We start from the raw sequence: 56,454 nt of genomic DNA on the forward strand, positions 1-56,454 counted from the left end.
GGTTCTGACCTTCGTTTCTTTTCCGGAGGACGAACACTCAGTTACTGGATTGAAACCTGGGACCCGGAAGCTGAAAAAGCTCTTATCTGGGTCAGGCTCCCCTTCCTATCTGCGAACAGAAGCACCACGCTTCTTCTGAAGTGCGGAAATCCGGAGGCTGAGGCAGTGAGTAACGGAGAAAAAACCTTCGAATTTTTCGACGGCTTTGAGGGGGATAACCTCCAGAGGCTTGAATGGAACGCTGAAAGTGCAGGCGGAGGCCTGGTTGAAGTCAAAAATGGCATGTGTAATGTGTCAGCTCCTAAGGTCCATGCTTATGATTCCTCCCTGATCTACAGCAAAGACAGTTTTGGAATTAATTCCATGTTCTTGGTCAAAAGAATGAAGGTTACCACAGGAACTGATGAGAGAGGACCTCTGCTGAGACAGGGTTTCATAGATCAGATAAGCAACAGGAAAAACGAGATCAAGCACGAAACCGAATTTGCCAATGAAAGCCGTGTGCGCTGGGAGACGTCTTACAGGAAGGAGAGGTTTAACACTTTTGACCGGACCGATGTCCGTGTTCCTGAAGGAGAATGGTATACGTCGGGAATCGCCTGGTATGAAGAAAACGATACCCGTAAGATAGCCTGGTTTAAGAACGGAGTCCGGGATTCAAGAATGGATTATGCTTCAAATGATTATATTACAAACCTCCCAATGCATGTTTATCTTTATGCAGCTTCTTATTCCGATGCCTCGAAGAATACGGGCTATATGGCTGTAGACTATGCTTTTGTCCGCAAATTTGTAGAATCCGAGCCATCTGTCAAATTCGCTTCTGATCAGATAGAAGCTGAAACCTCCACAGAAAATATTATCTCCGAACCTGATTCTATTTCCGAGTCCGAAACCACTCCTGAGACTGGAGCTCCTGTTTCTGAGGTTTCAGTTACTGAAGAAACCCCTGAAACACCAGTGCAGATACAGGAAAATCAGAGTGGAAATGAGACCAAAGTCCCGGAAACCCTGTTCCCCAGGTACAGTGTCGATGTTTCAGGAGTTAAGCTCTCTTCTCCATACGAGCTTGATTTCCCTGCACTTGCAAAAGATTTTGATTCCTCTAGAATCGATACCATCTTCCTGAGCATGAACGGTGAAGATGTCTGGCAGTATGAGCGTTTTGTAAAAATGGCTCATGAAGAAGGAATGACAGTGTATGCAGTGCTTTTTGAGGAGCTCAACTGCACAGAAGAAGAAGCTATGAACACCTCTCAGTCTTCTTTGAACGTCATCCTTGACTATAATGAAAAGTCGCTCGCACCTTTTGATGGAATCAACATCTACATGAAAACTTCTCAGAATTCCGATTCTGAAAAGGGCTGTATGGACTATATACCCCTTTTTGAGGCTGCCCGGGAAAAAGCCGGAGAAAATGTGTCCATTTCAGCAAGTCTTCCTCTCGGTTATGCTGCATCAAACGTTGAAAAAATTGCTCCTCATGTAGATTTCTTTATTGTCAGGGCTTATGACCGTGAGAAGAAAGGCCTGATCTCTGAATCGGATATTGAGGATGCGGTTGCCCTCGAGATGGGTGAAATAAGAGGTGTGAACTCAAAAGGAATAATAGAAATTTCCGTAGACGAAGGCTTTGAGGATAAGTATTCAATACAGAACCTTTTTGCTACCCTGGTGGAATATTATTCTAACGATTCGGCTTTTATGGGAGTTTCAATTTCCAATTATGAGGCCTACAAAGCCCTGCCTGTGAAGGCCGAACCCGAAGAACCGAAGTCAGCATTACCCGGGTTTGAAACGCTCTCTGTTTTGCTTGCAGGGCTTGGGGCATTTGCTTTTCTTAAGGCAAAGAAAAATTGAAACAAAATCAGGAAAATAGCAGGCTAGTAAAGAGAAATGGGCAAAAGGAAGAACAAAAGAAGGACAAATTAAGAACAAACGAAAAACAAATTAAGAACAAACGAAAAACAAATTAAGAACAAACGAAAAACAAATTAAGAACAAACGAAAAACAAATTAAGAACAAACGAAAAACAAATTAAGAACAAACGAAAAACAAATTAAGAACAAAAGAAGAAAAAATATTTTTCTTCCCTTCTTTTTTCTTTTTCATCCATTTTCCCTTCTTTTTTCTTTTTCATCCATTTTCCCTTCTTTTTCGCATAGCCCTATTTCTTTCATTTACATTGCTGCTGGGAGTTGCATTGTTTCATCGTTTGACATCTGGAACCTGCGTGCAGGGTGCTAAAACAGTTTTCTAAATGTTCTGAGTCAATTTTGGTCGATATGACCATGAAGGCGGAGCAGATTATTATTATTATAAATTAATTATTATTTTTCAAAATACTGCTATATATAATATCTAATTATATTATATTCCAATAACTCTTGTCCTATTACATTTCCGGGCAGGAAATATTTTCAAATAAAATATCTGTGAGTTTTGTTGGTGGGTAAATCCTGCCTGAACAAAAGAGATTCAAAAAACCTGTAAACAAAAACCCTTTCTGACGAGAAACCTGCTTTTCTGACGAGGCACCTGCAGACTATGCAGCTGTTTTCTGGATGAAGCAGGGATCAAATCAGGGTAGTGGTTTCATTAGCTTTACATTAACCTAAATGGAGTTGGGGGAAGTAGTTTTGATTAAGTACCGAAAGTTCGGAGTGCTTATTTTAAGCCTGATGATATTGTCTGTGTTTGCAGTGTTAAGTGTGACTGCTTTATCTGAGGAAAACGATTCGATTGGAGATGTGCCTGACCTGCCGCTCATCCTGTATGGTGGGCTGGATGTTAATGGAGAACCTGTCTCTGAGGGCTCTGAGATTCTGGCATATTATGAAGGAGAGCTAATTGCAAAAAGTACCGTAGGAGAAGAAGGTAAATACAGCCTGAACCTGAATCTCACTCCTGAAAACTATACTAATATTGAGACTGTGGAGTTCTATGTCAATGGAAATATAACCAGTTTTAATATACCTGTCTCTGAAATTGAAGCGATTACAACCAAAACTCCGGGAACGATAACTGAAGTTGATCTTGAAGGTTCCGTTTCCTCTGCTGACATAAATACGAGTTCAAGCAGTAAGGATTCAAGTAGCAGCAGTGATTCAGAAGGCGATGTAAAAATTGTGAATAAAGATTCTGTATCATCTGAGTATTCCACAGAAGCAGGAAATTCTGAAGAAGCCAGTTTTGCAAAGGGAGTGACAGATAGTTCTGTTGACATGCAGGAGCCTGTTACTCAAGCAGGTGATGAGGAAGGCGAAGATGCTGCAAAAGCAGGTTATTCAATATTCTTCACGGGGTTGCTTTTTGTTACAGCGCTTTTCGGTGCGTTCATGGTCATTAAAAGGTAACCAGCAGAACCAGGTAACCGATCAAACCAGTAAAACTAAATCAGCAGAATTATTCTCTCTTTTTCTTTTTTTACTTTTGTCTCTATTTACTTTTGTCTCTATTTACTTTTGTCTCTATTTACTTTTGTCTCTATTTACTTTTTCCCGGGTTTTTTATCTCCACTGAACAATTTTTTTTTGTAAGAGAAACGTTTTTATCCTGACCAGTCGTTTATACTTTTGCGTAAAAATGTTTTATATTCTGTATTTTAAATTTGAACGGGGGTTCTAGCATTAAAGTTCTCGGATTGGTGGGTAGTCCTAAAGTCGATGGTAATACCTCAAGACTTGTTAATGCAATTCTTGAGGGAGCTGCGGAAAAGGGGGCAGAAACTGTAGTCTATAACCTTGCTTCTCTTGACATCAAAGGCTGCGATGCCTGCTGCAGGTGCCAGGAGCACGGTTGCTGTGTTATAGATGATGATATGCAGAAACTTTATCGAGAAATTCAGGCTGCCGATGTTCTCGTACTCGGTTCTCCTGTATATATGTGGCAGATGACAGCCCAGACAAAACTCCTTATTGACCGCATGACAGCTTTCTTAAGGCCGGATTTTTCGAGCAGGTTTGACAATAAAAAACTAATCCTTGTCTTTACTCAGGGAATTCAGGATAGGGATGCCTTTAAAACGTATTTCGAATACACAGCAGGTCTTCTTTACTATCTGGGTTTTGATGTTCTGGATACAATCGTTGCAGCAGGCACGGATAAGCTTGAAGTTGAATTCAGGCCCAAGTTGCTGGAGAAAGCAAAGGCCCTTGGGAAATTGGTCTCGATTTCACACATTCCAGGCCCGGAGTACAGAAAGGTCGAATCAAGTTTGACGGAGTCTCTCTGAAATCTTCTATTTTATCTATTTTGTAGAGGAAATCCGTCTTCAGTCAGATTTTTTTCGGAAATATTTTATACCTTTGTTGAATCATCTATCTAGTTTTTTTATTCTTTTTTTCGGAGGAGCATTTCAAATGAAAGTTTTAGGATTAATTGGAAGTCCGAGAGTAGACGGAAACACCACAAAACTTGTAAATGCAATTCTCGAAGGGGCTGCAGAAAACGGCGCTGAGGTAAGAGCCTACAACCTCTCTAAACTGGATATCAACCCCTGCGAAGGTTGTACGAACTGCAGAACCGAAGGTAAATGCGTAATCGATGATGATATGCAGCAGCTTTATGAAGAAGTCCAGGCAGCTGATACTGTTGTGCTCGGCTCTCCCCTATATATGTGGGAGATTACAGCCCAGACCAAACTCTTCGTAGACAGGCTGGTTGCATTGCTCAATCCTGATCTTTCTTCCCGTCTTAAGGTTCCCAAAAAGCTTGTCCTGGCCTATACCCAGGGAGCCCCAGATCCAGATACCTTTAAACATTATTTCGCCCATTTAGAAGGCCTATTTTCTTTCATGAACTTCGATGTCAAAGGAAGTATAGTTGCAGCAGGAACCTACACTCCTGAAGATATTCTTCAACAGCCTGAAATCCTTGCACAAGCAAAAGAAATCGGCAAAAGCCTGTAAAACACAAAAAGAGATATTCTATAAATTTATTGCTATGGGAATCTATTTCCCATTCTTTTTATAGGAAATTAATTAAAGAAAGTAATCTGATGTGGAAAATAATTTGGCACGGAAAATAATTTGATAGATTAAATCCATAAAGCATGAATTCATATTCTGATTTCATGCCGCCTGGCTCCGGATTTTTCAATTTCAAATCTTTTAAATGCGTTTTTACACGCTATTGTTCTTACACGTTATTGAACTCTTCAGGATACTCTGCAACCCCTCCGGTCCCGTCAAGAGCTCCTTTCTTTAACTCCAGCGCCATAAACGCTTCATCAGGCTGCCCGAAGGCGAGGTCATTTACTTCGGTTATTGCAGGATAGTCAGAGGGAGTTTCGGGGCGGATTTTCAGGGGCATATTAATCTCTTCCTCTCTTTTATTGCTCAATTTTTTCCTTTTACAACCTGGAAAATATGAAAAAATGAAATACAGGAATCATTTTTCAGTAGTATTCAGTAGCAAGATGATTCTGGTTTAAACTATAAAACGGTCTTTTCTTTTATTCCGGATTAATGTTCCCATAATTAGCAGGGTTTATATGTTTGATATATTCATTTAAATAAAGTTTAAGAAAATCAGTTTTGGCCTTCAATTCTTAAATTTATCTTTTCCCGAAAAAAGATACATAACGGAGCCCCCATTCATGATCCCCTTTTTCAATGCAGGAAAAATAGCGCTTGGAAGCATTAAAAGTGCAAAGATGCGTTCGACCCTTACGGTGCTTGGAATCGTTATCGGAGTTGCGGCTGTGATTGCAAATGTGTCCCTTGGGGCAAGCTTCAACCAGCACTTTACGAATGAAGTAAACAACATCGGCTCAAATTTCATTTATATTCAGGGGATGCAGCCAAAGCTTTTTTACGACAATCAGCTGAAGATAGTTGAAAATACGCCCGGTGTGTCCGGGGTTTCGCCTTTGAAGTCCCAGACTGCTGAAGTTACGTACATGTCCGAGACCAAAAGCATCATGGTAAGCGGGGTAGGGGGAGATTATGATGAGGTTGCAAATACCCAGCTCCGGGAAGGCACCTTTATTAATGACAATGATGGGTATGTCGCAATTATCGGGCACGATATTGCAAACGAGAAGTTTGGCCGGAACATCTCGGCCCGAAACTCCATAGATATAACCTTCAGGGTAGGAGAAGACGAGAAAATCACAAAAACCTTCAAGGTTAAGGGAATTATCCAGAACCCGGATAATACCATGGTCCAGGCGTACAACGATAACGAAGCTGTCCTGATCCCTATCGATGTCATGAATGAGATCCTTGGCGAAACGGACTATGGAGGGGTTTTTGCAATGGCTGAAAACCCTGCAACAATTCAGGATACCTCGGATGAAGTTGACAGGCGCCTTGCCCGGAGCTTCGGGATTTCCGAAAGGGACCTTGAGGACAAAGATTCGCGGCCCTACATGATGGTGAACCAGGCTGAGGTTTTAGAGCAGACTGACATGATGGCAGCAGCCCTCAGCTCTTTCCTGACAGCAGTTGCCCTTATTTCCCTTCTTGTAGGCTCCATAGGGATCATGAATATCATGCTCGTAAGCGTTACCGAAAGGACAAGGGAGATAGGAGTGCTCAAATCTCTTGGCTTCACAGGCTTTGACATCCTTTTTCTTTTCATGATCGAGTCAATCCTGCTTGGAGTCTTCGGGGGTATTCTCGGAGGCGCTCTTGGAATTGCAGGCGCATACAGCGTGGAATCCCTCCTTAACCTGCCTGTGGTCTTCCCGTTAAGCCTGATTGTTGCCGGTTTTCTCGTTGCTGTCGCTGTCGGTTTCGTCTCAGGCGTCTATCCCGCAAGAAAAGCCGCAAAAATGAAGCCCGTGGACTCGCTCAGATACGAATAAGATATTTCCTGAACTTATCTCGATTTATTGAAAAAAGAGCTTGAAAACTATCAGAGTCAGAACAAAAAGCCCAAGCCCCATCCGGATAAGAACCTTCCCCCGCTCAAAAGGCTCTCTTCTGGCTTTCACTGCTCCATAACTCAGCTGGCCCAGGCCCGGTCCTGCCGGGAATATAAGAGGCCAGGTGTAAACCCAGCTTTCCCAGTTTCCTGTCACGTACTGGTAAAAGAGTAGCAGGCCAAACATGTTAAGAGTCCAGCTGAAAGAGGCAATCCATTCTCCAATACGACTATCTGTTTCCAGGGATGTAGCAAAAAGAAACATTCCGGTAACAACAAGATAGAACGGAAAAGTAAATTTTCCCAGGTGGATTTGCATGGAAACTATCAGGCCAAACACCACCGTAAGAAGAAAAAATACAAGGAAAGCTGTTATTATACTGTGGTCTTTTCTTTTCTCCCAGTTTTCCTTCATGGCACCCCAGACTCACGAATTCTTATTCCTGCAATGTAATTCCTGTTGAATCATTATGCACCATTCTTTTTATGCACCATTCTTTATAATTATGTGGCATATAATACTCCAATAGCATACAATACTCCAATAGCATACAATACTCCAATAGAATACAATGCTCTTTCCTTCGGGAGAAGTCCGGATTTCCCCTGACCCGAAGGATAATAATATTTCCGGCATAATTGAGTTATATGCATAAAGGGGGTTTGTGACTGGCACAAGATAAAATCGAGAAACCAGAAGAGGAATGGAAAAAGGTTCTCACTTCTGAACAATATCACGTTTTGAGGCAGAAAGGTACCGAGAGGCCCTTTTCGGGGGATCTTTATTATAACAAAGAAAAAGGGGTCTATACCTGTGCCGCCTGCGGGCAGGAACTCTTTTCTTCCGATACCAAGTTCGAGTCAGGGACCGGTTGGCCCAGTTTTTCTGATGTTATTGCCAGCGACAAAGTAAGGCTTCAGGAAGACACCAGCCATTTCATGCGCAGGGTTGAAGTTGTCTGCTCCCGCTGCGGAGGGCATCTGGGGCATGTCTTCGATGACGGGCCGAAACCTACGGGAAAACGCTTCTGCATAAATGCCGTTTCCCTTGACTTCAAGAAGAAACCCGAATAAGGAAAATCCGAATAAGGAAAATCCGAATAAGGAAAATCTGAATAAGGTAAATCTGAATAAGGTAAATCTGAATAAGGTAAATCTGAATAAGGTAACTCTGTATAAGGAAAATTCAATTGTGTAATAAGGTCCAAAAGGCCCGAAGGATGAAATCAAGGGAGCTTAAAAGGGGGCTTGAAGAAATCTGAAACCTTCTAAAACACAGGTGGAGCTGGTCGGTTTTATCATTTTTCTGTTTCTTTACCTTGCCCTTTTTAATCTGCTGTTTAGCCTGAAAGGGTATGAATCTCCCGTCTTTGCTCCGGGTACCCTTCTTTTTTCCTTTCTCGGATACTGGCTGGCCGGGTACCTGTACGACAGGTATCTGAAATGATGGGCAGTCTTTTGGAGGGAGCCGGCAGGAAAGCCGGCGGGGAAGCTGGCAGGTCGAAAGATAGCATGATTTATCTGACCTGGGCGAGCATTTCTATATAGAATCTTTATCTATGGGTACTTTCATAAGCTTTATTATAGATTACACCAATTTTCAGGGTAGATGTTCAAAGCAATTATTTTTGATGTGGACGGCGTCCTTGTGGATTCCATGCGTTTTCATGCTGACGCCTGGGTTGAAGCTTTCCGGGAATCAGGGATTTCCATCAAAAGGGAAGATATCTATGAAATCGAAGGTGGAAATGACCGGGGAATAGTCAGATCCATCTTCGAAAAATCAGGAAAAAACCCCGGGCCTGAGGATTTCGAGTCTATTCCCCGAAGAAAGCGGGAAATTCTTGACCTCAGCCTGATAAAGCCTTTTGACGGCATGGTCAGTTGCCTGGATGAGCTGAGGGGTAAGTTCCGGCTCTCCCTGGTCTCAGGTTCAAGCCGTCTGGTTGTGGGGACTGTAATTGAAAACTTCTTTTCCGGCATATTCGAGGTCGTTGTCACGGGTTCGGACGTTGAGAACGGAAAACCTGCTCCTGAGCCGTACCTGAAAGCAGTCGAAAAACTCTCCCTGCCGGAGAATGAGTGCCTGGTTGTGGAAAACGCCCCTATGGGAATTGAAGCTGCAAAAAACGCAGGGCTTTACTGTGTAGCGGTCGCAAGCACACTCGGGCCCGAAAGGCTGCAGCATGCAGATCTTGTCTTTGAAAACCATGCTGAGCTTTTCAGGTATTTCAAAAGCCTGATTCATGATTGACCTGATGCATGATTGGTCTGATGCATGATTGAATTTTATCTCCAGAGCCGGAAAAATTCTATTCAGGAAGGCTGTTCGAAGGCAAATGTTCGAAAAGGCTGGAAAAGAGGCTTTTCAGGAGGCATCTTGTCCTGCCTCTTTTTCGAGCAGTTCCCTGATGGATTTTGGCCCGTCCAGCTCGTTTGCAAGCTTGCGGAGCCGCTCGGTCTTATTCCTATACGCCCTGTCTTCCAGGACTTCCCGGATGCATTCCAGAATGACCGCCGGAGGGGTAGAGTAACTTAGTTTTCTTCCGTAGCCCTCTTCTTCGACCACTTCGGCGTTGCTTTCCTGTTCGTTGTGCCCCTCGTCCGGGAAAGAGATGATCGGGATTCCGAAACTTAAAGCTTCCATCATTGTGCTGTGCCCTCCGGGGGCGATCACGGCATCGGAACTCTTGAAGTAGGGGAAGGTGTCTTTTATGAACTGGAGTACCTGCACGTTTTCCGGAAGATCAGTGAATTTTGAAGGGTCAAGGCTAGGGCCGGAAATGAGAGTGTAGTGGATGCCGGAATCGAGCTTTGCGGTTTCGAGCACTTTCCGGAAAATCGGTTCCCTGTATCCGAAACCTCCAATAAGGGAGATGATGTGGGGCTTTTTGAGGGAGATTTCTTCAACTTCGTCGTACTTTTTCTGGACCAGGGGGCCGCTGTAAAAAAGTTTTTCCCGGATTTTGTGGGTAAAACTCAGGTTCTTCCTGCAGACCGTGTAGGGGAGGGGATAGTCAGGGATGATTATCCTGTCCACCATCTCGAAGATCTGGTTGTACACCTTTTTGGTCAGTTCCCCGAGAAGTCTTATGGGTACACCCCTGCTTTTGAAAAACTCTTCCATGTTCGACTGGTTAAGGATTAGGTAAACGGGGAGCTTGAGGGCTTTTGCGGCAAGGATTCCAAGGTAATAACTGTCCGAAACCACGGCATCAGGGCCAATATCTCTGGTTAGCTTCAGGATTTTTGGCCCACCCAGGAGCTGGGCGTTTTTCAAGGTTGCTTCTACCGACCCTGTGAAGTCTAAAGCTCCTTCTTTTCCCACCAGCTTGATTTCCGAGGGAATGTCGTGGGCCTTATAACCTACTTTTTCGATAAGCTCTTTCGAGTATCCATATGCTCCAAAGTGAACCTCATGCCCTGCACTCATCATTTCTTTCCCCAGGGCAAGGCAGCGGCTTGTGTGGCCAAGCCCTTCCCCGCATATAAAAATCATTATTTTCATCAGCACAACTCCTTTTCTTCCGGCTTCAGGACTTCTCACTCAAAGGTTTACTGTCTTCCATCTGTCCACTTTCCTGTAGATGTTGTATTAATGGGCAGATAACTATTCTAGGAGTTACGCAGTTGAGCCGTAGCATATCGTTTTTAACATTCTCACTTTTACATTAATTAATTTAATGTGTATAGAGGGTTATTTAAATATGCTGTCACTGCCACTCTTCTAATTTTCATGGCACTTTCAAACCAGGATATTCCACTTTTTACTCTCTGGAATTCCAGTCTGAGAAAAGCTCTTAATGAGAACATTATATGCGCTCTTTGTGCCCCTTCCTTTCTTGCCTGACATTTTTCGACACCGCAGAACTGCTTTATCCCTCTATGATATTCCTCAATTTTCCACGACTTCTTTGCCACATCTTCACGTTTTGATTCATCCATATCCTGCACATCTGTAACCCAGTGTTGCGTGTCTCCGTCTTTTGAAACTATTCGAAACACCTTAACAAATCCATATGCTTTTAGGTGGACCACGCGTCCTTTTGGAGGAATATCTACTGTTTCAAGCGGTACATTTCCCTTGTTGTCAGGATTTACCAACCGATTTTTCTTTAACCTTGTGAGAAAATGCCATTCTTTATTTCTAACGGCTTTAAGGTTTTTCACACTTGCATACCATGTATCAAACAAAACAAATTCGGGATTAAAACCACGTTCATCGGCTTTGTCAAGCATATCGAGGAAATGGTCATTCTTTGTTTTGTCGTCTTCATCGATGTTATAAATTCTAAAATCAACAGGAATAACGGTTGTTCCGTCTGTCCAAATTAAGGTGATCAGACCTATTCCCTTTACAGTACGATGATGTTTTCCACTCCACATACGACAAACAAAAGCCATTTCTTTTGCGTATGGTTTATCTAGTGTTGAATCGTCAACAATTAGATAGCCTTCCTCAAACTTGACGTGATTTTTTACTTATTCCCATAGCGCTTCTGTGTCTGGAGGCTGCCTTTGAAGGCAACGAGTGAAAGCATCATGAGAAGGAGCATTAGCTACGTTTGGATAACATCTAGCGGCTTCAGTACAACTGAAAACGTTAGAAGCTGCAATGAGAAAATTAATGTATTCAATGTCGTTACATTTGGGTGGATTTATATCCATAACTCCGTACGTTTTTAAGGGATTAATAAATGTAAGTATATTTTAAATGACATGAAGTTGTCGGCAGTTCAAGTGCGTAAGTCCTATATTCTAAATGATCGGATTCCCAATTAAAATGGGCACGTGCTGCCTGAATTGGTTATACTGTTAACCATTAAAGTCATATGAATGTAGTAAAAATCCGGGCTAAAGGTTTGCGGGCCAAAAAAGTGAAGAGAATCGAACAGTACTGAAATGTGCAGAAATGTAATGTGAAAAACAAAAATATGCAGTATAAAGTAAATGAAACTGGAAAAAGAAAAAAAGAGAACTGAGGGCTTATAAGCCGTAGTTCTCCGGAAGGAAGACTTTAACTTCACTCTTGTACTTTGTGAGGCAGTCGTCCATGAATTTGTCCATGTCGTCCGTAAGGGAGTCCAGGGATGCCTTTGCGTCTGCGAGTGCTTTGGTTTCGAACCTGGAGAGTGCGAGCTTGCCTGCAGCACCTTCGCTGACGATGTCACAGCATTCGATTGCAGCGTTCTTTGCTCTGAGGTAGATATCGTTTCCGTCCTTAACAATTGCCTGGCCGACCTTGTATGCGTTGTCGTATGCAAGCACGTAGGACTGGGGGTCTCTGTACCTGTCGGAGAGCATGAAAAGGTCCCTGAGAACTTTTTCGTTCTTGGTTTCAAGAGCGGTGTTCATGAGGGCGCAGTCGTATGCGAGGTTCTCGGACCAGCACTGAACTGTGGTACCACCGAATTCACCGTGGTATTCAACGGACTCGTTGGACCAGCAGTCACAGCACTGCATAATGAGGTTACCCATTACGTCGGAGTGAGCGCAGGTGGAAGTCTTACCTTCCTGGGTCATTGGCATACCGGTGATGGCTTTGACAATGATGTTTTCATAGCCGCAGTCCTTTCCGGGGCCAACTGCACCGCATTCGTATGCAACGAGGGATCTGGGGGCGGAAATTGCCCTTGCGATGATTGCGAGGGTGTGGGCAAGGTTCTTGTCGAGCAGCCCGCCGCCGATGAACATTGCGGTGTTTGCCTGGGCGCAGTCGGTGTCACCAGCTGCTACAGTGCCGGTCTTCTTTGCAATTGCTGCAATGTCGGACCAGATCATTTCCATGTCCATGGAGCCGAGGCAGCCGATTGAGTAGAGCATACCTGGGATATCGTTCCTGAGTACGGCGTGGTCGAATACTTCCTTACCACCCATGCTCTCTACGGAAAGCAGGTCTGCACCGGATTTGGCACACTGTTCAAAGGCTTCGAGGAAGACCGCGTACTTGTCGCCTCTGAGCTGGGGGAATTCTCTGTTCTCACGGATGTCACCGATTGTGTGGCGGAGTGCGCACTTTATGCCGTATTCATCGTGGTATTCTTCCATGATGGTTTTCTGGGCGTGTGCAACTTCTGCTCCCCAGGAGGGGTTGTTGGACATCTGCTGAACGTGTTCAGTTTCAAGGATAATTGCTGGGAAACCGACTTGGACCATTCTTGACATAACGTCGGTTGTGATCCTCTCGTATTCCTTTATGAGTTTTTCCTTGGATGCACCTGCTTCAGGTCTAGGAGCGTAGTTAATTTCAGGAATTGTGTAGCCAGCACCGATCTCAAGGCCAAGGCCTGCCTTTACGGGGTGCTTGGATACACCGAAGCTCATTTCGTCTGCACTTGCATATGCCATTGAAGTGTATCTTGTTGCTGCCATCTCATTCACCTCAGTGCTTGTGGAATTTGTCTCTTAATGCTGCGATATTGTTGGTACCTGCAATGATTGCATCAGCAATCTTGGGGGCGTCAGCTGCTTCTTCACCGTACACACCGAGTGCATACTGGGACACGAAGTCCTGGTTAACTGCGCCGCCACCGCATGCGAATGGAACCTTTAGACCCTTTTCAACGAGCTTGTCGTTAACTTCCTTGAATGCATACATGGTGGTGGTCATGAGTGCAGTACCGGTGACCATGAGAGGCTTGTTTGCAATAACTGATGCAACAACTTCGTCAACAGGGACATCCCTTCCGAGGTCAACCACATCGTAGCCGTTTGCCCTGAGGAGAGCGGTAACGATATTCTTTCCGATGTCGTGAACGTCACCTTCTGCAACGTGGCAGACAACAGTTCCCTTTGTTACAGGGGCAGTTTCGGAGTTTTCCTTACAGAATTCTATACCGTTGAGCATGGCGTCAGCAGACATCATGACGTTAGGGAGGAAAATTACTCCATCATCGTAGAGCTTGGTGACAACGCCCATACCGACCATGAGGGCATCGTCTATGAGGGTGATCGGGTTCTGGCCTGCATCCATTGCTGCCTGGAGACCCTCGATTACATCATCTTCTTCTCCTTCGAAGATGGCTTTTGCAATCGGGTAAACAAATTCGTCTTTAGGATAAAGCTCTTCTGCGGCTTCTTCAGGAGTCATCTCCTTCTCCAGAGCCACATTGTATCTGGTTAATATCTTTTTCAGACTTGCCTCTGTAAAGTCCAACATATTTCTAAACCTCCATTTAGATTAAACAAAAAGGTCCTTGACGTTCCGGATCTGCAGTTTTCCGGATTTATAAGGTCTTGGATGTTCCGGTTTTGCCTTTGTAAAGCTTTTTCTTTCTGTGGTAGTACCCTGAGAAATATCTGAAGTTTCTCTATCTTTGAGGGTGTAAATTCCAGATTTCTGAAGTACAATACCGGTGAAAGAATTTCTTTCTCCTGTTCCCGGAACTTTTCCTTTTTTATTGTAGCTCATGTCTGCATGCTGACATGTGTTTACAGCGTAATTAGGGGAAATTATCCCATATACCATAACCGACGGAAATTTTTTCCTGATTTTTACAGGGCAACACGGGGTCTGAAATTTTGAGGACAAGATGCTATTTTCGACCCTCTGATCTTTCCAGTTCTTCTCTCCTGATAAAGGAGCTCTAAATTTTTGGGGCAAATCTGGTATCTCCTCTTCAACATTTTTCAGGACATTTTTATTTTTAAACAATCTCACTTTTTTTAAACAATGTCGTTATTCAGATAAAGCCTATTAAAAATTTCAATGTTCATATTTACTCTTTCAGTCACACATATACATTTAATATCCATAGTCGGGGTGCCATTATCTTTTTGAACTATGGTTAATGATGTCGTTTTTCCTTTGAATTCTCCCTCTTTCCCTCACTGATAAAATTATTTTATCTTGCCCATATTGCGTTTTAAATTATTCATCCAAATTCTTTTATATAAATGGACATATCGGTTATCCCCAGTATATGGCGTAAACTCTTCCTCTTATTAAGGTCGTACAGAACCCGAACGGAATGCAAATCTTTATTCGTTCCTGTACGAACGTTACGGTGTCACACGATGCAGATATCCTATATTTACAAAAAAAGAGATAGAAGTGGTTTGAATGAAATCTGAGTTAATAGATGTAGTATTTCGTTCCCAGAAAAGAAGAGACCTCCTCTTACTCCTGGGAGAAGAACCCCGAACAATGGAAGAAATTAAAGTCCTTCTCGATGTTTCTCCCACAGCTATCTTACCCCAGATCAAGAGGTTCACGGACAGTAATCTGGTTATTCACAAAAATGGCAGCTATGAATTGACAGATATGGGGGATCAGGTGTTCAAAAAAGTCAGATCCCTTGTTGACGTCCTAACCCTGGTTGAAAAAGACAACTATTGGATTGAACATGACCTGGGCGGAATCCCTCAGTATCTTCTTGGCAGGATAGGGGATCTTAAGGACTGCAATCTGGTCACAGCCGATCCCAGCCAGATATTCGAACCGAGTACGGAACTTTTGAAGTTCTTTTCATCTTCCCGCTATCTCATGGTTTTTTCATCCTTTTACAGGCCTGAGTTCCTTCCCCTTTATTCAAAGCTCGGAAGGCTTGATTCAGAGGTTTCCCTTATTTTTACGGAATCGGTACTCGAGAAGTTCCTGCACAACTATGAACGGAAAATAAGGAAATTTGCCACTCTGGAGAACACCGAACTTTTCGTCTGTCAGGATGGTGTAAAAATTGCCGAGCTTATTGTCTCTGATCGCGGGATGATGATTTCTCTCTTTGACAGCCAGGGTAGGTTCTATCATGACTATATGTGCTGTTCCGAGCCTCAGGCTATTTCCTGGGCAAGAGAGCTCTTTGATTTCTATAAATCAAGGTCATTAAAGGTCGAGGGTGAGAAGAGCATTGACAGTGTTATATGCACATCCGAAAACGGAGCTTTATCGGAATCTATGCTGTTAAGCCTTCACTGATATCTACTGATGTATTAACAGATTTAATACAGGTTTGAAGCTTTAATCCAAAATAAATAAGGTGACTGAGATTCTCCAGATTTGCTGGAATTATTCGAGTTACTGAAATTATTCGAGTTGCTGGAAATTATTCGAGTTGCTGAAAAATTCCTGTTCAATCCGAAATAACTCCAAATAATCTTAATTAAGACCTTATTTAATCTCAAATTCCTTTCCTGAGGGAGGCTGAATCGAATGAGTATGGAACTGCAGTTAATAGATACTATTTTCTTTTCGGACAAAAGAAAAAATTTGCTTCTATTCCTGAAGAACGGGCCAAAAACGATTGAAGAGATCAAGACTGAGCTTGAAGTCAGTTCTAGCCCTATTATGGCTCAGATCCGTATCCTGATCAAAGACGGGTTGCTGGTGCAGAAAGACGGCAGTTACGAACTCTCTGTAAAAGGGAAGCTTATAGTTCCCAAAATGGAACCCCTCCTCTCCACATTCCGGGTTTTTGATGAAAACCATGATTACTGGGCAAGGCAGAACCTTAGCACCCTTCCTTCTCACCTGCTTGACCGGATCGGGGAGCTTGGCAAGTGTATGGAGCTTGTGCCTGAGAGAACTCATATCTTTGATTACCCTCCTGAAATCATGGACCCCCTTTACAGATCAAAAACGGTCATGGAAGTCTCTTCGTTTTTCCGCCCGGGGTATCCGGGTCTCTATCTGGACCTTGCGAATAAAGGAGTAGAAGTTTCTCTGGTTCTGGAAAAACCCATATACAGGAAACTGGTTTCCGATCACAGACAGGAAGCCGGAGAGTTCCTAAAAATGGAAAATACGCAGATCTTTGTCTGTGATAATAAAATCGAACTTGCTTCCAGCCTTGTTACGGACCGCTTTATCTCGATATCTATGATCTCAAAGGACGGAAGGTACTATAACCATGAAATGGTGAGCTTTGAAAAAAGCGCTCTTGAATGGGGGAAGGAACTTTTCAACTATTACAGGGAAATGTCTGAGCAGATTACACAGGTTTGAACAGATTATACAAATTTACTTTTTTTCGATTCTAAAAATTAAAGTAGCCTCAAAGCCTAACTTTCTTTATCATGATGAAACGAGGTTTCCCGGCAGTCCTTGACGAAAAGACTGAAATCCTTATTCTGGGCTCCCTTCCCGGTGACGAGTCCCTCCGAAAGCAGCAGTACTATGGGAATCCGGGAAATGATTTCTGGAGGCTGGTCGGCCGCGCAATCGGAGAAAACCTTCAGGATATGGATTATAATACGAGGCTTGAGATTCTGAAACGCAACAGACTCGGGCTCTGGGATGTGTTTAAGGCTGGAAGCCGGGACGGAAGCCAGGACTCTAAAATCAAGGATGAAGAGATAAACCAGTTTTCAATATTAAAGGAAATAGCTCCGGAGCTGAAGCTTGTCTGTTTCAACGGCAAAAAATCAGGGGAATATGAACCTTTCCTGAGAAAAATGGGCTATAAGACTAAAGTCCTGCCCTCTTCAAGCGGGATGAACCGAAGATTTTTAAAAATTAGGGAGTCTGAGTGGGAAGCTGCTCTTAAGCGCTAAAAGCTGTTCCTGTCAGCCAACTCACTCTTTCCCACGGGTTCGAGTACTGTGGTTTTCGTTCCCAGAGCGAACCTTAAAATGTGAATTCCGGGGATTAGTCGGTCTTTATAGCTCCTATGGGGCAGGCTTCTTCACAGGCTCCGCAGTCCACACATTCATCTTCGTCTACAACTGCATAGCCTTCATTTTCGTCAATAATGATTGCTTCTACAGGGCATTCTTCCACACAGGTCCCGCAGCCTGTACATTCCTCTTTGTTGATTTTTGCCGGCATGAATTTTTACTCCTTTGCTTTGTTTAAGGATAAGTTGGTTCTTCTTTTATATTCCTCTTTATTTATATATTTCTGTGCCAGCTTCTCCTTATCATTTTTACCTGGTGATGGAGCTTCCTTGCCTGAGCTGCAAATTTGTCCCTTTTTTCTGCAATCCTTTTAGGAAAGTTCTCTCCAGTTTTTTATCTCATTTTGAGATATTGGGGATAAATTTTTTGTATACATCTAATTGTTTTTTATTTTATCCCTAAACTGTCAAATCTAATTAAACCATACATCTTAAAAATTATTATAAAAAATTTCCTTTAAATTGTTCTTAACGATGAAACTATCTTCAACATCAAAGTTAAGTTTTCAAACTGAACTCTGCCTCAATATGGGTATTTACTTCTTTTGTTCAGTGTCCGTATTTTATCTATTTTTACTGAAGTTTATATATTAAACATATTGTTAAATTTTAATATATCTTTATAAAATAAAAGAGTATATCTTCTACTGAAAAAGTCTTAAACTCTCTCACAAAATTAAATATCACGATCCTGGTGCATTACATGGACATAACCATAAAAGATCAAAGCCGTAGGGGCCTGGCTAGGGGGATAATTCGCCATTCATCGATTTATTTCCTTATTTTTCTGATTATAGTTTTTACTACCTTTGCAATTGGCTGCATTGAAGATGAGCCCTCTCAAAATGTGTCTGATACTCCTCCGGGTGATCAAAACAGTTCCGAACCCAGCATAGATGAAAATATAGAGAAAACGCTGGTGGGACACCAGATCGTATACTATGACATAGCCGGTGAGCCCAGGTATTACAACATCTCCAAAAAAGACATCCGTAATATTGAAAAGTCCGAATCAAACGGGGAAGTCATATGGATCGCAACTGTCGGATATGGGATGCAATGGGAGATACACCTGAACAGTACCGGCGAGTCGATCCTTGAAGAAATCCAATTATTCAGGACCTGAAAGAAGGTGTTAATATAAAAACGAGAATCTGTATCTTCTTATTATCTATATTCTTATTATCTATATTCTTATTACCCACAACCGGAATCGCAGGCTCGGATGAATTCCATTCGGGTAATGTGACCATTTCTAACGAGCAGGTAAACATCGGACAATGTCCTGTGAACAAAGAAACCCTGTTCGCAGCAAAATACGGGCCTGACTGGAACGTTTCGATAGATCAGGACTCAAACCTGCCGAGAAGAATTGTAGGAAGCAGTATAGAACTTACAGGAGTTTCCGAGAAGGCAGAGCCTGAAGTCAGGAAATTCCTTGCTGATAACAGCCAGATCTTCGGCCTGGATTCCGTAGAACTGGAGCTTATAAAAGATGACCATGACTGCTCGCTGGATGGAAACGGCAGTGGTATAAGCAACATTGTCTACCGGCAGTTGTACAGGGGGATCCCTGTATATTCCTCCAGGATTGGGGTCACTGTAAACGACGGAAAGCTCGTAGCCGTGGATTCCAGCTACTTCCCTGATATAAAGGTCCCTACGAAAGCTTCAATAGATGAACTCCAGGCTCTTTCTGCCGCAGGCAGCGACCTTGGTATTGATATTATACGTCCTGCTGCACCATTGAGTTCGGTCTCGCTGGAAGAACTTTCCGGGCCGGAATCCGGAACTGCCTCTGAGAATAAAGCTGCCAAAGCAGAGCAGGTTTCCCTTGTGATCTATCCTGTGGGAAATGAAGGTAGCTATGAATACCATCTTGCCTACAAAATCGAATTGGCTCCTCTCAGGGATCCCCTTAGCGCTTGGGTTTGTTTCGTGGATGCAAATGACGGGCAGATCCTGTACAGGTATGACAGGATGATTTCCCTCACTGTTAACGGAAATGTGACCGGTACAGTGTACCCCGAATGCCCTGCTGACACTCCTATTTATGTTCCTTTCCGGAACCAGAGAGTGTTTACGTTCAACGAAGCAAATGAATCAAATAACGTCCTGTATTCTGGTAAATTTAACAATGGCACAGGGTATGCAGTAACTTTCAATCCTATTAACCTGACCGGCGCAGTCAATTCCAGGTTCAATTTCAGCACAAGATACGATCTCGAATTAGATTATGATTATACATATGCGATTATTTCGGAAGACGGGAATTTATTTTATTCCATAGGAAACTTTACCGGAAGCCAGGATTCCTGGGCCGACGAGTCCATAGACATATCAGCCTATGACGGGAAGCAGGTCTGGATAGGGTTTTTTTACGACACTGATGAAGCTGTTCTAGGGGACGGTTTCTACGCAGACAACATTACAATCTCCAGTGAAAGCGGGGTTGCATTTGCAGATGATCTGGAAAAAGGGGGTGAAAACTGGATATTTAATAAATTCGGTCTAATAAATACATCTCTTAATCCGGTAACAACAACTGACGGGAACGGCTCCTATAACATCACAGGTCTGGAAGGGGGTATTAACCTGTATTCAGAGCTCAGCGGGCCTTATGTGAAGGTTATCAATGAGGATGAAACAGATGCCTTTGTGGAATTTAACCTGACCTCGCCCACATACGACTGGAACTGGGCTGATGTGGATACGTCTTATAAAAGGGAGGAGTCCAATGTATTCTACCATGTTAATGTCATCCATGACTTTTTCACAAAGGGAAGCCCCTTTAACATACACTCCATGGACTATCAGGCAATTGCCACCGTAGAGTACGGGTCGAAAAGCGGGAATGCATTTTCGGATGGGACAAACATCTATTTATTTGCAGCAGGAGGCGCGTATGAATCTACAGCTGTCCTCAGTGATGTTGTCTACCACGAGTATATACATAGCGTTGTTGATCACGTCTATACCACATATCTGCCTTATGAGGGTGAATCCGGAGCCCTTGATGAAGGCTGGGCAGACTATTTTGCATGCACGGTAAACAATAATTCCTTAGTTGGGGAGGGATTCTATGTTAGCAGTGGCAATGGTTTGAGAAACCTAAACAATACCTATCGGTACCCTGACGATATAGTTGGTGAAGTTCATTATGACAGCCAGATCATTTCGGGCGCCATGTGGGACCTTCGGGAGATTCTGGGCGCTGAGCTTGCTGACGAGCTGGTCCTCAGGGGCATGAAACTTGAACCTCAGGACTTCCGGGAATACCTTGAAGATATACTGATAGTCGATGATGACAACGCCGACCTGAACGATGGTACGCCTCATATCAATGCTATCTTTAAGGCATTTTATGTAAACCACGGAATAGATTCGGAATACTTTAATCTCGTTGCCCCGGAGGTTTCCGGAGAGTGTCCCTTAAGCGGCTCATTTACCCCCAACAACACAACGACTATAGCTGCCAATATAACAGATTTGATCGATATAGACTCTTCATCCATTTGCATGACGGTTAATGGGGAACCTGCTTCACTAAAAAATACCGAAATAAATAACGGTTATACGGTCGAACACATCCCTTCAATACCATACGGGGACGGGGCAGTTACGGTTTGTTTAAATGCCCTGGATGCCGCGGAAAACGATATTTCCCACAGCTGGTCATTCTTCGTGGATACAAAATCCCCAATCTCAAATACTCCGGAGGACATGGAATTTTCAGCAAACAGCACCGCGTACTTCACTGGCTGGAGGCTTTTTGACTCGTATCCGGGATACTATTGGGTATTATGTGACGGGGAACAGGTATTACCCCCTGTGCAGTGGGCAAATGGCACGAATCTCTCAGTTCCGGTGAATACCGATCTCGGGACTGGAGATTTTAACTACACCATAATATACAACGATACTGCCGGAAATTATGGAGTGCAGGACACTGTTATCATAACCATCAATTACTTCCAGGCTCCGGCAATCAACATAATCTCCCCGGTAGACGGATATTCAACGACATCTGATTCAGTAACGGTTTTTGGAACCGTAAACAGCACAGGATCATTATTCTCGGTTACCGTAAACGGGGTTGATGCAGACCTCTCCCTTGAAGATTTCAATGGCACATTCACAAAAACAGTGCCTCTCTCCCTGGGCATAAACGCAATATATGCAAATGTCACCGATGAACGAGGGGCCACAAACAAAACTTCCATCAACGTCACAAGAACATCACCTTCAACAGGCAGTGACGGAAGCAGCGGTGAAAGTAGTGGAAATGGTGAAAGTGGCGGTAGCAGTGGAAATGGTGTAAGTAGTGTAAGTAGTGGGAGTAGCGGCGGTGGCGGTGGATCTCCTGAGCTCCAGAGCAATGTCGAGATCAAGGAACTTGCCCAGCAGTTCGTGACAAATGGAAACCGTATCAGATTCGAGTTCAGTCGGGAAGTCACTCCTGTAGTTTATGTGGAATTCGATGCCAAAAAAAGTTTTGGAAAAGTCACAACCATTATTGAAGAACTGAAGGGGAGGTCCGTCCTGATTCCTGCCGAACCTGAAGGAGAAATCTACAAATACTTTAACATATGGGTCGGAAACGGGGGTGTAGCAACCCCGGAAAATGTCGGCAACCCCGTCATAGGGTTTAAGGTAGAGAAATCCTGGTTGGAGGAAAATGATATTTTAGAATCCTCTATCGAACTGAGGAGGTATAATGGTTATGTATGGTACTTACTCTTTCCAAAGAAGGTCAATGAAGACGATGAATATGTTTATTTCGAGGTCGAGACCCCTGTTTTCTCACATTTTGCCATAACAGGTGTTACACAGGAGGGGTCCGGAGTACAGAAAAGCACTCTGGAACTGGTTCCTAAGGAAAACCTCACCGATGCTTCAGCCGGGACCGGTGGACAGCCTTTATCCGAGGAGGGGAATGCGGCAGGCCTGGATTTTAGATTTGTAATGATGCTGCTTGCCTGTGCATTCCTGGTTGTAAGGAGGAGAAGCTGATGCTTCCCTTCCTATTATTTATTCCCAATAAATTTGTGAATTTAAATACCGAATACAGGGGCAAGCTTTTGTATGTAATTTCTCTGATGAAACCGACATTCTTTCCTGAATTAGCTTTCCTCTGGCTGAGAAGAGCATCTTCCCATAAGCTGCTCATATGTCTATGACTCTGTCTTTCCCCAGCATATCAAGGATTTCAAGTAGCTTTCTTTTGAGTCTGTTCTTTTCCCTTATCTCGCTGAGATAAGACTCCCACCTGGCTTTTTGTCCCCCGGCTTCCATAGCATTTCTGACCATCCGGAGATATATAGAGGCAGATTCGTATGCGTCTACTTTTGTCCTGGAAATTAGTTCCTCTGCAATCGTTTTCCATATTTCAATCGCAATTTCAGGATATTTTTCCTGTACAGTGCGGGCAATTTTCTCTCTTCGGGTAAAATACCGTTCTTCTCCCTTTTTTTCCCTCATTTTTAGTTTTTTGTACCATCTGGCCACTTCATCGGGATTCTCTTCTTCGATGGCGATGTCGATCAAAAGTTCAAAGGCAGGTGCATCAATTTTTGAGAAAGAATCTCTGTCAGTCAGCCCTGTATTCGGAAGGATCCCGGGCAAGCTTGAGGGTTCTTCGCCGGGGCTGGCCCTGTCTGCGGGAAGCTTTCCGTTTTCCAGGTACTCATGGACAGCTTCCCGGACTTCTTTCCATACCCCAGCTTTTTTTGCTGATTCCCGCAGGTCTGTGTAAAATTGCAGTGAAGGGTACCTGAAAAACTCTTCTGCATGTAAAGCTGCTACAAAGAGCCAGTTCTCTTCTTTTTCCTTGATTTCGAGGAGGATCCGGAAGAGTTCATAGGCAGTCCCCGGGGAAGATTTCCTTATTTCTTTTATTTCCCGGTAGATCAACTCTTCTGCCTTTTCTTTTTTCCCTGCGGCAAGCAGCACTTTGATTAGCCGAACATAGCTCCAATTCTCTCCAGCTTCTGCTTCCTCTTCGCAAAGGGAGATGGCTTCTTCATAATTCCCGGCTTTTTCGAGTGCAAGGACAAGCCGGTTTACAAGCTGTTCCCGGTCCCAGTCGGAATCTGAGGAAGTTTTCCCGCTGTCGCTCGCCTCCAGTCGGTCTTTAAGTACTTCCGAAAAGCAGCTCCACTCCTCTACTGGAAAATCCGAATTCCAGAAAGCTTCTTCGTCAAAAATCCCGTATTCGTCTTTTAATTCAAAGTCCAGAACTCTAAGCATCCTTTCGTGGGCCGGGCTTCCGGACTGCAGGAGAGCTTTGATTACCACTTCCATACATCCGCCAACCTTCATGCCGATGTCTCCCTCTTCATCATAAGGGGCTATTTCTTCATACTCCTTCAGAATTCTCATCCCCAGGTCTGCAACTTCATCTGCATGCCCGGCTTCAAGGAGGCTTTCCAGACGGTTCCTTATCTCCGAAAAATCAGGGAATGGGGAATCGTAATCCATGTAGTCATAGCTTCTGGCTTCTTCCCAGAGCTCTTCCAGTTCGGTGTATATGTCCCCTACCGTCCCCTCCGTATCCCCCGATGCAAGGTTCAGCATGTCCCGCAGGTGCCCGGAAAGCAGGGGATCCCTATCTGATAAATTCATCAGAAGGTCAATAAGTTCCTCTTTTTCCATCTGCTCCAGGTACTCCTTCAGCTCTGTCCGGAAAACCTGATGTGAATCCAGGGTCTCCCCGTCTTTCAGGGCAGGTCCCTGTCTGGCCATAAGAATGAGTGGGTCCCCTTCGGCAGCAACGAGAACTTCTTCTCCCTGCTCTACGAGTTCAAGGTATTCAAGTACAGTGGCAACCCCGTGTTTGCAGTCATGTTCAACCGGACAGGTGCAGGTGGAACTAAGTTCCCCGTTTTCCAGAGAAACCTCTGTGAAATATGTTTTCGTCCCCTGTACCCGGGCTATGAGGCTGTCTTCCGGGGTTCGCTTAATCTCCTTTACCCTTTCTTCGTCCTGGTACTTCATCCCTTTTGCAGTCGCCTTTCCTCCTGCCCAGTCCTGCAGGTCACTCCACCTGAGTTCTTTGAAGGGATCGGCATCCTTGCTTTCTGATGGCATAAACTACTATTTCGTCAACGTAATATAAAAATGGGAATTATGAGTAGGTTTTATAGACCCGGGTTCTGAAAGGGAGTTTAGAACTAAAGAGGGATTTTTCAAGACAGGTGATTTCTGGTAAAGTGACTTCTGATAAAGTGATTTCTGGTAAATAGTGGAGCGAGCCTTCTACGGCTTAAATGTATGGCCTCTACGTATGAAGGCGGCTTTCTAATATTGATTATGAGTTTCATAAATATTTGGCGATAGTAAATACTACTCATCAAAAATATGGACTAATCAAGAAAGCAAACGGCTCTGTAATAAAAACTGTACCTTAACTGTTAGCCGATAAAATTGGAATCAGTCTGTGTATAATATACATAATGAGTATAAGTATACAGATTCCTAATACCTGTGTTTCGGTATCAATTTTAAACATACTTAGAATACGACGTCTTCTTATAAATATTTACGCAGTATAATGCATATGCCGTGGGGTTAAAGGTTTTTATACTCTCCTATACACTTAAATACTTCCTCTATTTATACTTCTAGTTAATATATATATAATTAGGGGATAGATTGGTTATGGCTTTAGAAGATATCGATTTAAATCAGGTAGGGCACGTAGATCATACTAAACATTCTATTGAAGATGTAAGTCCAGCAGCAAAAGAGATAAGCTTGTTAATAGATGACCTTCCAGTAACTGTTTTCAGAGTCTCTAATGAATCTTCGTGGCCTATACATTACATAAGTAAAAATGTGGAACAACTCACCGGTTATTCTACAATGGATTTTCTTTCTCAAAGATTACCCTGGGCAGATATTATTTATCCAGAGGATATTCCTGTAATCGATAAGACTATAGAGAAAGCAATGAGAAACAAAACTCCTTATCAGGTTGAATACAGGATAAAAAAATCCGATGATGAGACAGTATTCATTCAGGAACAGGCTAACCTGGTAAACGATGTCCACGGAAACGTGGTTTATATTGACGGTGTGTTTCTGGACGTAACCCCTCAAATAAAACGGAGGGAAGACTCTCAAAGGGTAATTGTTAGCAGCATTCCAGCACCATCACTTGCATTTTATATAGACACTTCTGGAAAAATAAAATATATTAATGATTACTTTTTGGAAGTCTGTAAGTTTAGAAATGCGGACGAAGCTGTCGGGAAATCTCCTTACGAATTATTGGATACTAAGTCCAAAAAAACGCTTGCTGAGAAAGTAATGGAAACCGGAGAAGGCATTTATAATCGAGAAATAGCTTTTAAATTTAAGACTTTAGACAAACCCCTGTTTACAGTACTCTCAGCTGTGCCGATAAAAGATGAAACTGGCGTTATCGTTGGTAGTCTCACAGTCATAACTGATCTGACCGAGATGAAAGACAGAGAAAAAGAGGTTAAGGACCTTTTAGATTACACCAACATTTGTCTGAAAGATCTTGGGGAGGGTATCAGAGGAGTTAGTGAGGGGGACCTTGATGCTCATCTGGAGAAGCTAAAGGACGACGACTTTGGTGACACCTTTGATGAATTTAATAAGCTTGTCATTAATCTGAAATCTGTTATTGAAACTATATTGAATGACATGCTCACAACTCTGGAAGAAGCCCGGCAGTCCGAAGAAGCTGTCGGCCAGATGAATATGGGTATGCAGCAAATTTCAACGGCCTCCGAACAGATCGCAACTGGTTCAGAGAACCTTTCGAGGCATGCTGGCACAGCAGCTTCGGATCTAAAAGCTTCTGAAATAATTTTCAAAAAGCTCAGTGAATCTTCCACTAAATCTTCCAGTTACGCTTCCCAGGCAGGTAAAACCAGTGACGAAGCCCAGGGTCTCAATAATATGGCTCTGGAAGAAGTGGAGCAGCTTGTTGCAGAAATCTCCAATCTTGGAACCATCGTTCATTCTCTGGATGATGCTGTCAATAATATCGGCGCTGTTACGGGGAAAATCAAATCGATTGCTGACCAGACCAATCTCCTTGCTTTGAATGCAGCTATTGAAGCTGCAAGAGCCGGTGAATACGGCCGGGGATTTGCCGTTGTTGCCGATGAGGTCAGAAAACTTGCTGCCGACTCAAGGAAGAGCACTGATGAAATAAATGGGATTGTTACAAACGTCCAGAAAGAGACCAGGAAAGTGACGGAAGCGATTAACACTGCGGACGGTCAGGCTAAAACAGGAAGCAAGAACATTAAACAGGCTTTGAATAAGAGCCAGGAAATTGCCACTGCAGTTGCCACTATCAACTCTATGCTCATCGAACTGGATAGGCTGTCAGAAGAAGGCCTGGATAAAATTGAAAATATCGAGAAAAGTATCAGTGAGACTGCATCTACTGCTGAAGAGAATGCCGCGAGCAGTGAACAAACCTCTGCTGCAATCGAGGAACAGACAGCTGCCATGCAGCAGGTAAGTACTGCTGTGCAGAATGTTAATAGTCTTGCCCAGAAAACAGTTGATGTTCTCTTAGAAAACTTCAAAGTGTCGGGAGAACCGAAAACCAGTCAGCCCTCTTCTGGAAAACCACAAAGTTTCAACAGAACAGGGAATTTTAAGAAACGCTGAATATTGAGTACTGAAATACCAGGATATGATGTCTCCTCCGTCGTATCCTGTAAATTCTTTTTTGATTCTATCCGGATAATAAATACGAACCCATTGTTACGGACAGTATCTTATGTGCAACTTGAAGTTAGCCCTCAGGCAAGAAAATCCCTTAACCGATGACCAATGAATTCCTGTGGGAATTCATAAAAATCGTGGATTGTTCTAAGCTTCTCTTTTGAAGTAACACTTGTATTTTATTTCTCTTAATGTGCGGAAATCACCTCCAAAATAGATGGCCTGAGCCACAGTCAAAAACAGTAATATATTTATATTTTTAAATATGTTGAACCGTATCTTGAAATTGATACATGAAACCTACTCAGAGAAGCAAACATGAACGAAATCACATTTATGAACGAAGCAAAACCGACAACCGAGGCAGCCATGCTGGCAGATGCTGAGTATCCCGGCAGCCGTTCCAATCTGTTCAAGGCGATTGGGCCAGGCATTTTGGTAGCTTGTGCTGCTATTGGAGGGTCGCACCTGGTCTGGTCAACACAGGCAGGGGCACAATACGGCTGGAGCTTGCTCGGGTTGATTCTGCTAGCTAATTTACTAAAGTTCCCGTTTTTTCTATATGGCCAGCGCTATACAGCCGCTACCGGTGAAAGTCTCCTGGCCGGGTATAAGCGGCAGGGAGTAGCCTATGTCTATATTTTTCTGGCCATTAATATCCTGACCGGAATCATCAATATAGCTGGGGTAGCCATGCTCAGCGGCGCGCTGTTTGCTGGCTACGGGTTTGATGGCAGCAGGATTCCCGCTTTCACGGTTGGCATTCTGGGGATCTGTGCTGCGGTTATTCTGCTGGGACAGTATAAACTGCTCGATAAACTTTCTAAAGCAGTGGTTGCTCTGCTAAGCCTGAGTACGTTAGTAGCTCTGGGCCTGGCGTTTGCCCACGGTCCGGTTGCGCCTCCGGACTTTGTCGGGCCCAGCGCCTGGACATGGCAGACCTTTCCATTTTTGGTGATGCTGCTTGGCTGGATGCCTATGCCGGTGGATCTTTCGGCCTGGTCAAGTCTGTGGATGTTCAGCCGTGAAGAAGAAACCGGTCACTTCGCTACGACCCGGGAAACTTCCATTGATTTTTATCTGGGATATGTCATGGCTGTGGTTATGGCTGTGGCTTTTGTGGCGCTCGGCAAACTGATTATGTATGGTTCAGGCCAGGAGCTTGTCAGTGGAGGCACCGGCTTCAGCCAGCAGCTGGTCAATCTCTACTCGGCCAATATCGGTGAATGGTCAAAGCCCCTTATTTTGACCGCCGCCTTTTCTACCATGTTCAGCACCACCCTGACCTGCATAGATGGTTATCCGCGCTCGTTGGCGGCGAGCTGTACGTTGCTCAGCGACAGCTTTTCCAGGCGCTTCAAGCAGATCTTCAAGCTCTGTATTGTGTTGTCGGTGGTTGCAGCCTGTGTAATCGTGCTGTGTTTCGTCCAGAACCTGCTGCAACTGTTGAGCTTTGCCGCCATTGTCAGCTTTGTCACCTCGCCGATTCTTGCCTACATCAACTATCGGGTGATAAACGGCAGCAACGTACCGATAGAAGAACGTCCGGGGCCGTATCTCAGGTTATTGAGCCTGGCAGGGTTGCTGTTTTTCCTGCTGATGACCGCCGGATTTGTCTACGTGACATTTATCCGGGTCTGAGGAGGAGGTGCTTTAAAAAGAGGAGGGGAAATATGTGACTGCACAAAGGGATGAATTTACAAACTTTCATTTTTGTGTCGATTTGTGAAAATCAAAATAGCTCAAATCAGGCAAATGACTTTTGTTTGCAGGCAGTTCTATTTTTTCCCCTCAATGTTTTATATTAATAACCTGTCAGAACACATTATAGTTGCAATAATTCCAAAACAGGTTGTTAATAAATAGGAAGTGTTGGTATGACTGAACGTCAAGTTGAAAGTGTGCTTATCGAGATTCCAAAAGGAAGCCGAAACAAATACGAGTACGATAAAGAAAAGAAAGTGATTAAATACGACAGAATGCTTTTTTCTTCAATGGTATACCCTTCTGATTATGGTTTTTTCCCCGATACTCTAGCTCTTGATGGTGACCCTTTAGATGCTATGGTTTTAACATGGGAACCTACATTTCCAGGCTGTTTAATAGAAGTGCATCTTGTTGCATTATTTGACATGGAAGACGACAAAGGACGAGATCAAAAAATACTCTGTGTCCCAAAAAATGATCCTTTATGGAATCATATCGAAGCAGTTGACCAGGTCCCCCCTCACTTATTTAAGGAAATCACACACTTCTTTCAAACTTATAAGAATTTAGAAGACAAACAAGTAAAGGTTATTGGTTGGAAGGATTTAGAAACCGCAGTTACTGTACTACAGGAAGCTAAATCTCGATATCTTGAGCAAAATAAATAATGTAAGCAGCGATGGGTTGCTGTTCTCCTTAAATTTCAAAATAAGCATTGCGGGCCCGTTGAAATTCAGAACCCGGTTTCGCTTCCGGAGCGCGGTTCGAGATATTTCGCGGCGCTCAATTTTGCAAAACGGGGATGGAAATTGTAGTGAGATTTGTAAAACGAAAAGTGGGCCCGCTGAGATTCGAATTCAGGACCTCCGCCGTGTGAAGGCTGGAATCCGTTACGTATGCACCGTTATTGACGAACCAATTGCGGTAGACATTTCTTTCTCATTAAATTAGGGGTCGAATCACCAGCATACTGGTCCATAAAATGAAAAATCCAGAATTAGGCCCATATGATTAATGCTCCTTACGAGTTTTTGACAATATGAGTCCTGCAATAATTAAGATTAAAACACAGAAATTACTCATATCAGTAGACCCTACATTCGGTACATTACTGTCTGGAAATGATACATTAACAGTTTTATATACAGCACCATAAGTTTGAGATTGCGCAGTAATTTTCACCGTGTACGTTTTTCCAGAATAGTTAGTGACTATAAAAGAGTCAGTTACCACTCCTATAGGGTTACTTACATTGTCATTAGTACCTGAGATTCCAGAGGGTACAAACGTTTTTCCATCACTCATAGTACCCAGTAAAAAAGTCAGGTTGCTGGACTGTGACGAAGAATCATAATAGCTTGCATTAATATAAGCTGCTGTATTGTTTATCTGTTTATATGTACAATTTGTACTGATCACAGTCTGCATTGCAGGTATTGCAGAGGTGTCACCTGAAGGTGGTATTGTAATAGTATATTGATCCAGGTCAGGTATTAATGTGCTGGTGTATTTTTGTCCATCTAAAGTAATTGTTACAATTTTATATGTGACACCTTGAGTCAAATGGAAATTTGCTCTACCGTCATTATTTGTCCAGGCACAAAAATTCGGTTTTTCATTACCTAAGTCATTATTTGGTGCGTAAATTTGAACTTCACATCCGGGTACCTTCTCATTTGAATCAGTACAAACATATAACTTCACATAGTGTGGTTCTAAATAATCAGGTGCTTTAACTATTTTTATATTCATTTCTGTGTTTGTACCTGTCATATTTACTGGTAATTCAGGACCGTTAAGATAGCCTGTTGCTGAAGCAGTTAAACAGTACGTACCTTTTCCACTGTTCACAGTGAACTGGTAAAGCCCGTCAACATCAGTAATTTGAGTACAATTCCACGTATTATTTGACAATTTTATTACAGCACTCTGAACAGGTTGGCCTGTAGTTGAATCTGTTAAATATCCATATGCACCGGGATAAACTGTAGCTGATTTTTTGCCACTTACTGTGAACAAACTTACAGGACTGTTGTATACCCATGAATTATGAACGTCATCATGTGCACCGATTTTTATAGCAAACGATCCTGTGTAGCTTATTGGTACATTTGCAGATGTTTGTGAAGTGTTAAGACTATATATTAAATGAGATGAATCGAATTGTGATGTACTGTTATATACATTGATAAAATAACTTGTTGCATTCAAATATGTCCAGCTTATACTTACATCTCCGTTGACAGTTGAAATTGTACTGCCTTTAGCTGGAAAAGTAACAGAAGGTACTACAGAGCCATTGTAAACAGGTAAATTTCTTGTACCGTTGTTTGCAACATATCCATTATTTTTTGTACCCCTGGAGCTTGAATAGGAGCTGGTTACAATATTGCCGGTTGATGCAATATCCATACCACTAATTCCATCATATCCAGGGCTGTTATAGAATATATTATTTGAAACAGTACCTCTGCCTGAACAGGCACCATCAGCTGAGTCGTGATATATTGTATTTAATTGAAGTGTTGAAAATATATTATCATAAATATTCAGGCCTGTTACTTCACCTCCCATTACTTCTACCCCAGCATTACCAGAACCGGTATCAGTGTAGAAAGTATTCCTGTAAATTTGAACGTTTTTCGTATTATGAATTTTAATGCAAGAATTTATAAAAGTGCCCCAGCAATTATTAAATATTGAAATTCCATCACCGGCAGACCACGCATCAAAACTGTCATGGCCGGGTTTACACACTGTATTATAAACCTGAACATTGCTGGTATTTTTTTTACAGAAAATAAAGTCACCCATACTGTATTGCATTTTTAAGTCGTGAATAACTACATTTGAACAGCCAGACAAATAAACTCCTTTTTCATGCTCCCTATACTTGTTGCTTGCTGAATGCATTTTACTTAATGATTCCCAACCGCCATCAATTAAGAAATTTGAAATTACAATATCAGAAATACCATTACAGTTAATTATATTTTGAGTTGCAAAATTAGAGCTCGGATTGTCACAATAGATCACAGTTGCACCAATCCCATTTCCATTAAGGGTTACCCCAGATTTCATGATTATAGGTGAACTTATGTGAAACGTGGTCGATGCAAGCTGTACAGTGTCACCTGAATTCGCTGATTGTATGGCAGCATTAATAATATTCTGGTCGTCTGAGCCTGCAGGGCTAAAGGAAGTTCCTGGGCCTACATTGATAATTGAACCTGAGCAATTTGCTGAAAAAAAACAGATAAATAAAAGGAATGAAATAAAAAGAATTTTAGTATTCATACTTATCACTAATCTTTACTATATATGTACTCTCTCACATTTTTTGTTTTCACTGCTTTTTTATTATCAAAGCTAAAAGACAAGTTTCAAAATTAGGCACTAAACAACGAGAATTCGTTACTTGATTTGATGTGGCCATATCAACAATAATTTTTTTTGTCCCCTGCTCAACTTTCTCAAAATATTAATGCACTATTCGTCTATAAGTATTTGAGCTCACCACCCTTACGTAGCTCTAAATCTCAAATTTAAATTTTAGGAGTGTAAATGCAATATGAACTCTTGAATCCTGTTCAAGGTTATACGACCCAAAGAAAAATCTGACCTTGAAGCAAGAGTTGAAGCATTAGAAAAAGAAGTCTATAAATCCTCTAAATCAGAAAAAAGGTTATAATATTAAGTGGGCCCGTTGCGATTCGAACTCAGAACCTCCGCCGTGTGAAGGCTGGGGAATAAGAGACTCAAGCACCGTGTTTGACGAGCCAAATTCGATAAATCTTTCTCTATCTCAATAAGGATTCAAACCAACAAATGTTAATGAACAAAACGATAATGTTCTTAACAATATCCGGGCTGGCATAAGGATAAATTCAATGAATGGCTGCTCGATAAAAAAGCCATAAAAGAATTTTAAGTTGGAGATCAGATAAAAGTGATTTGGAATCGATGAGCTGTGCAATCCAATCTCCAGTGTAGTCTCAAGAGTCATACCTTTTTACTTGGAAACATATATTTACATTATTTTTCCAAAGATCATTGTGGATATTTTTATCAGCACGTAAGCTATTGGCAATGATGCTAGAAACATGTACAGGAAAAATCCAAGCGAGCTCAGACCTCTCATTATCCGAACTTCAATGCTATTTCCCCCACGAATTACAGTACCATCATAACATATTGCGCTGTCAAACTGCCTGAAATATGCCTCATTCTGTTTCATATATTTCCCCTACTGTTTTTTCCCCACTGTAAAGTTCTTTTTGATTGTGCTTTGATAGTAAGTACAAATACTTTCTATAAATAGTTATCTCATTGAACTAATATTAGTTAAACAGTATTTCTGAGATATTGGTGGTATCATATTAGTCAAATGGGTATAAAATCCGAAAAATTAATGGTGGCGGCTCATTTACGTATTATTTTTGGTCTTCTCTATAACATCTAATATATATTTCTTCAAAAATTATTTTTAATGTTTTAATTAATAACTTTGGTCAGTTTCTTTATTTATCTTCAGCCTTTACTGAGGCTATTCTTTAAGTTTGAGAGAAAAGGCATGCTTGTCTATGTAATTGCCCTTGAAGAAGAGCTTAACTTCGAACTCAAGGTTGCACAACCAGAAGAAAAATCTGACCTCGAAGCAAGAATAGAAGCATTAGAAAAAGAAGTCTATAAAACCTCTAAATCAGAAAAGAAAGAAGATTAAATTAGTGGGCCCGCTGAGATTCGAACTCAGGACCTCCGCCGTGTGAAGGCGACTTTAGCCCATATATTTCGAAAAAGAGTCAGTCTCGGGCGAATATTATATTTTTAATCTCTCAAAATCGGTGATTCCTCAAAAATTTATTATCGTAATAACCATGCCAGTGTCCAGAAAACAGGTCGTTCTCATAGGACATGGCACAGTTTTTTGCACCTCTTCTCTTACTTCGTATCTTCTTCCCTTTTGACCGTTCTATCAGTCTATCGTGAGCCTTGGCCTTGATGACTAAAGGTATCGTTATTTTGGAATCCAATAACGTTCTCGAATGATTAGGCACCTATCCGCTTGAAGGCCCTTCCATAACTCTTTTGCGGTGTTGTATGTACAAAGAAACGAAAAACATATGTAGCTATTCAGCCTGCTAAAATCAGTTGATTGATGTCGATTTTAATGAAACCTGTATATTTGATTATTAACCAATGATATTTGAAAAAACGCAACCAATGACCAACAATTAATTAAAACAAATCTCTCAAAATTTGCCTAATAAGTCTTAATAAAAATGTCTTTCGATGTTGTTTTTTTCCCATACTGGCTTGTTAATGGTTTTTTGCATTCCATCTATGTAATCAATGGAGTACTGTCTATTCCTACATGTTTGTAATGATTGAGTAAACAAATGATGTTCATAATCTAATCAGAATAAATTAAATTTGTTGGCTTGACATGCCTTCAATTTCTGATCATTATTGTCCAGCGAAATCATATTAAGAGCTAATCCCAAAACTCAAAATTCAGCCTCTAAGTCCCGTATTTCAAACAATTGATAGAGTTTCTGATCATAGAAAATAGTTCTAAAAACTTTACTGATTTGGGAATTAAGTTGGTTTTGGGACGAGCTCTAAAATAAAAACACGTCTTATACTACATGTATAAATAAATTAAAAAATATAATTGGAAAAACAGCATCATAAAAACTTATCAAATTTGTTTATGCAAAACTATATGTATTTTGCATCAAAATTTTTGCCTTTCGAAGGCTTTTTTTCTCCAATAGCAGTCTTAAGTCTAAGAATAGTTTAAATGGGCTCTATTAGCGTCCCAGTTCAAAAATATAACTAAAACTATATATTCATCTAAAGTTTTATAGTAAAACGCGTTCTAATATGCGGATTTTTGAAGAGCAATCTGATATAAATCAATTTTGAAATCCTTTTATATCTTCACTTCTATTCACAAAAATAAATTATGAAGGAAATGGTCGTGTTTGTTGACTGCAGAAGAAATTTACGAATTATTATGTATAACAAACGAGAAAAACATTGAATATAGGGTACATTTTGTAAAAAGACTTGAAACAAGAGCAAGAATTAGTGACATTATACCTAATGATATAGCAGAATTCAAGAAAATACTCTTAAATAGATGTCCTGTATATGTAGATTATCAAGAGAACAATGAACTTAAAGATGAAAACGAATATAGAGTATTCTGTAACATTACTGAAAAATATGATCTCGTTGTTGTTTTATCGTTGGTTTCCTGCAGCCCTATAAAAATTAAATTTATAACACTATATCAACAGAATGTGAATAGAAGGTTGAGTAAATGACAGAAGGAGTTAATTCTAGTCCAATTCCAATAGATTTTTATGACTACGATTTTGAGAACGATAGTCTTCTCTTTAATTGCAAGGGCTTACAATACGAATCTTCGATTGATTTGGGAAACATAATATTGGATATGGATGTAGATGGCAGGCCTATGGGATTTGAACTGCTCCATGTCTCAAGAATGTTTGGTGTACCAAAATCCGCGATTAAGAATTTCGTAAAATTCGGTGCAGATATTTCTATTTCAGAAGAAGTTATTGAAATAAAATGTACTATCACTGTTCCTTTAAGAAATCGTAAGACGGAGAAGATAGCCGTTTCACAGGGTATCAATGATATAAATGTCCCTTCTGCGCAGATAGCCATGGCTTATTAATTCTTTGACCGGAGTTTATAAGATTCCATGGAAATCGGGGTGTAGCTATGGATATTATGTAGGTCTAACAAGAATTTAATTAAGTTCCAAACCCGTTTTGTTCAATTTTGATGTCGACACATCTTGAATTAGCTCACCGATTGGTACTTATATGATTTTCACCATCTCGATACGAAAGAAACCGTTACAGGGTGTCTTGTTATAGAGATTCTGTGTTAGACCCTATATAGTGGGAAATGAACTATTTTTGTGCCACACCGATTTATTCAATTAGGTATATATTTCTCGGTTTTATATTAAAACGCTTTGATTTGTTGTCCAACATAATTAACTTTTTGTTAGGGCCTATGTTAAGTATGTCGCTTGATGCGGTTTCATACTATAATGTATAAACTCCGGTTTGAATTTCATTTTATATTCGTACTTTTCTGTTTAGACATTACCAAAACTTCCACCATGGCTTTTCTATTTTCCGTATTCTCCGGAAGCACCTTAATGTTTAACCTGCGATTTTTCTGAATCAATGTTTAAATATGGACAGCTTGCTTATGCATGTTTTCATTTGCTTTTTCATTTACTCATCCTTTGCGTATAAATGATAATGTTTATTTTAGTTCACAGTCGATTAAGGACAGATAAACACTTCATGGTAAAGGAAATAAATTATGATGTTAGAAGAGAAGTTGAAGCAACTTCAGAAAAGAATAAAACAGTATCCATTAACTAGTCTCATTATTTTACTCTCGGTATTGTTATCGTTATTAATAGTAGTTCCATATTTGCAAGTAGAGTATCGTGGGATAAATAACGCTACAGAAGAAGCCACTCTTGAAAATCAGTATCGTGCTACTTTTGCTCAAATACTAGGTGGTATCGCTATTGGTATTGGGCTTTACTACACATGGCGGCGAATTACCATTGCCGACAAAAATTTAAAATTTGCTCAGGAGACTTTTGAAGCTAATCAGAAAATTGCTCAGGATAATCTCAAAGTGTCTCAGGAAGGTCAGATAACTGAACGTTTCACTAGGGCTATTGATCAGTTAGGAAATAAAAAAATGGAAATTAGGTTAGGTGGAGTATATGCCCTTGAAAGAATAGCAAATGAATCTGAAAAAGATTACTGGCCAATTATGAGAATTTTAGCTGCATATATTAGGGAAAAATCACCTCTTAAAAAGGAGAATACAGAACATAAAGATGCTGAGGAACAAAAGAAAGATGAAACTCTCTCTACCGATATTCAAGTAATTCTTGAAGTTATATGTAATCTCAAACACTCCTTTAATGAAAAATTGGATCTACGAAACTCAAATATGCGGAAAGCCCAACTTTCTAGAGCTCACCTTGAGTGGGCTGATCTTAGTGGAGCTGACATTTGGGGGGCTGACCTTGTAGAGGCTCACCTTGAATCCACTCAATTGTATAAGGCTCATCTTGAAGATGCCATCCTTGTAAGGGCTCATCTTGAAAACGCTGACATGCGAGAAGCACATCTTGAAAGAGCTTATCTTCAAGGAATTGATCTTAAAGATGCTACTCTTATAGGTGCTCATCTTGAAGATGTCCATCTTGAAAATTCTGTTCTTGTAAGAGCATTCCTTGAAGAAACTCACCTTGATAGAGCCTACCTTGAAGGAGCTCATCTTGAATATTCTCACCTCAAAGGAGCTTACCTTAATGATGCTCACCTCAAAGGAATTCATCTTGAAATAGCTAATCTTGAAGGAATCCATCTTAAAGGAGCGGATCTAGAAGGGGTCCATTTTGAAGGAGCGGATCTAAGAGGTGCTAACCTTAAAGGAGCTAAGAACCTAACAATTGACCAGCTCTCTAAAGTGAAAACGCTTTATGAGGCACAATTAGACGAAGAACTTCTTATACCATTAAAAGAGAAATACCCTGCCCTTTTTAAAAAACCTGATGAATAATTGAGTATTACCAGAACTTCCACCATTGTTTCTTTGTTCCGGATGCCTCTCAAAATTTCCGATAGACTAATGGGAAGTTATCATCTAGATAACTCTTTCAGCGAAATCACTTGGGCCACGATATTTAAAAAACAAAAGTTGAGCAACTGGAACAAAAGCTCTATACACATTTAGAATCCGAAAACAAAGAAGAAACAGAGAGTGGGCCCGCTGAGATTCGAACTCAGGACCTCCGCCGTGTGAAGGCGACGTCATAACCGGCTAGACCACGAGCCCACAGATGAAATTGAAAATTAATAAGGGTTAAACAACCATAAAATAGAACTTCTTATGTATAAGCTTATCGCTTGCGGGCTGATATTGGGCTTACCCGGACCTGTTATGTGATTACTTTTTATATTTTTGTCTCAGGGTCCTTTATTTTTTGTACTTTTTGAGGGTTTTGAAGGACGAAGAACCACCTGCTGGAGTTTTTCAGTCTACGGCTGGAACTTTTGATGGGCTGTCTAAGATCTGTTGATCTCTTTCCGGAAATCTTCAGTCAGGCGATAAAGTAATGAAGTAATAATGTAAATAACTATAGAAATAATTTAATTGATTGATTTTTATGATTGAAATCCTGAAAATCCTCTTCACCATGCCGTTTTTGCTCTACGCCTGCTATACCGACCTGAAGGCACGCAGAGTCTCAAACAAGGTGTGGAAATACATGCTTGCATCGGGTTCGGTATTTGTAATCTATGACGTTTATACTGGAGGGATTCCCTATCTTAAATCTCTAATTTTTTCCGGAGTTATTGTTTTCGTTTCGATTTACATCCTTTTCCAGCTTGGAGCCTTCGGGGGCGGGGATGCAAAGGGGCTGATAGTGCTTTCCATCTTATTTCCGCTCTATCCGGTTTTTTTGTTCTCGGGAGAGCTTTATCCTTTGCTAGGGCTGCCTCCCGTAGGGCTCTTTGCCTTCACGGTGCTGGAAAATGCTCTCCTGGTAACGACACTCGTGCCTCTCTGGATGTTCTGCTACAACGCCCTACATTTTTCGCCTGATATGCTCAAAAAGCCCTTATACATGTTTATCGGGTACAGGACTGAGGTATCCTCTCTGAAAAGGAAGGAACATCTGGCCTTGCTTGAAAAGTTCGAGCTTGACGAAAACGGAGTTGTCATCAGGAAGTTTGCGCGGACAGGGCTCGACTTTGATGCTAACCTGAAGCCCGAACTTGGGGAATACGTAAAAAAAGGGCTTATTGAAAAGGAAGTCTGGGTTACTCCGGGCCTGCCTTTTATGCTCTCAATTACAGCAGGCTTTATAACCGCAGTCGTTTTCGGGGATTTAATCTTTTACGCTGTCTTTAGTTTTCTCGGGGTCTGAACCTAACATCTACGGAACAAACCCAAGATCTACGGAATAAACCCAACGTCTGCGGAATAAACCCAACCTCTACGGAATAAACCGAGCACCTGTGGAAATTTTGGGGACGGCTGAACCGGGATTTCTCCCTTTTCTCCTTCCTTTTTCCACCCTCTTTCCCCTTTTTTCATCTTTTCTGCACGACAAGCAGCCCGTAGAGAATAGTTTCTGCAATTGGGGGATTATCAGGAGTGCCTTTTGCGATCCTTTCTTCAGGGTAGCCGAGGTTTTCGCAGGTATAAAGCTCAGCGTTAATTCCAAGTTCTTTAAGGATTTCTGCAACCTCGCGGGAGCCGAATGTTTCTTCCGGCAGCAGGAAAATGTTTCTTCCGTTCTTCAATTCCTGAATCAGTTCGGCTTTTGCAGGCTCAAAGTCCCTGCCGTGGGCTGTTATTGCACAGAGGTTCGTCAGGTTTACTCTTGTACGCGCACAGGCTGCCTGCATTGAAGAAATTCCGGGAATTACGGTATCATTTTCCCCTGCAAATTTCCCGAGCCCGGAAAACATGGGGTCTCCTGTGGACAGGACAACGGCATCTGCGGGCAGGAGATGAAGCGACTTATAATCTTTAATCGTTTTTGCTTCGCAGGTAATATGTTCCTGTGCGAGCTCAAGGGCTCGTTTTGCACCGTAAACCACCGATGCTTTTCTGATCGACCTTATCCCTTCTTCCGTGAGCATGCCGGGTCCGACCCCGACTCCTACCACAATCATAGTTTTTCTTCCCCTCTGTCCGGTTCAAGTTTCTTGAATTTCAATTTTTAAATTTCGCTTTCTGTCCGTTTCTTCGGTTTAATTCTCACTTTTGCTTCTCACTTTTGCTTGTCCATAAGGACAGACCCGTCCCTGTCAATTACAACGATTCTTGCACCCTTTCCTTTCTCAACCGCCATTTCAAAGGCTTCTTTCAGGCGCTCGTGTTCCGGAGCCTTTTCAAGCATCTCAACAACGGTTGCATATCCGCTGTTCTCAAGCATCTCAGGGTTTCCCCATTTCAGGACCAGACCCGGAAGCCCGCAGATTATGACATCGCCTGAAGCGTTATCAAGCCCTTCCGAAATCCTGCTCCCGACCATAACAACGGTGTATTCAGGGAAGAGCATATGAGAATAACGCATTCCTATTCGGCCCGTAGTCAGGACCACTCTATCCGTGCAGCGGATCAGGTCTCCTTTCATCTCTCCCAGGTGGTCGTTCCAGGGCTCGACAAAGCCTGTGCTCCCGAGAACCGAAATTCCGCCTTCGACTCCTATCCTGCTGTTCAGAGTCTCTTTTCCTACCCTTTCCCCTTCAGGGATCGAAATCGTGACCTCAGCTCCCTGTAAACCCAGTTCCTCTACAGCTTCCTGCACTGCAGCCCTGATCTGTTCCATGGGTTTTGGGTTGATGGCCGGGTTGCCCTTCGAGACCTGGAGCCCGTCCCTTCTTACAACTCCTATGCCCTTTCCGCCGAAGATGCTGATCCCATCTGCCTCCCTGGCTTCGCCAACAAATTCAAGCCCCCGGGTAATATCGGATTCGTGGTCGTTAAGGATCTTCTTTACAACTGCACGCCCTGGAGAGGATTCGCTGACTTCAAGGTAGGCTCTCAGTCCTACCGGGGTGGGAACGGATACGCTGTCAACTGTTTTTTTAAGGGAAAGCACAGCGGCTTTTGCAGCGGCACTGGCTGTGGTTCCTGTGGTATATCCTCTCTTGAGTACGGACCCGTCACTCAGGACCACGATCATCCCGGATGCCACGTTTTTTTCAAGCTCTTCCCTGGGCAGCCCGGTACGGGCAATCCATTCTTCAGGGATCTTGAAATTGTTAACAGGATCTATCATGGAAGAATACTCGGAGGTTTTTTATTATAAATGTATTGACCTGAAAACCGGGAACTAATTGGAAGAGAAGGGCCTCAACAAAACACAACTGATACTTATGAAATACCTGCGGTGCTCCTGTGCAAACCCGGACAAAAAGACTTACTTCTGGGGGACGGTTGCTGGACTCCGGGAAAAAGGTTACTGGATTATAGAGAACAGTCACTGGACGATAAGAAAATATCAATGGACAGTATAAAATTCCCCGGGCAATATAGAAAAGAGTGGCATCATTCCAGGAGTGGGGATTTTTTCGTTTTTCTGGAAGTTGGGGTTTGTTGGGGTTTGAATGGGGGGTACCATTCTTGTTGGGGTTTGGGGGGTTGGTGTGTGAAAAATAGCCTTATGGAATGATGCCTATTTGATGTCAGTACTCGCCTGACACCTACCTTACATTTCACTTATATTATATAAATCTATAGGAATATAAAGGTAAATGTTTCGTGGAAATCCTCTATATCTCTTCATAACCAATCACCAGTATTCTTTCTATGCGCTATGTCGAAAGATTACGTTTTTTATGGGGGCGCTCACTCTCCTGAACAGCCCCTTTCCCCTGATTTTCTCAACTTTTTCTTTTTTCCGGTAATCCTATTCACTGAGTTCTTGCAAACATACGGTCCAGTTCACCTTTTGTAAAGGTTATTACTGTTGGTCTCCCGTGCGGGCAGGAATAAGGGTTTTCGGCTGCTTTGAGCTGTTCTATCAGCTCTTCCATCTGCCTTGAGTTGCAGGCTGCCCCTCCTTTGATTGCTGCTCTGCAGGCAAGGGTCTTGCTCACCTTTTCCGAGACCCCTGTATCTCTTTTGACCTTTCCTTCAGCCAGCAGGTCAGATATCACGTCATGGATTACGCTGGTATCCTCGAGCCGACCGAATACCTCAGGGACAAAGGTAACGACATAGGTATTGTCCCCGAATTCCGAGATCCCGAAGCCGTACTCCTCCAGATAAGGGATATACTCCTCCATGAGCACCTTTTCTTTCGGGGTAAGTTCTATCACTACAGGGGCGATCAATTCCTGCACCCTGGACTTTTTCGTTCTCAGGACCTGCTCGTAAAGGATACGCTCATGGGCTGCATGCTGGTCGATTATTACAAGGTCTTCCCCTTTTTCGGCAAGGATATACATTTTAGAGGTCTGGCCTATGACCCGCAGGTCTTCGAAAAGATCGGTGTTTGCTTTTTGCTTCGGCTTTTTACTTTGCCTCTCCCCTGCATTTATTCTTTCATTTACCTTTTCCCCCGTTTTCGCACTGATCAGTTCTCTTTCTTTCTCTCCTGTCTTCTTTTCTTCTTTTTCTCCTGCTTTCTCCTCTTCCTTTTCCCCTGTCTTTTTACTGATCAGTTCTCTTTCCTTCTCCCCTATCTTTTCCTTTTCTTTCTCTCCTGCTTTCTCCTCTTCCTTGTCACTGACATGATCTCTTCCCCTCTGGACTTCCTGGACTCCTACCCTTTCTGCATCCCGGAGACGCTCGGATTTCTTTAGCCTCCTCTCCGTATCCTTTATCGGGTAGGTATAAGCTTCGGATTTTTCTCTCAGGAGTCTACTGCCGCTTTCAGGAACTCTGGCTTCCTCTTGAAACTCTGCTTCCTTTCCGGTTTCCTTCCCGGCTGCTTTCCTGATTTCTTCTGCAGGTCCCTTTTCAGGCAGAGTTATAGGGGCTTCCTGTACCTGAATTTTTCCTGATGGCCCTGAACCCTCGAAGGTTTTCTGAAACCTTCTTCCATCTTTTTCCCTTACCGCGGGTGCAAGCCCATGTTCCGAAAGGACCTTTTCAACTGCACGAATGACTGCATCCCCTACCTCCTTTTCCCGGCTGAAACGGACTTCGGCTTTGCGGGGGTGTACGTTTACATCCACCTCTCCCGGATCGAGGGTAAGAGCAAGCACTGCCACAGGATAGCGGCCTTTAGGGATCTTTGTGTAATATCCTTCGCGGACAGATGTGCTGATAGCTCTTGAAGTGACAGGGCGCGTGTTTACGAATACATAAAGCTGGTCGCTTCCTCCCCTATGGGTTTCGGGTTTTGAGATATATCCCCGGAGTTCAAAGTCTTCGGTCCTGTACTCAAGGGGCAGCATTGAACGTGCCGTATCAGGGCCGAGCAGGTTGACCATGCTTTTCAAAAGGCCGCTTGAACCCGTATTTTTTATGATTGGCTTTCCTTCACTGAGCAGGGTAAAGGAAATTCCCGGATTTGCCAGGGCAAGCCTTGTAATGGTATCTGTGATATGGGCAAGTTCGGTACGGTCGCTTTTCAGGTACTTGCGCCTTGCAGGTGTGTTATAAAAAAGGTCTTTTACGTGTATCGAGGTTCCCGGAGCCGTGCCTGCATCAGATGTTTCCTGCACCTTCCCTCCGTGGATGACCATTTTTGTGCCGGTAATCTCTTCCGGTGGACGGGTAATGATTTCTACCTTTGCAATGGCGGTAATTGAAGCAAGAGCTTCTCCCCTGAACCCCATTGTTGAGACCGTATCAAGGTCTTCGATCCGCGTGAGTTTGCTTGTTGCGTGTTTTTTATATGAAAGGAGGGTATCGGCCCTGCTCATCCCGCAGCCATTGTCCCGGATAAGGATGGAATGTTTTCCCCCCTTTTCGACCTCGATGCGGATTTCCGTTGCTCCGGCATCGATTGAGTTGTCCACAAGTTCCTTTACCACGGATGCCGGGCGTTCTATTACCTCGCCGGCTGCGATTTTATTTATCGTGTCCCTGTCAAGAATCCGGATTTTATTACCCTGATTTTCCATCTTCTCTTCCAGCTTTTCTTCAACCTGCTCCGTCATTTGTTTTTCACTTTTCCTTTCCTTTGCCTTTCATCTGTCCTTTATCTGCCTTTTATCCGCCCTTTCATCTGTTTTTCCTGATCACTTGCTCTACCAAGGTGGGCAATCTCTTAGCCCATTTCTCTTTTTAACCAAGCAGTTTTTTCAGCTCATGGAGTTTGTTCATGGCTTCTATTGGCGTCATCTCATCCACGTTCAGCTTTTTCAGGGCTGCTTCCACAGGGCTCAACCCTTTTGCCCTTTCCGGATTCACATTGCTGCTTCCGGGGTCGAAAAGCATCATCTGAGTATAGCGTGCACTTGCTTTGCTTTTCCTCTTTTTCCCGTTTTCGCTATCCTCTGCTTCTTCAAACACGTTTTCCCTTTCAAGTTCCTTAAGGATCTCGTTTGCCCTTTCGATCACCTTTTCCGGGACTCCGGCAAGCCTTGCAACCTGGATACCGTAACTCCTGTCTGTTGCTCCGGGAACGATTTTCCGCAGGAAAACCAACTCGTGGCCATCTTCTTTTACTGCAATATGGTAGTTTTTGACCCGCTTTAATTTCTCTTCAAGGGCTGTAAGCTGGTGATAATGGGTCGCAAAAAGAGCTCTTACGCCAACCTTACCCCTGTTGTGCAGGAACTCCACAACTGCTTTTGCGATGCTGTACCCATCATATGTGCTTGTTCCCCTGCCTATTTCGTCAAGCAGTACAAGACTTCGGGGACTTGCGTTATTCAGGATATTTGCAAGCTCCACCATCTCAACCATAAAAGTGCTCTGCCCGCTTGCAAGGTCGTCAAAAGCCCCTATCCTTGTAAAGACCTGGTCAATCATTCCTATGGATGTATGGGATGCCGGAACAAAGGAGCCTGCCTGAGCCATAATTGCAATAAGGGCGGTCTGACGCATGTAGGTGGACTTTCCTGCCATATTCGGGCCTGTAACAAGCAAAAACTGGTTCTCCTTGCAGTCCATTTCGGTATCATTGGGTACAAAGCCTCCTGATACGGTACTTTCGACTACGGGATGCCGTCCGTCCCTGATAAGGATCTTGCAGTCTTCGGTGAGCTGCGGCCGTGTATAGTTGTTGTTTTCTGCAACTTCGGCAAGGTCTGCAAGGACATCAAGAGTCCCCAGTCTTTCTGCTGTTTCCTGGAGTTCCCTTGAATGCGCTGAAAGGGCCTGTGTGAGTTCAGTGAAGATTTCGTATTCCAGAGCTACTGCCTTTTCGTTTGCTGTCAGGATCAGGCTTTCTTTTTCTTTAAGTTCCGGCGTAAAGAAACGCTCGGCATTTGACATGGTCTGTTTTCTTATATAGTCCTCAGGCACCTGGCTGCTGTTTGCATTGGTAACCTCGATATAATAACCAAAGACCTTATTGTATCCGACTTTCAGGGACTTGATCCCACTTCTCTCTTTCTCCTTCTGCTGAAAAGCCGCAATCCACTGTTTGCTGTTGCTTGCAATATCCCGGAGTTCGTCAAGTTCCGGACTGTATCCGGACTTTATCATTCCGCCATCTCTTACGGTTACAAGAGGCTCTTCAACAATTGCGTTTTCAATCATTTCAGCCAGGTTTTCCAGTTCCGAAAAGGCTGCAAGCCCTTCTGCAATCTCTTTTAAAATTTCGGACCCGGCTTTTTCCAGCAGGCAGTCCCGGATAGAAGGTACGACGTCCATGGACTTTTTCAGGGCTACGAGGTCCCTTGCGCTGGCATTCCCGTAGACTATCCTTCCTACCAGGCGTTCGATGTCTCTTACGTCTGAGAGCCAGTCCCTTATATCATAGCGGAGCAGAGAGTCTTCTGCCAGTTCTTCTACGGCATCCAGCCTGTGGTTTATATTTTCTACGGAAAGAAGGGGCTTTAAAAGCCATTTTTTCAGGATACGGCTTCCCATAGGTGTCCGTGTGCAGTTCAGGGTCCGATAGAGGGAGTTTTCGTCTCCCCCCTCCCTCACGTTTTTCACGATTTCGAGGTTGCGCAGGGTAATCGAATCCAGGACCATGAACTCGGTGTTTGAGTAGGTCCTGAGAGTATTGATATGGGCAAGGTCCCTCATCTGGGTAGTCTTTGCATACTCAAGGGCAGCCCAGGCGGAGTAAACTGCAAACTCCAGCTTTTCGCAGCCCATGCCCTCGAGGGTTGCGACCCCAAAATGGGTTTTCAGGTTTTCTCCGGCTTCCTCGGGTCCGAAAATCTCGGGAGCGAATTCCTGTACAATTGTCTGGTCCCTTAACCTGGCTACTAGATCTGAATTCCCGTACAGGGACGGGGGAAGGATGCATTCTGCAGGGTGCATGCGGGCAAGTTCGCTAAGTAATTTCTCAAAGCTGTCCGAGTCCGTAAACTGGGTTGTAAGGAACTCCCCTGTAGATATATCGAGGAAGGAGATCCCGAATTCGATTTCTTTTTCCCCGCTTTTCCCGGCTTTTCCTATCTCCCTTCCTGCAACTGCCATGAGGTAATTGTTTGAGGCATCCGAAAACATTGAGGAGTCTATTGCTGTTCCCGGGGTTACCACCCTGACAACTCCCCGCTTCACAACCCCCTTTGCCTGCTTCGGGTTTTCGAGCTGTTCACAGATGGCTACCTTGTACCCCTTGTTTATTAATCTGGGTAGGTAGGTGTCAATTGCATGGTAGGGAATTCCTGCAAGCGGCATTTTCTCCCCTGTTTTGTCTTTCCCCCGTGCAGTCAGGGTAATTTCAAGTTCTTTCGCAATGGTTTTAGCATCTTCCCCAAAGGACTCGTAGAAGTCTCCCATCCTGAAGAAGATAAGGGCGTCAGGGTATGCCTGCTTGGCTTCGTAGTACTGGCGCATTGCAGGGGTCATCATTTCTGTCATTTTTCAACTCACTGTAAGCCTTGAATCGTTAATATCTAAATCTGGAACGGGGAAGTATGAATAAACGGCTGGTTATTTCAGCTAAGCAGCATGGTTTCTTTCCGCATGCCAGGTTGAGTCATTTTGAATATCAGTTCGAATATCAGGTTAAAATACTATGTCTTTATCTTGAATCATGCTTCTTATATATAATTTAACAATTCGGTATTGTAAGCCTTATCAAAGGAGGGAATTGCTCTGAGTCGGGAAAAATTAGTAGAAGTCTGTCCTGTCTGCGGGAATGCGGATATCTATTATGAGGTTGGCGGGTATGCAGGTGCAGTCTACCACTGCAAGGAATGCGGGTATGTCGGAGCTTTCGTTGTTGAGGCTAATGAGGAAATGATTGAGAAAATCAAGGAGAAGTATAAGCGAGAAAAGGAAAAGGGAGAAGAATAAAACTGATTCTCTATTTTTGGGATGTGGTTAATCGGCTGATATTGTTCCGGGGTAACCTTACTCGCATTTTCATGTCTGTCTTATCCCGTGCTCCGGCGCGGCTGGAATCGGTGGGCTTCAAGTAAATAAATGTGTAAATCCAACCTCACGGGGAAATAGAATGTCAAAATATTTTGTAGTGGACGATCAGTCTGTCTATTTGACTGATTAAAATGTATAACTTTTTTACGTTTGATCTGGCATATGCATGTCTTTTAGCTTTCCTATCCTTTCGTCCTTTGTATGCACCAGATCATAAATTGCCTGTATCCGAGTTTTCAAGTCTTCTTTTTTCTTCGAAAAGCCGCCTGCTTCGCAGTCGTTGAGAGCCCGGGGCCCAAAAAACAAATTCAAAAACATGGCCACAGCTTTTTAAAAATAAGCTCAAAAAGATGAAAGGGGCTGAAAATAGGAATTAAGCAATAAAACAGGTGTTGTAAAAACGTTTAATGAAAAATCCAATAAAACATGTAAAAAAAGTCTAAGGTTGAATAAGAGTTTGGTGGGGCCGCTGAGATTCGAACTCAGGTCGCAAGACCCCCAGCCTTGCAGGATGGACCAAGCTACCCTACGGCCCCGCAGAGTATTTATGCTTTTCAGACGGCAACGGTCCTATGCTTGCTTGCCATCATCCAACTATTGTAATCAAACATGTAGTATAAATGTATATCGGTTGGGAGGAGCCAGCAGGGGATGTTCTTTAATTTTTTTATTTGTTCGGATCTCCGGATTTTGGCTTCAGGGTTTCTGAAATTCGGATTCGGGAAGCTTACTCAGGATACTTTTTGCCCGCAGAACCCTCTGGATGATGGTGATGTGGGAGAAGATGGCTATCAGCACAAGAGCCCAGCCAAGAAGGCCTGAAAGGGCGCCTAAAGCAAGGATGAGCATCCTTTCCGTGCGTTCGGCAATTCCTATAGACAGCTTCCGGCAGCCTGCGGACTCTGCCCGGGCGCGGGTGTAGCTCACCAGAAAAGAACCTATAAGGGCAAAGCCAGCCCAGAGCCAGACTTCTATCCCGAGGACGGGGGTAAAGCCAAGTCTGCCGTAAATCGCCCCGGCCATTATTCCAAGAAACATCAGTCCGTCGGAATAGCGGTCGCAGACCGAGTCTAGCACTCCTCCGAAAGGAGTGGCCCTGCCTTTTGCTCTTGCGACTCCGCCGTCAAGGATATCAAAAGCCCCGCTGAAGAGAATCAGGAGCCCACCTTCAAAAGGTTTGCCCAGGGCGAATGCAGCTCCTGCAGCCACGCTTACCGCAAAACCCAGCAGGGTAAGGGTGTTTGGGGAGAGGGGTATTGAACGGGCAAACGGAATTACCAGCTTTCTTGTGCTGTTTTTCAGGTCTTCGAATATTTCAATCCCTTCCTTTTATCTGGTTATTCCTTTTATCTGGTTATTCCTTTTATCTGACTATTCCTTTTTATCTGGCTATTAATAGTGCATATCTGGATATTAGTCTTATCTTTTTTCTAAATATTTCGGGCTTCAGGGATGGAATTCTCCAGAAAGAGTTTAAGGACCGTCAAGTTTTAAGGATCGTTATATTTTAAGGATCGCTATAATAATGAAGTCGTATGAGTTTAAAATGATGTAGAGGTAAAATATGAATCTAGTGGAAAAACACAGGGAAAAATGTACGCAATGCGGACTGTGCCTTGAGGTCTGCCCTCGATACGATGACCTCAGTTTGCTTGACCTGCTTTACGGGTATCTGGGCGGGACTACTGGAATTGATCCTACTTCCCTGCTGCGCTGCCTGACCTGTGGGCTTTGCGCCGAAGCCTGTCCCGAAGGGCTTGGGCTCAAGATGCTTATTTCTCCTGCCCGGCAGAAATGGGTAAGTGAAAATGGCCTCACGGACAGGCAGACTATGGTGGACCCCGAGGCTGAAAATAACATCTTCAAAAAGGTTTATGAAATGGATGAGATTCCTGTGTACATAGACAGTCCTGGATCTGTCGTGTATTTCCCGGGATGTGCTGGCACCTATATTAACAAAAATATGGCACAGGCTGTTGTTACCCTTCTGGAAAAGGCGGGGGTCGATTATACTGTCCTGAGCGGGCTTGAATACTGCTGCGGTGCAGTGTCGGTAGGTGCAGGAAATCCGGGTCCTATCCGCAGGCACGGGCAGCAAAATATCGAAGAGGTCAGGAAAAGAGGGGCAAAAATCCTTCTTACATCATGCCCCGGTTGCTTTAAGGCTTTTAAGGAAATCTATCCAAAAATGTTCGGGGAAATGGACTTTGAGGTGTTACATGTCTCTCAGTACCTGGAACGCCTTTTAAAAGAAGGTAAACTTACTCCGGAAACCACCCTCAAACACAGGGTATTTTACCACGACCCCTGCCATCTGACTCGGGGCATGGGCGTCTACAGGGAAGCAAGAAACGTGCTTGAAAATATCCCCGGCACCGAGCTTGCAAATAAAACTCCTGAAGGTTCGGCTTGCTGCGGTTTTGGTGGAGGCGTAAGGGTCAATTATCCTTCCGAGTCTATTTCTGTAGCTTCTGATCGTTTTCGGGCTGCCGAAAAACTGGGCTGCGGCATAATCATTACCAACTGCGGGGGCTGTATGCAGAACCTTGTCGAAGCCGGAAAGGATGAGAAAATAAAGATCTTTGACCTCGCCGAATACCTTTCCCTTGCTTGTGGAGTAAACATACCGCGGGAAGATCAGAAACTGCTTGAGCTTGTAAACAGAGCTTACAGCTTATGTATTTCTGGTTATAAAGAACCAGATTTATCATAAATTCTCTTTGTGATTCCCTCTATAACTCTCCCGTTTCTATTTTTCTCTTTATTTTTTATTTTTTCGCCTTGCCTTCTATTTTATCCTCTTCACTTCTTGCACTTCACGTCTAAGGTTATGCTTTTTTCCATCGTTCCACTTTCTCCCATTTCTTATTTTATGTTCAGAATGTTTTATTCTATGTTCTGAATGTTTTTTCTCCGGGGCTGCTAGCATTTTAGATATCTATTCTTTTCCTATGGGCACGAAATTATAACGAAATTCTAACTCAGAAAAATTTCTAATATATATGATTTTCTCTTTTTTCCTGTTTTCTGACCTGAATTCTATTCTGACTCCGGAAAAGAGAAAAAACGATGTTCTAAAAAAGAATTAATTGATCGTCAATCAACTATTTAACTTAAAGTTTTGATGCTAAACAGCATCAGTATCCTTAATATATTCTTGTGCTCCGCATACTGAATTATTGTACTGTTTTAATATTTTTTCAGATTTCTTCCCTATTTACTTTACCTTTCCTTCTCTCACGTCCCCCCAAAAGTCCATTTTCAATGTTTCATATTTATATTTTTCGTTTGATCTTCTCTTATTCTCTCCCAAATACTTCCTTCAAAATGTTTTAACCAAAACTTATTTATATAACTCTCATTTTTGGCATGTATTTTTCAACAAAATATTTATACCAGTAAATTGAACTTTATTCTGGAGACATTTGTAAAGATGAGTACACAGACGGGATTTAAAATGGCACCAAAAATACTCCCTCTGCTAAAATACTCATGAACCCCAATCAGGACAATCATGAATCCTTCATGATTTCGCAGTTTTGCTTGTGGTAATCATGGTTTCCCACCCATGGTGATCATGAGTTACTTCTCGTGCATCTCATGACTCATAGAGCTTGAGCTTGCATCCCAAACTATCATGATTATTCATGCCAGTTTCGGGTCGAGACGTCTCCATAGTTCAAAAACTAAAACGGAGGATGCAACATTAGCCAAGAAGAATTACTTCAGGAACTTGCAGGCGCTGTAATCACCTGTAAAAAGGATGCAGTACTCGCTGCCGTTGAAAAGGCAAAAGGAGAACTGGATCCCGCATTAATTATTGAAAAAGGGCTTGCCGCAGGCATGAATGAAGTGGGTGTCCTCTTTGAGAGAGGCAAACTTTTCTTACCCCACGTGATGATGGCTGCCGACGCAATGACCGCCGGAGTCGCAGCTCTTAAGGACCTTATGCCTGAAGGCGCTTCCAGCGCAAAAGTGGCCGTCATTGTGAACGGTACTGTAGAAGGCGATGTCCATGACATCGGCAAATCCATCGTGTCCACAATGCTCCAGTCTGCTGGTTTTGAAGTGCACGACATCGGCCGTGATGTTCCTGTCAAGAACTTTATCCAGAAGGCAAAGGAAGTCAATGCTGATATGATCGGGCTTTCTGCTCTTATGACCACAACTCTTCCTGGACAGAAAGAAGTTATCGAACTTCTCAAGGAAGAAGGTATGAGAGAAAAAGTAAAAGTCATGATCGGGGGCGCACCAGCAACCCAGGCATGGGCTGACAAGATCGGCGCAGACTGTTACGCAGAAAACGCAAGTGAAGCCGTTGCTAAGGCAAAAGAACTGCTCGTTTAAATCTTTTTTATCGGAGGTTACAAAATGGCAAAATGTAATGCAGTTGCAGGATTCAACGCACTTAACGGTGTGGAATTAAACCTTTTTACGAACGACGAACTTAAGGCAATTCACTACGCCTCAATGGAAATCCTGATGGATCCCGGTGTCCAGGTCTCTGACCCGGAAGCCAGGCAGATCTTCAAGGAAAATGGCTGTGAAGTTGACGAAAAGACTCAGATTGTAAAGATCCCTGAATATCTCGTAAGAAGAGCTCTTCAGCTCGCTCCCTCCAGGTTTGTCCTCTGGGGCCGCGACAAGAAGCACAACACTGTACAGGAATCCGGCGGAAAGGTTCACTGGACCTGCTTCGGTACCGGTGTAAAGGTTTGCAAGTATCAGGATGGCAAGTACGTAACCGTTGACTCTGTTGAGCAGGACATTGCAGACATTGCAAAGCTCTGTGACTGGGCAGAAAACATCGACTACTTCTCTCTCCCGGTCTCTGCAAGGGATATTGCAGGCCAGGGTGCCCAGGATGTCCACGAGACCTTCACCCCTCTTACTAACACCGCAAAACACTTCCACCACATTGACCCAGTCGGCGAAAACGTCGAATACTACTGGGACATCGCAAAGGCCTACTACGGCGGCGACGAAGAAGAAACAAGGAAAAAGCCTCTTTTCTCCATGCTGCTCTGCCCAACCAGCCCACTCGAGCTCAGTGTCAACGCTTGCCAGGTCATCATTAAGGGTGCCCGCCTCGGTATCCCTGTAAACGTCCTGAGTATGGCAATGTCCGGTGGTTCTGCTCCTGTATACCTTGCAGGAACCCTTGTTACCCACAACGCCGAAGTACTCTCAGGTATCACTCTCGCTCAGCTCACAGTACCCGGAACCAAAGTCTGGTACGGAAGTTCCACCACCACCTTCGACCTGAAGAAGGGTACTGCGCCCGTCGGATCTCCCGAACTCGGCCTGATCAGCGCATCTGTCGCAAAGCTCGCCCAGTTCTATGGCCTCCCCGCATTCGTGGCAGGCACCTAGTCTGATGCAAAGGTCCCGGACGACCAAGCTGGACACGAGAAGACCATGACCTGCCTCCTTCCCTCCCTCGCAGGGGCAAACACCCTCTACGGCGCCGGGATGCTTGAGCTTGGTATGACTTTCTCCATGGAACAGCTCGTTATTGACAACGATATCATCAAGATGACAAAGAAGGCCCTTATGGGAGTCCCTGTCACTGAGGAAACCCTTGCAGTCGAGTCTATCCAGAAAGTAGGCATTGGAAACAACTTCCTCTCCCTCAAACAGACCAGGCAGCTTGTGAACTACCCCTCCGACCCCATGATCATCGACAGGCGCATGTTCGGTGACTGGGCAGCAGCCGGCGCAAAGGACCTTGCAACCGCTGCACACGAAAAGGTCGTAGACGTTCTCAAGAACCACGTAGTTAAACCAATCGACGCAGACATCCTCAAGGACATGAAGGCAGTTGTCGACAGGGCTGACAAGGCTTTCAGAGGCATGTAATTACAATATCAGGATATTCAGGAGATCTAAAAATGGCAAGCACAGAAGCAATCATTGCAAAAGCAAAAGACGCAATCACCGATTTTGACGACGAACTCGCAGCAGAAGTTGCAGAAGAAGCTCTTGCAGCAGGTGTTGACCCTGTAGAGCTCATTGAGAAGGGCTTTACCGCAGGCATGCTGGAAGTAGGAGAACAGTTCGAACAGGGTACTCTCTTCCTCCCCCATGTACTTGCAGCCGCCGAGGCAATGAACGCAGGTATTGAAGTCATCAAGCCGGAAATGGATAGGCGTAAATCCCAGACTGCAAACCTTGGAACCGTTGTAATCGGAACCATCGAAGGTGACATCCACTCCATTGGAAAGGATATCGTTGCCTCCATGCTCAACATTGCAGGCTTCAAAGTTGTGGACCTCGGAAGAGACGTCCCAATCAGTGCCTTTGTTGAAAAGGTAAAGGAACTCAAACCCCAGATTGTTGCATCCTCCGCTCTTATGACCACCACCATGGTCAACCAGATCCAGATCGAAGAACAGCTCAAAGAAGCAGGTGTTCGCGACCAGGTAAAGACCATGGTCGGTGGAGCTCCATGCACACAGGACTGGGCAGACAAGATTGGCGCAGACATCTACGGTGAAAGTGCCACCGATGTCGTCAGTAAGGTAAAAGCAGCCTTACTCTAAAAGCTCAATAAGCAGAAAATGCAGAAGATCTAATCGAATGCATTTTCTGCCCAATTTTATTTTGTACAGTTTTTGCGAAACCGATAGCTGAGGGTATAAACAAAAAAATTCTTTCATATCTGGTCATACTCACGAGCTACATTAACCATAGAAAAGACTGCGTAGAAGCCTGCTCAGTGTTTAGACTACGGCAATACTAAGGCAAACTTCAAAGCTGCTGATAATTGTTTAAAATGGCAACTTAAGACAATTGTCAAAAAGCCTGAAAACTGCAGTAAAACGGGATAAAAATGGCAATTATAACTGTAGTTAATTATATATATAGTGCGCCGAAAACTGTAGTCTCTACATTAAATATAAAAGTTAATCTAGTTCCCTTAAATGTAAATGCCCTTAGATAAGGGTTCGCAAGCTGTGCTTTCAGACTGTGGAATAGGGTTGGGACGGACTCATGCCCTGAGGGAATTCCATAGTGCTTCTGAAAAATGGAGGGATTTTCCGTGGATTTAAAATCTTTAAAAAAACAGGAAAGCAAACGAAAAATCAGTAAAGGGTACATGTGGGCCCTTTTCTGTGCTGTATTCTGGGGTATCTGGTATCTTCCAGGGACTGTTGTGTGGGTGCTTAACCCATTCGATGAGATGTACAGCGCTATTGCCGAAACCGGAGGAGACGGCTCAGCTCTTATTGTAACTGCCGTGCTGATTACGGCCTTTAATGCACTTACGGTCATGCTAGCGCTCATGCTCTGGAATGGAGTGCTTGGTAAATACGGGGAACTTGTCCGGACAATGAAAGAATTCAACCCGTGTTCCAAGTGGTTCTTCCTTGCCTCGATTTTCGGAGGTCCTATGGCAATTCTCGGTTCGTTCATTGCTATGGGCTTTATAGGCGGAGCATTTGCAGCTGTTGCAGCTCTTCTTTACCCTGTGGTGGGCTCTGTTCTTGCTTACTACTGGTACGGGGAAAAGATCTCCAAGAGAGCGGCAATCGGTATAGGAGTCATCATTTTAGGAGGCATCACGATCTTCGGAGGCGGGCTTATGACTGAGCTTTCCTCAGGCAACGTCCAGTGGATCGGATACCTTGGAGGTTTGATGGCTGCTGCCGGCTGGGGCATTGAAGGTGCAATCGCAGGAAAAGGTCTCGACATTTCCGAGCCGGACGTGGGGCTGACCCTCAGGTTCCTTGGAGAAAACATTATCTGGTGGATCATTGTTGTTCCAGTGCTTGCAATTCTCGGTTACCCGATGTATTCCTTTGCACTCCAGGCCTTTGAACCCATGACCCTGCTGGTCTTGATTTTCGCAGGGATTACCTTTGGTTTCTGTTATGTCTGCTGGTACAAGTCCTTCCCGCTTATCGGGGTAGGAAGAGGGCAGGGTATTGGAAACCTCTATGGTCTGTTTGCTATCATCTTCATTTTCCTCTTCTTCGGAGATGTCCCGCAGTGGTCTATCCTTGTCGGAGGCACTCTCTGTGTTATTGGTAGTTTCGCTATGATTACGGAAGATACAAGTGCACTTGAAACTCTGAGAGGTGAGTGAAGTGAGCGGAAAACGTCCTATGAAGTTCAGGATCCTGGAACTTTTCCTGGATGGAAACGAACACTGGAACTATGAAATCGTTTCAAAGATCCAGGAAGAGTACGACATGAGGAGCAATTTCCACAGGGACAGCATCAATTTCGACATCCTCGAACTGGCATCCGGAGGGATGCTGAAGGACGTGGAGCAGAAAGTCGATGAAGATGGGATCTACAAGAAAGGTTTCCTCCTGCACAGGTACGTGATCACCGACTTCGGAAAATCCCGCGGCTCTGATGCCTGCCTGAGATATGTGTAATCTTTAACGGAGGTTAAAACATGACACAAACAGCAGCGGCTCTGGAAGCTTACAATGCGTACTGGGCAAATTCCTTCATTCCCGCCGGGGACATTATGTGGATGGTTCTCATCCTGGTCCTGGCGTCAATTGCCCTCTGGCAGGCAAGGACCTTTGTGTCCAAGTTCTGAACCCCATAGAATACAGCTTTCCATATCTAATATTGAATACACAATAAAATGGTGATATAAATGGCAACTGAATATGCTTTGAGGATGGGAGACGGTAAACGTATCTTCCTTACCAAAGAAAAGATTGTTGAGGAGATTGAGGCAGGTACGGCTAACGCCGCTGACCTCGGTGAGATTCCTGTCCTCAGTGGTGATGAACTTGAAAAGCTTGCAGAAATTCTGATGATGCCCGGAAAGGCAGTCAGTGTTGAGCAGGGCATGGAAGTTCCTGTAACCCACGATATCGGTACCCTCAGGCTTGACGGGGACCAGGGCAACAGTGGTGTTGGTATTCCTTCCAGCCGTCTTGTCGGCTGCATGGTGCACGAGAGAGCCTTTGGTGCCGACACCATGGAACTCGGTCACATCGACTACAGCTACAAACCTGTAAAACCCGTGGTTTCAAATGAGTGCCAGGCAATGGAAGTCTGCCAGCAGAACATGGTCATCCCTCTCTTCTATGGCGCAATGCCGAACATGGGGCTGTACTACACTCCTGACGGACCCTTCGAGAACCCCGGCGACCTCATGAAAGCTTTCAAGATTCAGGAAGCATGGGACTCTATGGAACACGCCGCAGAGCACCTTTCCAGGGACACCGTATGGGTTATGCAGAAAATCTTTGCCTCCGGGGCAGACGGTGTAAACTTTGACACCACCGGTGCAGCTGGTGACGCAGACATGTACGGAACCCTCCACGCTATCGAGGCTCTCAGGAAGGAATTCCCGAACATGTACATCGAAGCCGGAATGGCCGGGGAATGTGTACTCGGTATGCACGGCAACCTGCAGTACGACGGTACAACCCTCGCAGGCCTCTGGCCACACCAGCAGGCACCCCTGATCGCAAAGGCAGGCGCAAACGTCTTCGGTCCAGTGTGCAACACCAACAC

The 56,454-nt window shown here is 43.5% G+C and carries 45 protein-coding genes, 2 tRNA genes and 2 pseudogenes (1 of these 49 running past the window's edge); 30 read left to right on the plus strand and 19 right to left on the minus strand.

From position 1 onward, the window contains the following. The 4 genes from EO98_RS05750 to EO98_RS05765 form a co-directional block, all read left to right on the plus strand. On the plus strand, positions 1-1,860 hold the 3' portion of the coding sequence (locus tag EO98_RS05750; RefSeq protein WP_048139836.1) for a DUF2341 domain-containing protein. It extends 234 nt beyond the left edge of the window; the window shows 1,860 of its 2,094 coding nt (coding positions 235-2,094); the start codon falls outside the window, past its left edge; its stop codon occupies positions 1,858-1,860. Positions 1,861-2,640: 780 nt separating this feature from the next. Next, positions 2,641-3,357: a hypothetical protein gene (locus tag EO98_RS05755; RefSeq protein ID WP_048140054.1), complete on the plus strand. Its 717-nt coding sequence runs from the start codon at positions 2,641-2,643 to the stop codon at positions 3,355-3,357. A 254-nt stretch (positions 3,358-3,611) separates the two neighbouring features. After that, on the plus strand, positions 3,612-4,235 hold the full coding sequence (locus EO98_RS05760) for a flavodoxin family protein (RefSeq protein WP_235283565.1): 624 nt from the start codon (positions 3,612-3,614) through the stop codon (positions 4,233-4,235). Between the two features lie 127 nt (positions 4,236-4,362). After that, complete coding sequence (locus EO98_RS05765; RefSeq protein ID WP_048139834.1) at positions 4,363-4,911, plus strand: flavodoxin family protein; 549 nt, start codon at positions 4,363-4,365, stop codon at positions 4,909-4,911. Positions 4,912-5,140: 229 nt separating this feature from the next. On the opposite strand, the gene EO98_RS05770 is transcribed toward EO98_RS05765, so the two are convergent. Continuing rightward, entirely contained in the window at positions 5,141-5,344 is a 204-nt protein-coding gene (locus tag EO98_RS05770; protein ID WP_048139832.1) for a hypothetical protein, read from the minus strand. Between the two features lie 256 nt (positions 5,345-5,600). Between EO98_RS05770 and EO98_RS05775 the strand changes: the two genes are divergently transcribed. After that, complete coding sequence (locus tag EO98_RS05775; RefSeq protein ID WP_048139830.1) at positions 5,601-6,812, plus strand: ABC transporter permease; 1,212 nt, start codon at positions 5,601-5,603, stop codon at positions 6,810-6,812. A 24-nt stretch (positions 6,813-6,836) separates the two neighbouring features. On the opposite strand, the gene EO98_RS05780 is transcribed toward EO98_RS05775, so the two are convergent. Further along, positions 6,837-7,286, minus strand: coding sequence for a hypothetical protein (locus tag EO98_RS05780; RefSeq protein ID WP_048139828.1), 450 nt, complete (start codon positions 7,284-7,286; stop codon positions 6,837-6,839). Positions 7,287-7,540: 254 nt separating this feature from the next. Here EO98_RS05780 and msrB point away from each other — a divergent pair, with 254 nt between their 5' ends. The 3 genes from msrB to EO98_RS05795 all read left to right on the plus strand — a co-directional run bounded on the left by msrB (position 7,541) and on the right by EO98_RS05795 (position 9,125). Beyond that, complete coding sequence (gene msrB / locus EO98_RS05785; protein ID WP_048132706.1) at positions 7,541-7,945, plus strand: peptide-methionine (R)-S-oxide reductase MsrB; 405 nt, start codon at positions 7,541-7,543, stop codon at positions 7,943-7,945. Positions 7,946-8,150: 205 nt separating this feature from the next. Beyond that, the gene (locus EO98_RS05790) at positions 8,151-8,318 is read left to right on the plus strand and encodes a hypothetical protein (RefSeq protein WP_235283179.1); all 168 of its coding nucleotides are present in this window, start codon (positions 8,151-8,153) and stop codon (positions 8,316-8,318) included. A gap of 162 nt (positions 8,319-8,480) precedes the next feature. Next, positions 8,481-9,125 (plus strand): HAD family phosphatase, encoded by a 645-nt coding sequence (locus EO98_RS05795; protein WP_048139823.1) that lies wholly within the window; start codon positions 8,481-8,483, stop codon positions 9,123-9,125. 114 nt (positions 9,126-9,239) lie between these two features. Here the strand turns inward: EO98_RS05795 and EO98_RS05800 are convergent, their stop codons facing one another. From EO98_RS05800 to EO98_RS18840, 5 genes and pseudogenes are all read right to left on the minus strand, one after another. Further along, the gene (locus EO98_RS05800) at positions 9,240-10,379 is read right to left on the minus strand and encodes a UDP-N-acetylglucosamine--N-acetylmuramyl-(pentapeptide) pyrophosphoryl-undecaprenol N-acetylglucosamine transferase (RefSeq protein ID WP_048140050.1); all 1,140 of its coding nucleotides are present in this window, start codon (positions 10,377-10,379) and stop codon (positions 9,240-9,242) included. A gap of 167 nt (positions 10,380-10,546) precedes the next feature. Then, a pseudogene (locus tag EO98_RS05805) lies at positions 10,547-11,539 on the minus strand (transposase). Between the two features lie 318 nt (positions 11,540-11,857). Beyond that, positions 11,858-13,243, minus strand: a complete 1,386-nt coding sequence (gene mtaB / locus EO98_RS05810; protein ID WP_048142804.1) for a methanol--corrinoid protein co-methyltransferase MtaB — start codon at positions 13,241-13,243, stop codon at positions 11,858-11,860. A gap of 10 nt (positions 13,244-13,253) precedes the next feature. After that, positions 13,254-14,030 carry a methanol--corrinoid protein MtaC gene (mtaC, locus tag EO98_RS05815; protein ID WP_048132713.1) on the minus strand — a complete coding sequence of 259 codons (777 nt, stop codon included), beginning with the start codon at positions 14,028-14,030 and terminating at the stop codon, positions 13,254-13,256. A 21-nt stretch (positions 14,031-14,051) separates the two neighbouring features. After that, positions 14,052-14,339 carry a hypothetical protein gene (locus tag EO98_RS18840; protein WP_048132715.1) on the minus strand — a complete coding sequence of 96 codons (288 nt, stop codon included), beginning with the start codon at positions 14,337-14,339 and terminating at the stop codon, positions 14,052-14,054. 594 nt (positions 14,340-14,933) lie between these two features. On the opposite strand from EO98_RS18840, the gene EO98_RS05825 reads away from it, so the two are divergent. From EO98_RS05825 to EO98_RS05835, 3 genes are all read left to right on the plus strand, one after another. Continuing rightward, positions 14,934-15,788 (plus strand): winged helix-turn-helix domain-containing protein, encoded by an 855-nt coding sequence (locus EO98_RS05825; protein ID WP_048142807.1) that lies wholly within the window; start codon positions 14,934-14,936, stop codon positions 15,786-15,788. A 234-nt stretch (positions 15,789-16,022) separates the two neighbouring features. After that, positions 16,023-16,814, plus strand: a complete 792-nt coding sequence (locus tag EO98_RS05830) for a winged helix-turn-helix domain-containing protein (protein WP_048132719.1) — start codon at positions 16,023-16,025, stop codon at positions 16,812-16,814. Positions 16,815-16,885: 71 nt separating this feature from the next. After that, a complete protein-coding gene (locus EO98_RS05835) occupies positions 16,886-17,362 on the plus strand; it encodes a DNA-deoxyinosine glycosylase (RefSeq protein ID WP_048142808.1) in 477 nt (158 codons plus the stop codon). A gap of 94 nt (positions 17,363-17,456) precedes the next feature. On the opposite strand, the gene EO98_RS05840 is transcribed toward EO98_RS05835, so the two are convergent. Beyond that, positions 17,457-17,636 (minus strand): 4Fe-4S binding protein, encoded by a 180-nt coding sequence (locus EO98_RS05840; RefSeq protein ID WP_048132723.1) that lies wholly within the window; start codon positions 17,634-17,636, stop codon positions 17,457-17,459. Between the two features lie 551 nt (positions 17,637-18,187). On the opposite strand from EO98_RS05840, the gene EO98_RS05845 reads away from it, so the two are divergent. Then, a complete protein-coding gene (locus tag EO98_RS05845) occupies positions 18,188-18,610 on the plus strand; it encodes a hypothetical protein (RefSeq protein ID WP_048132725.1) in 423 nt (140 codons plus the stop codon). A gap of 119 nt (positions 18,611-18,729) precedes the next feature. Further along, on the plus strand, positions 18,730-22,497 hold the full coding sequence (locus tag EO98_RS17405; protein WP_052734577.1) for a PGF-pre-PGF domain-containing protein: 3,768 nt from the start codon (positions 18,730-18,732) through the stop codon (positions 22,495-22,497). Between the two features lie 153 nt (positions 22,498-22,650). On the opposite strand, the gene EO98_RS05855 is transcribed toward EO98_RS17405, so the two are convergent. Next, positions 22,651-24,573: an SWIM zinc finger domain-containing protein gene (locus tag EO98_RS05855; RefSeq protein ID WP_048142810.1), complete on the minus strand. Its 1,923-nt coding sequence runs from the start codon at positions 24,571-24,573 to the stop codon at positions 22,651-22,653. Between the two features lie 570 nt (positions 24,574-25,143). On the opposite strand from EO98_RS05855, the gene EO98_RS05860 reads away from it, so the two are divergent. From EO98_RS05860 to EO98_RS05870, 3 genes are all read left to right on the plus strand, one after another. Further along, positions 25,144-27,141 carry a PAS domain-containing methyl-accepting chemotaxis protein gene (locus EO98_RS05860; RefSeq protein WP_048142812.1) on the plus strand — a complete coding sequence of 666 codons (1,998 nt, stop codon included), beginning with the start codon at positions 25,144-25,146 and terminating at the stop codon, positions 27,139-27,141. A 375-nt stretch (positions 27,142-27,516) separates the two neighbouring features. After that, entirely contained in the window at positions 27,517-28,839 is a 1,323-nt protein-coding gene (locus EO98_RS05865; RefSeq protein WP_235283862.1) for an NRAMP family divalent metal transporter, read from the plus strand. Positions 28,840-29,075: 236 nt separating this feature from the next. Then, a complete protein-coding gene (locus tag EO98_RS05870) occupies positions 29,076-29,573 on the plus strand; it encodes an inorganic diphosphatase (RefSeq protein WP_048142814.1) in 498 nt (165 codons plus the stop codon). 343 nt (positions 29,574-29,916) lie between these two features. Here EO98_RS05870 and EO98_RS05875 read toward each other — a convergent pair whose 3' ends face one another. Further along, complete coding sequence (locus EO98_RS05875; RefSeq protein ID WP_048142876.1) at positions 29,917-31,986, minus strand: hypothetical protein; 2,070 nt, start codon at positions 31,984-31,986, stop codon at positions 29,917-29,919. A 70-nt stretch (positions 31,987-32,056) separates the two neighbouring features. Between EO98_RS05875 and EO98_RS19110 the strand changes: the two genes are divergently transcribed. Beyond that, a complete protein-coding gene (locus EO98_RS19110) occupies positions 32,057-32,278 on the plus strand; it encodes a hypothetical protein (RefSeq protein ID WP_235283864.1) in 222 nt (73 codons plus the stop codon). A gap of 657 nt (positions 32,279-32,935) precedes the next feature. Here EO98_RS19110 and EO98_RS05880 read toward each other — a convergent pair. Next, positions 32,936-33,142 carry a hypothetical protein gene (locus EO98_RS05880; RefSeq protein ID WP_048132733.1) on the minus strand — a complete coding sequence of 69 codons (207 nt, stop codon included), beginning with the start codon at positions 33,140-33,142 and terminating at the stop codon, positions 32,936-32,938. A gap of 336 nt (positions 33,143-33,478) precedes the next feature. Between EO98_RS05880 and EO98_RS18285 the strand changes: the two genes are divergently transcribed. The 4 genes from EO98_RS18285 (at position 33,479) to EO98_RS05895 (ending at position 37,545) form a co-directional block, all read left to right on the plus strand. Next, entirely contained in the window at positions 33,479-33,628 is a 150-nt protein-coding gene (locus tag EO98_RS18285) for a hypothetical protein (protein ID WP_156161033.1), read from the plus strand. A 1,267-nt stretch (positions 33,629-34,895) separates the two neighbouring features. Further along, positions 34,896-35,237 (plus strand): hypothetical protein, encoded by a 342-nt coding sequence (locus EO98_RS05885; RefSeq protein ID WP_156161034.1) that lies wholly within the window; start codon positions 34,896-34,898, stop codon positions 35,235-35,237. Beyond that, a complete protein-coding gene (locus EO98_RS05890; RefSeq protein WP_048142818.1) occupies positions 35,234-35,614 on the plus strand; it encodes a DUF2283 domain-containing protein in 381 nt (126 codons plus the stop codon). Before EO98_RS05885 ends, EO98_RS05890 begins: the two co-directional genes overlap by 4 nt. A 665-nt stretch (positions 35,615-36,279) precedes the next feature. Then, the gene (locus EO98_RS05895) at positions 36,280-37,545 is read left to right on the plus strand and encodes a pentapeptide repeat-containing protein (RefSeq protein WP_048142819.1); all 1,266 of its coding nucleotides are present in this window, start codon (positions 36,280-36,282) and stop codon (positions 37,543-37,545) included. A gap of 202 nt (positions 37,546-37,747) precedes the next feature. Here EO98_RS05895 and EO98_RS05900 read toward each other — a convergent pair. Next, positions 37,748-37,821: transfer RNA gene (locus tag EO98_RS05900), tRNA-Val, on the minus strand. 331 nt (positions 37,822-38,152) lie between these two features. On the opposite strand from EO98_RS05900, the gene EO98_RS05905 reads away from it, so the two are divergent. Then, positions 38,153-38,917 carry an A24 family peptidase C-terminal domain-containing protein gene (locus EO98_RS05905; protein ID WP_048142821.1) on the plus strand — a complete coding sequence of 255 codons (765 nt, stop codon included), beginning with the start codon at positions 38,153-38,155 and terminating at the stop codon, positions 38,915-38,917. Positions 38,918-39,083: 166 nt separating this feature from the next. Here the strand turns inward: EO98_RS05905 and EO98_RS05910 are convergent, their stop codons facing one another. From EO98_RS05910 to EO98_RS05940, 7 genes are all read right to left on the minus strand, one after another. Beyond that, positions 39,084-39,671 carry a cobalt-precorrin-7 (C(5))-methyltransferase gene (locus EO98_RS05910; protein WP_048142823.1) on the minus strand — a complete coding sequence of 196 codons (588 nt, stop codon included), beginning with the start codon at positions 39,669-39,671 and terminating at the stop codon, positions 39,084-39,086. A gap of 98 nt (positions 39,672-39,769) precedes the next feature. Then, positions 39,770-40,783: a cobalt-precorrin-5B (C(1))-methyltransferase gene (locus EO98_RS05915; RefSeq protein ID WP_048142825.1), complete on the minus strand. Its 1,014-nt coding sequence runs from the start codon at positions 40,781-40,783 to the stop codon at positions 39,770-39,772. Between the two features lie 634 nt (positions 40,784-41,417). Further along, on the minus strand, positions 41,418-43,616 hold the full coding sequence (gene mutL, locus EO98_RS05925) for a DNA mismatch repair endonuclease MutL (protein WP_235283874.1): 2,199 nt from the start codon (positions 43,614-43,616) through the stop codon (positions 41,418-41,420). A 127-nt stretch (positions 43,617-43,743) separates the two neighbouring features. Beyond that, the gene (gene mutS, locus EO98_RS05930) at positions 43,744-46,446 is read right to left on the minus strand and encodes a DNA mismatch repair protein MutS (RefSeq protein WP_048142830.1); all 2,703 of its coding nucleotides are present in this window, start codon (positions 46,444-46,446) and stop codon (positions 43,744-43,746) included. A 663-nt stretch (positions 46,447-47,109) separates the two neighbouring features. Beyond that, positions 47,110-47,271 carry a hypothetical protein gene (locus EO98_RS18290; protein ID WP_156161035.1) on the minus strand — a complete coding sequence of 54 codons (162 nt, stop codon included), beginning with the start codon at positions 47,269-47,271 and terminating at the stop codon, positions 47,110-47,112. 152 nt (positions 47,272-47,423) lie between these two features. Further along, a tRNA-Pro gene (locus EO98_RS05935) sits at positions 47,424-47,501 on the minus strand. Between the two features lie 160 nt (positions 47,502-47,661). Next, complete coding sequence (locus EO98_RS05940) at positions 47,662-48,222, minus strand: CDP-alcohol phosphatidyltransferase family protein (protein ID WP_156161036.1); 561 nt, start codon at positions 48,220-48,222, stop codon at positions 47,662-47,664. A gap of 307 nt (positions 48,223-48,529) precedes the next feature. Here EO98_RS05940 and EO98_RS05950 point away from each other — a divergent pair, with 307 nt between their 5' ends. The 8 genes and pseudogenes from EO98_RS05950 to mtbB all read left to right on the plus strand — a co-directional run. Next, entirely contained in the window at positions 48,530-49,678 is a 1,149-nt protein-coding gene (locus EO98_RS05950; protein WP_048142835.1) for a (Fe-S)-binding protein, read from the plus strand. Positions 49,679-50,670: 992 nt separating this feature from the next. Then, a complete protein-coding gene (gene mtbC / locus EO98_RS05955) occupies positions 50,671-51,312 on the plus strand; it encodes a dimethylamine corrinoid protein MtbC (protein WP_048142837.1) in 642 nt (213 codons plus the stop codon). 24 nt (positions 51,313-51,336) lie between these two features. After that, positions 51,337-52,824: pseudogene (gene mttB, locus EO98_RS05960) on the plus strand ([trimethylamine--corrinoid protein] Co-methyltransferase). A gap of 32 nt (positions 52,825-52,856) precedes the next feature. Next, positions 52,857-53,507 (plus strand): B12-binding domain-containing protein, encoded by a 651-nt coding sequence (locus EO98_RS05970; protein ID WP_048134381.1) that lies wholly within the window; start codon positions 52,857-52,859, stop codon positions 53,505-53,507. Between the two features lie 485 nt (positions 53,508-53,992). Beyond that, the gene (locus tag EO98_RS05975; protein ID WP_200895217.1) at positions 53,993-55,054 is read left to right on the plus strand and encodes a DMT family transporter; all 1,062 of its coding nucleotides are present in this window, start codon (positions 53,993-53,995) and stop codon (positions 55,052-55,054) included. A gap of 1 nt (position 55,055) precedes the next feature. Then, positions 55,056-55,352, plus strand: a complete 297-nt coding sequence (locus tag EO98_RS05980; RefSeq protein WP_200895218.1) for a hypothetical protein — start codon at positions 55,056-55,058, stop codon at positions 55,350-55,352. 20 nt (positions 55,353-55,372) lie between these two features. Further along, positions 55,373-55,522 carry a hypothetical protein gene (locus EO98_RS18845; RefSeq protein WP_200895032.1) on the plus strand — a complete coding sequence of 50 codons (150 nt, stop codon included), beginning with the start codon at positions 55,373-55,375 and terminating at the stop codon, positions 55,520-55,522. Positions 55,523-55,582: 60 nt separating this feature from the next. After that, a partial coding sequence (mtbB, locus tag EO98_RS05985; protein WP_048160037.1) for a [dimethylamine--corrinoid protein] Co-methyltransferase occupies positions 55,583-56,454 on the plus strand: 872 nt, incomplete at its 3' end.

It is taken from the genome of Methanosarcina sp. 2.H.T.1A.6 (assembly GCF_000979455.1).
Taxonomy (GTDB): Archaea; Halobacteriota; Methanosarcinia; order Methanosarcinales; family Methanosarcinaceae; genus Methanosarcina.

Excerpts from the sequence above, each read along its gene's own strand:
- EO98_RS05975 (WP_200895217.1), top strand. The coding sequence starts at position 53,993 with ATGGAGGGATTTTCCGTGGATTTAAAATCTTTAAAAAAACAGGAAAGC.
- EO98_RS05860 (WP_048142812.1), top strand. The coding sequence starts at position 25,144 with ATGGCTTTAGAAGATATCGATTTAAATCAGGTAGGGCACGTAGATCAT.
- EO98_RS05910 (WP_048142823.1), bottom strand. The coding sequence starts at position 39,671 with ATGATTGTGGTAGGAGTCGGGGTCGGACCCGGCATGCTCACGGAAGAA.
- EO98_RS05800 (WP_048140050.1), bottom strand. The coding sequence starts at position 10,379 with ATGAAAATAATGATTTTTATATGCGGGGAAGGGCTTGGCCACACAAGC.
- EO98_RS05880 (WP_048132733.1), bottom strand. The coding sequence starts at position 33,142 with ATGAAACAGAATGAGGCATATTTCAGGCAGTTTGACAGCGCAATATGT.
- EO98_RS05825 (WP_048142807.1), top strand. The coding sequence starts at position 14,934 with ATGAAATCTGAGTTAATAGATGTAGTATTTCGTTCCCAGAAAAGAAGA.
- mtaC (WP_048132713.1), bottom strand. The coding sequence starts at position 14,030 with ATGTTGGACTTTACAGAGGCAAGTCTGAAAAAGATATTAACCAGATAC.
- EO98_RS05870 (WP_048142814.1), top strand. The coding sequence starts at position 29,076 with ATGACTGAACGTCAAGTTGAAAGTGTGCTTATCGAGATTCCAAAAGGA.
- mutL (WP_235283874.1), bottom strand. The coding sequence starts at position 43,616 with ATGACGGAGCAGGTTGAAGAAAAGCTGGAAGAGAAGATGGAAAATCAG.
- EO98_RS05830 (WP_048132719.1), top strand. The coding sequence starts at position 16,023 with ATGAGTATGGAACTGCAGTTAATAGATACTATTTTCTTTTCGGACAAA.
- EO98_RS05905 (WP_048142821.1), top strand. The coding sequence starts at position 38,153 with ATGATTGAAATCCTGAAAATCCTCTTCACCATGCCGTTTTTGCTCTAC.
- EO98_RS05855 (WP_048142810.1), bottom strand. The coding sequence starts at position 24,573 with ATGCCATCAGAAAGCAAGGATGCCGATCCCTTCAAAGAACTCAGGTGG.
- EO98_RS05865 (WP_235283862.1), top strand. The coding sequence starts at position 27,517 with ATGAACGAAATCACATTTATGAACGAAGCAAAACCGACAACCGAGGCA.
- EO98_RS05765 (WP_048139834.1), top strand. The coding sequence starts at position 4,363 with ATGAAAGTTTTAGGATTAATTGGAAGTCCGAGAGTAGACGGAAACACC.
- mtaB (WP_048142804.1), bottom strand. The coding sequence starts at position 13,243 with ATGGCAGCAACAAGATACACTTCAATGGCATATGCAAGTGCAGACGAA.
- EO98_RS05835 (WP_048142808.1), top strand. The coding sequence starts at position 16,886 with ATGATGAAACGAGGTTTCCCGGCAGTCCTTGACGAAAAGACTGAAATC.
- EO98_RS19110 (WP_235283864.1), top strand. The coding sequence starts at position 32,057 with ATGGCAGCATTAATAATATTCTGGTCGTCTGAGCCTGCAGGGCTAAAG.
- EO98_RS05915 (WP_048142825.1), bottom strand. The coding sequence starts at position 40,783 with ATGATAGATCCTGTTAACAATTTCAAGATCCCTGAAGAATGGATTGCC.
- EO98_RS05875 (WP_048142876.1), bottom strand. The coding sequence starts at position 31,986 with ATGAAATCTGGGGTAACCCTTAATGGAAATGGGATTGGTGCAACTGTG.
- EO98_RS05775 (WP_048139830.1), top strand. The coding sequence starts at position 5,601 with ATGATCCCCTTTTTCAATGCAGGAAAAATAGCGCTTGGAAGCATTAAA.
- EO98_RS05950 (WP_048142835.1), top strand. The coding sequence starts at position 48,530 with ATGAATCTAGTGGAAAAACACAGGGAAAAATGTACGCAATGCGGACTG.
- EO98_RS18840 (WP_048132715.1), bottom strand. The coding sequence starts at position 14,339 with ATGGTATATGGGATAATTTCCCCTAATTACGCTGTAAACACATGTCAG.
- EO98_RS05890 (WP_048142818.1), top strand. The coding sequence starts at position 35,234 with ATGACAGAAGGAGTTAATTCTAGTCCAATTCCAATAGATTTTTATGAC.
- EO98_RS05780 (WP_048139828.1), bottom strand. The coding sequence starts at position 7,286 with ATGAAGGAAAACTGGGAGAAAAGAAAAGACCACAGTATAATAACAGCT.
- EO98_RS05840 (WP_048132723.1), bottom strand. The coding sequence starts at position 17,636 with ATGCCGGCAAAAATCAACAAAGAGGAATGTACAGGCTGCGGGACCTGT.
- mutS (WP_048142830.1), bottom strand. The coding sequence starts at position 46,446 with ATGACAGAAATGATGACCCCTGCAATGCGCCAGTACTACGAAGCCAAG.
- EO98_RS18285 (WP_156161033.1), top strand. The coding sequence starts at position 33,479 with ATGCTTGTCTATGTAATTGCCCTTGAAGAAGAGCTTAACTTCGAACTC.
- EO98_RS05845 (WP_048132725.1), top strand. The coding sequence starts at position 18,188 with ATGGACATAACCATAAAAGATCAAAGCCGTAGGGGCCTGGCTAGGGGG.
- EO98_RS05970 (WP_048134381.1), top strand. The coding sequence starts at position 52,857 with ATGGCAAGCACAGAAGCAATCATTGCAAAAGCAAAAGACGCAATCACC.
- EO98_RS18845 (WP_200895032.1), top strand. The coding sequence starts at position 55,373 with ATGACACAAACAGCAGCGGCTCTGGAAGCTTACAATGCGTACTGGGCA.
- EO98_RS05795 (WP_048139823.1), top strand. The coding sequence starts at position 8,481 with ATGTTCAAAGCAATTATTTTTGATGTGGACGGCGTCCTTGTGGATTCC.
- EO98_RS05895 (WP_048142819.1), top strand. The coding sequence starts at position 36,280 with ATGATGTTAGAAGAGAAGTTGAAGCAACTTCAGAAAAGAATAAAACAG.